At 46.4% G+C, this 57,671-nt stretch carries 56 protein-coding genes (1 of these 56 only partly in view); 19 read left to right on the plus strand and 37 right to left on the minus strand.

Annotated features, from left to right (window positions below):
- Positions 1-18 precede the first annotated feature (18 nt).
- From Q8K48_01440 to Q8K48_01455, 4 genes are all read right to left on the minus strand, one after another.
- Positions 19-198: a DUF3117 domain-containing protein gene (locus tag Q8K48_01440; protein ID MDP1851059.1), complete on the minus strand. Its 180-nt coding sequence runs from the start codon at positions 196-198 to the stop codon at positions 19-21.
- Between the two features lie 104 nt (positions 199-302).
- Positions 303-494 (minus strand): sigma factor-like helix-turn-helix DNA-binding protein, encoded by a 192-nt coding sequence (locus Q8K48_01445; GenBank protein ID MDP1851060.1) that lies wholly within the window; start codon positions 492-494, stop codon positions 303-305.
- 65 nt (positions 495-559) lie between these two features.
- Entirely contained in the window at positions 560-985 is a 426-nt protein-coding gene (locus Q8K48_01450) for an SRPBCC family protein (protein ID MDP1851061.1), read from the minus strand.
- A complete protein-coding gene (locus tag Q8K48_01455) occupies positions 982-1,515 on the minus strand; it encodes a TIGR00730 family Rossman fold protein (protein MDP1851062.1) in 534 nt (177 codons plus the stop codon). Before Q8K48_01455 ends, Q8K48_01450 begins: the two co-directional genes overlap by 4 nt.
- A 30-nt stretch (positions 1,516-1,545) precedes the next feature.
- On the opposite strand from Q8K48_01455, the gene dapD reads away from it, so the two are divergent.
- Positions 1,546-2,463: a 2,3,4,5-tetrahydropyridine-2,6-dicarboxylate N-succinyltransferase gene (dapD, locus tag Q8K48_01460; protein ID MDP1851063.1), complete on the plus strand. Its 918-nt coding sequence runs from the start codon at positions 1,546-1,548 to the stop codon at positions 2,461-2,463.
- Here the strand turns inward: dapD and Q8K48_01465 are convergent.
- From Q8K48_01465 to Q8K48_01480, 4 genes are read right to left on the minus strand one after another with little or no spacing between them, the layout of a single operon-like run.
- The gene (locus tag Q8K48_01465; GenBank protein ID MDP1851064.1) at positions 2,443-3,690 is read right to left on the minus strand and encodes a SpoIID/LytB domain-containing protein; all 1,248 of its coding nucleotides are present in this window, start codon (positions 3,688-3,690) and stop codon (positions 2,443-2,445) included. The genes dapD and Q8K48_01465 overlap by 21 nt on opposite strands.
- Positions 3,677-4,474 carry an ABC transporter ATP-binding protein gene (locus Q8K48_01470; GenBank protein MDP1851065.1) on the minus strand — a complete coding sequence of 266 codons (798 nt, stop codon included), beginning with the start codon at positions 4,472-4,474 and terminating at the stop codon, positions 3,677-3,679. The genes Q8K48_01465 and Q8K48_01470 overlap by 14 nt, the downstream gene beginning before the upstream one ends.
- Positions 4,458-5,285 carry an ABC transporter permease gene (locus tag Q8K48_01475; protein MDP1851066.1) on the minus strand — a complete coding sequence of 276 codons (828 nt, stop codon included), beginning with the start codon at positions 5,283-5,285 and terminating at the stop codon, positions 4,458-4,460. The genes Q8K48_01470 and Q8K48_01475 overlap by 17 nt, the downstream gene beginning before the upstream one ends.
- Before the next feature lie 15 nt (positions 5,286-5,300).
- Positions 5,301-6,293 carry a glycosyltransferase family 2 protein gene (locus Q8K48_01480; protein MDP1851067.1) on the minus strand — a complete coding sequence of 331 codons (993 nt, stop codon included), beginning with the start codon at positions 6,291-6,293 and terminating at the stop codon, positions 5,301-5,303.
- Between the two features lie 36 nt (positions 6,294-6,329).
- On the opposite strand from Q8K48_01480, the gene Q8K48_01485 reads away from it, so the two are divergent.
- From Q8K48_01485 to Q8K48_01495, 3 genes are read left to right on the plus strand one after another with little or no spacing between them, the layout of a single operon-like run.
- The gene (locus Q8K48_01485) at positions 6,330-7,445 is read left to right on the plus strand and encodes an LCP family protein (protein ID MDP1851068.1); all 1,116 of its coding nucleotides are present in this window, start codon (positions 6,330-6,332) and stop codon (positions 7,443-7,445) included.
- Between the two features lie 4 nt (positions 7,446-7,449).
- On the plus strand, positions 7,450-8,766 hold the full coding sequence (locus Q8K48_01490) for a UDP-glucose/GDP-mannose dehydrogenase family protein (GenBank protein MDP1851069.1): 1,317 nt from the start codon (positions 7,450-7,452) through the stop codon (positions 8,764-8,766).
- A gap of 31 nt (positions 8,767-8,797) precedes the next feature.
- On the plus strand, positions 8,798-9,157 hold the full coding sequence (locus Q8K48_01495; GenBank protein MDP1851070.1) for a CoA-binding protein: 360 nt from the start codon (positions 8,798-8,800) through the stop codon (positions 9,155-9,157).
- Here the strand turns inward: Q8K48_01495 and purE are convergent, their stop codons facing one another.
- From purE to Q8K48_01510, 3 genes are read right to left on the minus strand one after another with little or no spacing between them, the layout of a single operon-like run.
- Positions 9,158-9,664 carry a 5-(carboxyamino)imidazole ribonucleotide mutase gene (purE, locus tag Q8K48_01500; GenBank protein MDP1851071.1) on the minus strand — a complete coding sequence of 169 codons (507 nt, stop codon included), beginning with the start codon at positions 9,662-9,664 and terminating at the stop codon, positions 9,158-9,160.
- Complete coding sequence (locus Q8K48_01505; protein MDP1851072.1) at positions 9,657-10,769, minus strand: 5-(carboxyamino)imidazole ribonucleotide synthase; 1,113 nt, start codon at positions 10,767-10,769, stop codon at positions 9,657-9,659. Before Q8K48_01505 ends, purE begins: the two co-directional genes overlap by 8 nt.
- Positions 10,770-10,773: 4 nt before the next feature.
- A complete protein-coding gene (locus Q8K48_01510; protein ID MDP1851073.1) occupies positions 10,774-11,520 on the minus strand; it encodes a biotin--[acetyl-CoA-carboxylase] ligase in 747 nt (248 codons plus the stop codon).
- 30 nt (positions 11,521-11,550) lie between these two features.
- Between Q8K48_01510 and Q8K48_01515 the strand changes: the two genes are divergently transcribed.
- From Q8K48_01515 to Q8K48_01555, 9 genes are read left to right on the plus strand one after another with little or no spacing between them, the layout of a single operon-like run.
- Positions 11,551-13,122, plus strand: a complete 1,572-nt coding sequence (locus Q8K48_01515) for an acyl-CoA carboxylase subunit beta (GenBank protein ID MDP1851074.1) — start codon at positions 11,551-11,553, stop codon at positions 13,120-13,122.
- Positions 13,122-13,298, plus strand: coding sequence for a hypothetical protein (locus Q8K48_01520; GenBank protein ID MDP1851075.1), 177 nt, complete (start codon positions 13,122-13,124; stop codon positions 13,296-13,298). Before Q8K48_01515 ends, Q8K48_01520 begins: the two co-directional genes overlap by 1 nt.
- A gap of 7 nt (positions 13,299-13,305) precedes the next feature.
- Positions 13,306-13,908, plus strand: coding sequence for a nucleoside triphosphate pyrophosphatase (locus Q8K48_01525; GenBank protein ID MDP1851076.1), 603 nt, complete (start codon positions 13,306-13,308; stop codon positions 13,906-13,908).
- Entirely contained in the window at positions 13,905-15,623 is a 1,719-nt protein-coding gene (locus Q8K48_01530) for a biotin carboxylase N-terminal domain-containing protein (GenBank protein ID MDP1851077.1), read from the plus strand. The genes Q8K48_01525 and Q8K48_01530 overlap by 4 nt, the downstream gene beginning before the upstream one ends.
- Complete coding sequence (locus tag Q8K48_01535) at positions 15,620-15,784, plus strand: hypothetical protein (protein ID MDP1851078.1); 165 nt, start codon at positions 15,620-15,622, stop codon at positions 15,782-15,784. Before Q8K48_01530 ends, Q8K48_01535 begins: the two co-directional genes overlap by 4 nt.
- A gap of 4 nt (positions 15,785-15,788) precedes the next feature.
- The gene (locus Q8K48_01540; GenBank protein MDP1851079.1) at positions 15,789-17,399 is read left to right on the plus strand and encodes a phospho-sugar mutase; all 1,611 of its coding nucleotides are present in this window, start codon (positions 15,789-15,791) and stop codon (positions 17,397-17,399) included.
- Complete coding sequence (deoC, locus tag Q8K48_01545; protein ID MDP1851080.1) at positions 17,396-18,343, plus strand: deoxyribose-phosphate aldolase; 948 nt, start codon at positions 17,396-17,398, stop codon at positions 18,341-18,343. The genes Q8K48_01540 and deoC overlap by 4 nt, the downstream gene beginning before the upstream one ends.
- A gap of 11 nt (positions 18,344-18,354) precedes the next feature.
- Positions 18,355-19,794: an aldehyde dehydrogenase family protein gene (locus Q8K48_01550; GenBank protein ID MDP1851081.1), complete on the plus strand. Its 1,440-nt coding sequence runs from the start codon at positions 18,355-18,357 to the stop codon at positions 19,792-19,794.
- Positions 19,787-20,629, plus strand: coding sequence for an aldehyde dehydrogenase family protein (locus Q8K48_01555; GenBank protein MDP1851082.1), 843 nt, complete (start codon positions 19,787-19,789; stop codon positions 20,627-20,629). Before Q8K48_01550 ends, Q8K48_01555 begins: the two co-directional genes overlap by 8 nt.
- On the opposite strand, the gene Q8K48_01560 is transcribed toward Q8K48_01555, so the two are convergent.
- Positions 20,626-21,579, minus strand: coding sequence for a nucleoside hydrolase (locus tag Q8K48_01560; GenBank protein ID MDP1851083.1), 954 nt, complete (start codon positions 21,577-21,579; stop codon positions 20,626-20,628). The genes Q8K48_01555 and Q8K48_01560 overlap by 4 nt on opposite strands.
- A gap of 18 nt (positions 21,580-21,597) precedes the next feature.
- Here Q8K48_01560 and Q8K48_01565 point away from each other — a divergent pair, with 18 nt between their 5' ends.
- Positions 21,598-22,494: a ribokinase gene (locus Q8K48_01565; protein MDP1851084.1), complete on the plus strand. Its 897-nt coding sequence runs from the start codon at positions 21,598-21,600 to the stop codon at positions 22,492-22,494.
- Here the strand turns inward: Q8K48_01565 and Q8K48_01570 are convergent.
- The 10 genes from Q8K48_01570 to Q8K48_01615 form a co-directional block, all read right to left on the minus strand.
- Positions 22,467-23,651, minus strand: a complete 1,185-nt coding sequence (locus Q8K48_01570; GenBank protein ID MDP1851085.1) for a cytochrome P450 — start codon at positions 23,649-23,651, stop codon at positions 22,467-22,469. The genes Q8K48_01565 and Q8K48_01570 overlap by 28 nt on opposite strands.
- Positions 23,651-24,745 (minus strand): adenosine deaminase, encoded by a 1,095-nt coding sequence (locus Q8K48_01575; GenBank protein ID MDP1851086.1) that lies wholly within the window; start codon positions 24,743-24,745, stop codon positions 23,651-23,653. The genes Q8K48_01570 and Q8K48_01575 overlap by 1 nt, the downstream gene beginning before the upstream one ends.
- A gap of 15 nt (positions 24,746-24,760) precedes the next feature.
- A complete protein-coding gene (locus Q8K48_01580; GenBank protein ID MDP1851087.1) occupies positions 24,761-26,065 on the minus strand; it encodes a thymidine phosphorylase in 1,305 nt (434 codons plus the stop codon).
- Positions 26,066-26,467, minus strand: coding sequence for a cytidine deaminase (locus tag Q8K48_01585; protein ID MDP1851088.1), 402 nt, complete (start codon positions 26,465-26,467; stop codon positions 26,066-26,068). It lies immediately after the preceding gene.
- A complete protein-coding gene (locus Q8K48_01590) occupies positions 26,464-27,699 on the minus strand; it encodes an ABC transporter permease (GenBank protein ID MDP1851089.1) in 1,236 nt (411 codons plus the stop codon). The genes Q8K48_01585 and Q8K48_01590 overlap by 4 nt, the downstream gene beginning before the upstream one ends.
- Complete coding sequence (locus tag Q8K48_01595) at positions 27,696-28,799, minus strand: ABC transporter permease (GenBank protein MDP1851090.1); 1,104 nt, start codon at positions 28,797-28,799, stop codon at positions 27,696-27,698. Before Q8K48_01595 ends, Q8K48_01590 begins: the two co-directional genes overlap by 4 nt.
- Complete coding sequence (locus tag Q8K48_01600; GenBank protein ID MDP1851091.1) at positions 28,796-30,301, minus strand: ABC transporter ATP-binding protein; 1,506 nt, start codon at positions 30,299-30,301, stop codon at positions 28,796-28,798. Before Q8K48_01600 ends, Q8K48_01595 begins: the two co-directional genes overlap by 4 nt.
- 117 nt (positions 30,302-30,418) lie before the next feature.
- The gene (locus Q8K48_01605) at positions 30,419-31,474 is read right to left on the minus strand and encodes a BMP family ABC transporter substrate-binding protein (protein MDP1851092.1); all 1,056 of its coding nucleotides are present in this window, start codon (positions 31,472-31,474) and stop codon (positions 30,419-30,421) included.
- A 162-nt stretch (positions 31,475-31,636) separates the two neighbouring features.
- Entirely contained in the window at positions 31,637-32,635 is a 999-nt protein-coding gene (gene trpS / locus Q8K48_01610) for a tryptophan--tRNA ligase (protein ID MDP1851093.1), read from the minus strand.
- Positions 32,636-32,654: 19 nt separating this feature from the next.
- Positions 32,655-33,950, minus strand: a complete 1,296-nt coding sequence (locus Q8K48_01615) for a hemolysin family protein (GenBank protein MDP1851094.1) — start codon at positions 33,948-33,950, stop codon at positions 32,655-32,657.
- A 142-nt stretch (positions 33,951-34,092) separates the two neighbouring features.
- Between Q8K48_01615 and ugpC the strand changes: the two genes are divergently transcribed.
- A complete protein-coding gene (ugpC, locus tag Q8K48_01620; protein MDP1851095.1) occupies positions 34,093-35,172 on the plus strand; it encodes a sn-glycerol-3-phosphate ABC transporter ATP-binding protein UgpC in 1,080 nt (359 codons plus the stop codon).
- A 54-nt stretch (positions 35,173-35,226) separates the two neighbouring features.
- On the opposite strand, the gene narI is transcribed toward ugpC, so the two are convergent.
- Genes narI through Q8K48_01640 form a run of 4 tightly spaced genes read right to left on the minus strand, consistent with a single transcriptional unit; the run spans position 35,227 to position 41,856 of the window.
- Entirely contained in the window at positions 35,227-35,967 is a 741-nt protein-coding gene (gene narI, locus Q8K48_01625) for a respiratory nitrate reductase subunit gamma (protein ID MDP1851096.1), read from the minus strand.
- Entirely contained in the window at positions 35,964-36,611 is a 648-nt protein-coding gene (narJ, locus tag Q8K48_01630) for a nitrate reductase molybdenum cofactor assembly chaperone (protein ID MDP1851097.1), read from the minus strand. Before narJ ends, narI begins: the two co-directional genes overlap by 4 nt.
- Positions 36,608-38,173: a nitrate reductase subunit beta gene (narH, locus tag Q8K48_01635; GenBank protein ID MDP1851098.1), complete on the minus strand. Its 1,566-nt coding sequence runs from the start codon at positions 38,171-38,173 to the stop codon at positions 36,608-36,610. The genes narJ and narH overlap by 4 nt, the downstream gene beginning before the upstream one ends.
- Entirely contained in the window at positions 38,173-41,856 is a 3,684-nt protein-coding gene (locus Q8K48_01640) for a nitrate reductase subunit alpha (protein ID MDP1851099.1), read from the minus strand. Before Q8K48_01640 ends, narH begins: the two co-directional genes overlap by 1 nt.
- A 113-nt stretch (positions 41,857-41,969) precedes the next feature.
- Here Q8K48_01640 and Q8K48_01645 point away from each other — a divergent pair, with 113 nt between their 5' ends.
- From Q8K48_01645 to Q8K48_01655, 3 genes are read left to right on the plus strand one after another with little or no spacing between them, the layout of a single operon-like run.
- Entirely contained in the window at positions 41,970-43,286 is a 1,317-nt protein-coding gene (locus tag Q8K48_01645; GenBank protein MDP1851100.1) for a nitrate/nitrite transporter, read from the plus strand.
- A 1-nt stretch (position 43,287) separates the two neighbouring features.
- Entirely contained in the window at positions 43,288-44,616 is a 1,329-nt protein-coding gene (locus Q8K48_01650) for an MFS transporter (GenBank protein ID MDP1851101.1), read from the plus strand.
- A 43-nt stretch (positions 44,617-44,659) separates the two neighbouring features.
- Positions 44,660-45,763 (plus strand): GAF domain-containing protein, encoded by a 1,104-nt coding sequence (locus Q8K48_01655; protein MDP1851102.1) that lies wholly within the window; start codon positions 44,660-44,662, stop codon positions 45,761-45,763.
- Here Q8K48_01655 and Q8K48_01660 read toward each other — a convergent pair.
- Genes Q8K48_01660 through pcrA form a run of 11 tightly spaced genes read right to left on the minus strand, consistent with a single transcriptional unit; the run spans position 45,760 to position 57,207 of the window.
- Entirely contained in the window at positions 45,760-46,401 is a 642-nt protein-coding gene (locus Q8K48_01660; GenBank protein ID MDP1851103.1) for a response regulator transcription factor, read from the minus strand. The two genes, Q8K48_01655 and Q8K48_01660, sit on opposite strands and share 4 nt — an antisense overlap.
- Positions 46,402-46,413: 12 nt before the next feature.
- The gene (locus Q8K48_01665; GenBank protein MDP1851104.1) at positions 46,414-47,628 is read right to left on the minus strand and encodes an NADP-dependent isocitrate dehydrogenase; all 1,215 of its coding nucleotides are present in this window, start codon (positions 47,626-47,628) and stop codon (positions 46,414-46,416) included.
- 16 nt (positions 47,629-47,644) lie between these two features.
- On the minus strand, positions 47,645-48,595 hold the full coding sequence (gene mdh / locus Q8K48_01670; protein ID MDP1851105.1) for a malate dehydrogenase: 951 nt from the start codon (positions 48,593-48,595) through the stop codon (positions 47,645-47,647).
- Between the two features lie 42 nt (positions 48,596-48,637).
- A complete protein-coding gene (locus Q8K48_01675) occupies positions 48,638-48,865 on the minus strand; it encodes a hypothetical protein (GenBank protein ID MDP1851106.1) in 228 nt (75 codons plus the stop codon).
- Positions 48,856-49,695 (minus strand): bifunctional methylenetetrahydrofolate dehydrogenase/methenyltetrahydrofolate cyclohydrolase, encoded by an 840-nt coding sequence (locus Q8K48_01680; GenBank protein MDP1851107.1) that lies wholly within the window; start codon positions 49,693-49,695, stop codon positions 48,856-48,858. Before Q8K48_01680 ends, Q8K48_01675 begins: the two co-directional genes overlap by 10 nt.
- 21 nt (positions 49,696-49,716) lie before the next feature.
- Entirely contained in the window at positions 49,717-51,252 is a 1,536-nt protein-coding gene (gene purH, locus Q8K48_01685) for a bifunctional phosphoribosylaminoimidazolecarboxamide formyltransferase/IMP cyclohydrolase (GenBank protein ID MDP1851108.1), read from the minus strand.
- Positions 51,245-51,808 (minus strand): phosphoribosylglycinamide formyltransferase, encoded by a 564-nt coding sequence (purN, locus tag Q8K48_01690; GenBank protein ID MDP1851109.1) that lies wholly within the window; start codon positions 51,806-51,808, stop codon positions 51,245-51,247. The genes purH and purN overlap by 8 nt, the downstream gene beginning before the upstream one ends.
- A complete protein-coding gene (locus Q8K48_01695; GenBank protein MDP1851110.1) occupies positions 51,808-52,884 on the minus strand; it encodes a DUF6350 family protein in 1,077 nt (358 codons plus the stop codon). The genes purN and Q8K48_01695 overlap by 1 nt, the downstream gene beginning before the upstream one ends.
- Before the next feature lie 5 nt (positions 52,885-52,889).
- Positions 52,890-53,771 carry a succinate--CoA ligase subunit alpha gene (gene sucD, locus Q8K48_01700; protein ID MDP1851111.1) on the minus strand — a complete coding sequence of 294 codons (882 nt, stop codon included), beginning with the start codon at positions 53,769-53,771 and terminating at the stop codon, positions 52,890-52,892.
- On the minus strand, positions 53,772-54,935 hold the full coding sequence (gene sucC, locus Q8K48_01705; GenBank protein MDP1851112.1) for an ADP-forming succinate--CoA ligase subunit beta: 1,164 nt from the start codon (positions 54,933-54,935) through the stop codon (positions 53,772-53,774).
- A gap of 31 nt (positions 54,936-54,966) precedes the next feature.
- Positions 54,967-57,207, minus strand: coding sequence for a DNA helicase PcrA (pcrA, locus tag Q8K48_01710; protein ID MDP1851113.1), 2,241 nt, complete (start codon positions 57,205-57,207; stop codon positions 54,967-54,969).
- A gap of 26 nt (positions 57,208-57,233) precedes the next feature.
- Between pcrA and Q8K48_01715 the strand changes: the two genes are divergently transcribed.
- Positions 57,234-57,671, plus strand: the 5' portion of a protein-coding gene (locus tag Q8K48_01715) for a PIG-L deacetylase family protein (protein MDP1851114.1). The gene runs 288 nt beyond the window's last position; the window shows 438 of its 726 coding nt (coding positions 1-438); the start codon lies at positions 57,234-57,236; the stop codon falls past the right edge of the window.

Genomic DNA, 57,671 nt, shown 5'->3' on the forward strand with positions numbered 1-57,671 from the left:
CTATCGCCTGCGACGCCTTTACTTCTTGACTAAAGAGACCGCGGCATGAAGTGCGGCGCTCAAATTATTAGCCTCTTCTGAGTTGAGCTCAACGACCAATCGGCCGCCACCTTCGAGAGGAATACGCATGACGAGAGAGCGGGCCTCTTTGGTAACCTCCATTGGACCATCACCTGTACGGGGTTTCATGGCTGCCATGTGGAGACTCCTCTTAAAGATTGGTGGTGGAAGTGCAAGAAGAGAAGTATCTCGTACATGGTGGGTTAGTGGGAAATCGCCCTCAAGGCTCGTTGCATCTGCCGCTAGAAACCCATAAATTCGCTTAAATGTGCCTTCCCAGTGGCAATTACCGCATCTACAGCCCGTACGGGTACGACTAAGAGCTCGGCAATTTCATTCGCTGACATGGAACGCAAATAATGCATAGTCAGAATACAGCGCTCCTCTTCAGATAGGGATGCGAGCAACTCTGCCAAAGTGGTGGGCTCGCTCATGGGGATAAGGTTACTGGTCAGGTCTTAAGAGTTCGCCGCTTAAGGAATTGGAGGAAATAGTGGATTTAACGGAATGTTCTCGCAAAACGCTCAAGTGAAATCCTCACACCCACATAGAGTCCGGGAAATATCACGAGAAATAATGGACGAGGAGCTCTCACCTCTTCCGACCAGTCAAAGCGTGTTTGGGTAGCGTTAATTTCATGTAGCTCAAACTTACCCACCCCTTTAATAACTGCGCCTGTATGTACAACATCGCACACAAATGGCGGAACCCACGAAGTTACTTCCATTGTGTCTAAGATGCCTATGGATTTTATTCCGGTAAAAGCGCTTATTTTTGTTCCCACTCCATCCCGAATTGTCGAAGTAACCCAGACCTTCGTGGCGATCATCCACTCGCCCTGCTTTTCCCAATCCGCCAAGGCATCCCACACCGATTGAATCGGTGCATTTATTACGAGAGAAATTGCTAGGTAGTTTCTTCTCATTGTTTGCACCCTTCCAAAGCCTCATCGACAGTATTGGCCCACGTAATTAATTCACGCATACCTGGCTTGATAAAGTTCTCTTCCTCAAGATGCAGAATCAACTCATGTAATGGTCCATAAATTCCAAATGGATCAAGAATGACAATTGGTTTATTATGAAATTTTAAATAGCGACCTACCCATATTTCAAAGAACTCCTCAAGTGTGCCGGCTCCCCCCGGAAGCGTAATAAAGGCATCAGAAATATCAGTAATCATCGCCTTACGCTCACCCATCGTAGTGACAATGTGTAATTCATCATTCTCGTGATCGGCAAACTCAATATCAACTAATGCTTGCGGAATTACGCCGACAGTAAGACCATGCGCTGCGCGCGCACCCCGAGAAACCGCACCCATCATTGAAATATGACCACCTCCAGTTACTAACTCCCACGATAAAGAGCCGATGCCTTCGCCTAGTTGGTAGGCCAAATCTATATATTTTGGATCGATGCTCGGAGATGAGGAACAAAAGACTGCGATACGCATATGAGAAAGGATAGGGGTTAGGCTTAGCCCATGAACACCATTGCATCTGGCCACGCAATAACGACTGTGTCGCATGGAAAACTTTTGGACGCATGGTTTCCAACTCCAACACTAGCTCCACTCAATCCTGAAGTGCCGAGTGAATTACGTGCCTTAGTCGGCAACGATGATGCGCGTGAAGTCAGCCGTGAACTCGCTAGCCTTGAAATTGATCTCTCGGTTCCACCTACTTCGGCACTTGATGTCTATCTTCGCTTACATCTTCTCTCGCATCGTTTAGTTAAACCACACGGCGTAACCCTTGATGGCATCTTTGGTCTTCTCAATAACGTTGTTTGGACTTCGGCTGGTCCGTGCGCCGTTGAGGGCTTTGAATTAACACGCGCCCGCCTTAACGCTAAGAATGGGCATGTAACTGTCTTTTCAATCGATAAGTTCCCAAGGATGGTGGACTATGTAGTTCCTAGTGGAGTGCGCATCGCCGATGCAGATCGGGTTCGATTAGGTGCCCACTTGGCAGTCGGAACAACCGTAATGCATGAGGGCTTTGTTAACTTTAATGCAGGTACTTTGGGTACATCAATGGTCGAAGGCAGAATCTCAGCTGGCGTAGTCGTTGGCGATGGCAGCGATGTTGGCGGCGGAGCCTCAATAATGGGTACTTTGAGTGGCGGCGGAAAAGAAATTGTCTCGATCGGAGAGAAAACACTGCTCGGCGCAAATTCAGGTTGCGGAATTTCTCTTGGTGACAACTGCATTATTGAGGCTGGCACATACATCACTGCAACTTCCAAACTGCGTTTGCCCGATGGGCAGGTTGTAAAAGCTGCCGCTCTATCCGGTTCGAATAATTTACTATTTAGACGCAACTCATTAGATGGCGCATTAGAAGTGGTAAGTCGAACTGGAACGTGGGGCGGCCTTAACTCAATTCTGCACACTAACTAAGTCGCAGTAAGCCGATGGAATTTTAGTGCGACTCCGAAAAACCTCACCACGAAGCGTCAATTGAAGGCCAGAACTCGATGTCGCTCGAATCTGACCAATAGTCCCACTGTCATTTCTAGTCAGAATTTCTAGTTGAACTACATCAGGAAGCGAGAATGCTTTGGCAACGACTGCCTGTGAGAGTTTGCGATCCCACGTAACAAATCGCGGATTAAGCGTGATGTCTAAGCTACCTGGATCATCTACTATCTGCGTGTATGCCCTACTACTTCCCCATGCATTCACTGCTAATTCGGTTTTACCGCCTGAGGATGAGAAATAATAGGCAGTTATTGGCAGACTTGCTTGAGTAATTACCAATCCTGCAGTTTCTGTGACAACGCTTTTCCAGATTGCTCCATATTTAAATTCGATCTCCTTTGCATACCCCAAAAACTTTTGATCTGAAATCTCTCCGTATAAGTCACAATCACAACTCCTCCGATAAATTCCAGCTTTGCTGAGAGCGTATGACCGCGATGCCACCGCTTGAGCCTGCAGAGCAGCGATTGGCCAAAAAGAAGGCATTTCACTAACACCCCATAAATACTCATCCGACAGACGCACGCTATTAGTTAGTTCTAACCTAAATCCAAGAGTTTTGTCTTTGACTGCCTTCACTACCATTTGGCCATATCGATACTTCCTAGTCGCACCAAGTTGAGTGACAGACATAAGCGCGTCGATCCCCTCCAAATATCGTGTCCCACTCCATCGAATAGTAAAGCTCCGATTCTTTTCAAAAGTATTTGGTTTTTTATCAATAACCACATTAGGAATAACGCTAGAGCCTAGAATTGAAAGATTCAGTGAAGCTCCAGCTGAAAACACTGCAATTGGAAGTGCATCTACTTGACTACCAATATCACCTCTAAATAATTGAACCATTGCACCAGGTGTTTTAGTGGATATTTTTGTGCTACTCAAGAGATGACCAATATTGACTCTTAAAATCTTTGAATCATCAAGAGGTTCGACTAATACATCTTTATAAAAGTATTGCAGAATTTCCGTTGAAGTTTTGCCAGCCAAGGCCATAGATCGAGCTCCCATTTGTGACATACCAACGCCGTGCCCATAACCTGATCCGCGAAATAGAAATTCTGCAGGTAATTCCAATGCTGATGCTGGAGCTGTTAAAGCGGAAATAAAAAAAATCAATACCAGAAGTAACTTAGACATCCTCATCGAGGGCTGCGCTCTTTCTGACATGTAAAAACTCTTGATAGGCAGCGATAGTCTCATTTGGTTCGCCGCGTTGGACTACCTTTCCTTTGTGCAACCAGACCACGTCATTGCAGACCTCGCGCAACGTTGCCATTGCATGGCTTACCAAAATAAGCGCACTATCTTCACTTCTCAACTCCTTCATACGATTAAGAGATTTCTCTTTGAATTTTGCATCTCCTGTACTGAGAGCCTCGTCAACTATTAAAATATCTGGTCGGACAGTTACCGCAACTGAAAATGCCAATCGAGAAAACATTCCAGATGAATACGTGCGCATAGGGGCATCAATTGCCTCTCCCAGTTCAGAGAAATCTGCTATCTCTTGAAAGTTATCTTCAATCTCTTCACGCGACATTCCCGCAGCTAACCCTCCGAGAAATACATTATCGCGTCCTGACATCGACGGGTTAAAACCAACACCCAAGGCCAGCAATGTGCTCACACTTCCAAAGACCTCAATTCGCCCCTTTGTGGGAGGAATGATTCCTGCAATGACGCGCATCATTGATGATTTTCCTGCGCCGTTAGTTCCAATTACTCCTAAAACTTGTCCATACTCAACATTCAGATTCACATCATCGAGTGCCTGAATAATGCGCACATGTTTACCACGGCGACCTAAAGATTTGGCGCGAGCCTTAAGAGTTGGGCGTCTCTCTATTGAAGTTTTATATGTAAGCCCTAAACCGCGAACTGAAATAGCGATCTCATGTGTGGCGTGCGAGTTAGAGGCGGACAGCAAATTCGCGCTCCCTTGATAAGAAAAAATAAGTTCCAATTAAAAATACTCCTGAGGCCCACGCTAAACCTGTAAGTAAACTTGAACCCTGTGGGGCTTGCCCGTGAACTAAAGTACGAGACCAGCTATCAAGAATTGGAAAGAGTGGATTAAATTCCTGTATAGCCATGAGCTTTGGCTTTAAGGCGGATGCCTCATAGAGAATCGGTGAGAGATATAGAAGAGTTCGTGTCAGATATGGCAAGAAGCTAGATATATCGCGAAAATATACATTTATACATGAAATCGTGATTGCTAATCCAAGAGCTAGAAAAATTGTAATTAATAAAACCGGAAAGGCCCAAAGCATCTCCCATGTATAAGGCGCACCTAGAATCGTGCGAATAATGAAAAATACCAAGAGAGTCGGAATGAACTTAGCAACTGCAATTACAACAGCGGAAATCGGTAGCATAATTCGTGGAAAGGCTGTGTTTAGTATGAGACGTTGGCCAGCCGTAATTGATTTAACTCCCCCAGTAAGTGAGTTGGCAACTAAGTAGAAAAGAAAGAGGGTGGCCGTCAAGTGGACATATCGCGTTACATCTGAAGTGCCCCGAATAATAACAATTAGGAGGAAATACACCGCGGAAAGTAGCAGTGGATTTAAGACTAACCACAACTGACCAAAGAGTGAATCAAAGTGTTGCTCACGAAGTTCAGAGCGCGAATACTCAGCAATAAACGTTCGGCGGGACCAGAGCGATTTCCAGTATCGAATGAGTGGGGGCAGGCCGGCACGAAAAGGCTCGTATACCTGCATTGGTTGACTCATGGACGTAAGGCTACCTTACGGTGCAAGCGACTTAGGCGAGGTTAGAAATCCAGTTCCCCAGCTCATGTGCATAGTGAGAAGTATCAGCGGTAGCAAAAGAATTTCACCTAAAGATTTTCCTATTACTAGCGATGCCATAAGAATAAAGAGAGCATAAATGAGGACTGGAAGTAGGAAAATCGTCGCAACTAAAATTCCTAGAGTTATTGAGAGAGTGGTGACAACTACGGTAAAAGGTGGCGCCAAATATCTGTAATTAATCGTTCCCTCGTGACGACGAGAAACAACGCGGCGCCAACGACCATATTCAAAGTACTGCCGAGCAAGCGCGCTAACACTTGATCTAGGTCTATATGTAACTACCAACCGTGGATCAAAGTGAATTAACCCACCTTTAGCACGTAATCGAAAATTTAACTCCCAATCTTGTGCTCGAGTGAAACGTTCATCAAAACCACCGATAGCGATGAGTGCCTCTTTTCTAAATGCCCCCAAATACACCGTATCAACTGGACCAGCAGCGCCTCCCGTGTGAAATCGAGATGCACCAACACCTAATGGACTTCGCATAGCGCGTGCAACTGAGCGCTCAAATAAGTTATTGCCGACCGCTGCCATAACACCGCCAACATTTACCGCGCCACTTTGTTCAAGAATCTCGAGAGCCAAAGTTAAATAATTATGTGGAATCTCTGAGTGGCCATCAATGCGCACAATATTTGAGTACTGAGCGCGTGCGATTGCAAGGTTCAATCCAGCTGCCGTGCGACCAGAAGGGTTTTCAACGATTACCACACGTTTATCTAGGTGTGCAATTTCACGTGCTATTTCCATAGTTGAATCATGTGATGGCCCGACGGCCAGAATCACTTCGAACGGCCCCTGAAAATCCTGAGCCAAAATCGAGCTCACAGAATGCTCTAAGTAAGGGGCTTCGTTACGTACCGGAAGAATTACCGATATTTCTCGCTTCGGTGAGCCATATAACTCATTTGCTGATGTCGTCATAACCCCACCACCGTATCGCTGAAGTAGTCTTCGCCTGTGAAAGCGACGCGACCAATACGGATTATTACATCACTCTCGCTAGCTGTTGTCGTAATCTCCGCCATATCCTGGTTGGGGTTGGGACAGATCAGTGGGGCTATTAACCGGGTGGATGTCTTTGGAACCCTGGAAAAGCGCCCAGAAAAACCATCAACTGCACTTAACTACCTTTTGGTTGGTTCAGATACTCGCGAAGGTCTCACCAAGGAACAGTCACGACTTCTGCGTGTTGGAACAACTAAGTCTGCCGCTGGCGCACGTTCGGACACGATGCTTCTTGTACACATTAGCAAAGCACGCGATAAGGCAACTATTATTTCTATTCCGCGCGATTCGCTTGTAACTATTCCGGAGCACCAATCATCACTCTATAAAGATCGAATAATTCCTGCCGCTAATGGCAAGATTAACTCCGCTTTTGCATGGGGTGGTGCTCCACTTTTAATTCAGACAATTGAAAATGAAACTGGAGTGAGAATCGACCATTACCTTGAGATCGGCTTCGCAGGTTTCGCAAAAATGGTCGATTCACTCGGAGGTATAGAGGTCTGCTCAAAGAGAGATATCGATGATCCAAAAAGTCACTTAGTCATGAGTGCGGGAGTTCATACACTTAATGGAGTTGAAGCGTTGAAATATGTTCGAACGCGTGACTTTGATGGAATGGGCGATCTTGGACGAATGCAACGTCAACAACAATTCATGAGTGCCGTTCTAAGAAAGCTTACTAGTACTGGCGTATTACTAAATCCCGTGAAATTAATTAATTTCTTCAACGCCGCAATTGCAACGGTTAAAACTGATTCCCAACTCAATAGTGGTGATTTACTAACTTTGGCTAAGCAACTCAAAAACCTTTCGGCAAGTAAAGTGCGCACGCTTACAATTCCCTTGGGCAATTCAAATGCATACGTAGATGGCGTAGGTTCTGTTGTGCTTTGGGACAGAGAACTTGCGGCAGATCTCTTCAACCGCATGCGATTAGATTTACCGCTTATCGATGAAGTCACACCTTCACCATCGGCTTCATCGAGTGCGACTCCTGCGCCTATTTTGGTCGATAAATTTAAGACTCGAACCGCCGATGAAAATCCATGCGGGGCACTAAAGTAAGGCTATGAGCACTCAATTAACTCTCTCCGTCATCGGTTGCGGCTACTTGGGAGCGACTCATGCTGCTTGCATGTCATCGCTTGGCTTCAACGTCATCGGCGTCGATACGGATCCAGAAAAAGTTGAAATGCTCTCACGTGGTGAGCTCCCATTCTATGAACCAGGACTCGATAAGTTATTAGCCCAAGAGATTAAGACTGGCCGTTTAAATTTTACAACTGATTTTTCTGCCGTTGCTGAAGCTGATGTTCACTTTGTTTGCGTTGGAACTCCTCAAAGCAAGGATGGATTAGCCGCGGATCTAACGTATGTTAAATCCGCAGTTATTGAAATCGCACCATTTTTAAAAGAGGGCGCACTTGTTGTAGGTAAATCTACGGTTCCTGTAGGCACCGCACAGGCTCTTCGCGAGCAACTCATTAAAATTTCACCGCAAGCCGACCTGGCTTGGAACCCAGAGTTTTTACGTGAAGGTTTTGCCATTGAGGATACGTTGACACCGAATCGACTTGTCGTAGGAGTTGCTAACGATCGTGCGGAGCAGATACTTAAAGATGTATATCAACCAATAATTGCTCTTGGTACACCGTGGATTCGGGCCGATCTTGCTACGGCGGAGTTAGTTAAAGTCGCAGCAAACTCGTTCCTTGCAACAAAAATCTCTTTTATTAATGCGATGGCAGAAGTCTGCGAAGCTTCAGGAGGTGATGTAACTGTCCTTGCAAAAGCCATTGGCTACGATCCACGTATCGGAAGCCGCTTTTTGCAAGCTGGCATTGGTTTTGGTGGAGGGTGCTTACCTAAAGATATTCGCGCATTTATGGCGCGCGCCGAAGAGCTCGGCGCTAAACAGGCTCTTGAATTCTTACGTGAAATCGATGCAATCAACTTGCGCGCACGTCAGCGTGTAATCGATGTTGTCCGAAGTGATCTGTCAGAGGATTTAACTCAGTATAAAATCGCGGTTTTAGGTGCGACTTTTAAGCCAGATAGTGACGATGTGCGCGACTCTCCAGCGCTAGATATAGCAGTACAGCTACATGCTGCAGGTGCACATGTTGTAATTCACGATCCAAAAGGCATTGAACCAGCCCGAAAGCGTTTCCCAAATCTTACCTTTGCCCATGAAGTGCACGAATGTGTTAAAGATTCAGATTTAATCCTTCACCTAACAGAGTGGAAAGAGTATCGGGAGTTAGATCCGATGATTATTGGAGATTTCGTTAAGGACAAAATCATAATTGATGGTCGAAATGCCCTTGATCGTGAACTTTGGCGCAAAGCTGGATGGAAGTTCCATGCTTTAGGACGTACAGATTAACGAGGACCAAGCCGTCGATGCCCTCCTGGCAATGAAGGTATGGGCGGTAGTTGGATTAGGCAATAATCCTGCACGAGCAGCTTTCGGTGTTTCTAAATTGTTGCTGGACAAAGGCCATCAAGTAATACCGGTGTATCCACGGGCAGAAGTTGTTCATGGACAAACCGGTTATAAAAGTTTAAGTGAAATACCTTTTAAAGTCGACGTTGTTGATTGCTTTGTTAATTCCGCATTGGTCGGAAAAGTTGTTGATGAAGCAATTGCAATCGGTGCTAAAGCGGTATGGCTACAACTGGATGTGATCGACGAAGCAGCAATTGCACGTGCCAAGTCGGCAGGTTTGCTAACTGTCATGAATCGTTGTCCAGCAATTGAATATGCAGCGCGTTAACTAAAACCCAGTCTTTTGATTTCGTCGAGATACTAAATGTGCACCCTTAGCTTTGGCCTCGGCGTTCAAATCAATTAATCCTTGACCCACTTTCGCCGAGATCGTGGGATCGCAAATTCCTAATATGCGAGCAGCAAGAAGTGCGGCATTTTTTGCATTACCAACTCCAACGGTGGCTACCGGAACTCCGGCAGGCATTTGCACAATTGAAAGTAGTGAATCCATTCCATCTAGGTTTTTAAGGGCAATCGGTACGCCTATCACTGGCAGGGTGGTAAGCGATGCAACCATGCCTGGTAAGTGCGCTGCGCCACCGGCACCGGCAATAATTACCTTAAATCCCTTTGCTGCCGCGCTTTGTGCGAACTCCACCATTTCAAGCGGCATGCGATGAGCAGAGATAACATCGGCCTCAAAAGAAATCCCCAACGTGTCTAAAGCTTTTGCGGCAACTTCCATGATGGGCCAATCAGAGTCTGAACCCATGATTATCGCAACATCACTCATTAATTTCTCCACTCATGTAATCAAGGGCATGCTGAACTTCGTGTGTTAATTCTATGACGTCACTTCCCAAAAGAACCACATGGCCAATCTTACGACCTGGGCGCACATCTTTTTTGTAATGATGAAACTTCAGTCCGGGGCTACGGGCCATAAGGTGAAGATATGGCCTATACATATCACTCTTATTCGATCCCAGAATGTTTCCCATAACCGCAAAAGGTGCCGACATCGAAGGATCACCTAGTGGCAGATCTAAAACTGCACGTAAATGTTGTTCGAATTGAGAGGTGACCGATCCCTCAATCGTCCAGTGAGCTGAGTTATGAGGACGCATTGCCAGTTCATTAATAAATATTTCATCACCCTTGACAAACATTTCTACGGCCATCACTCCTACAACTCCTACTTCTTGAGCAATCTCTAAAGCTAATCTCTGTGCTTTCGTGCACAGTTCTGAACTCATCTGCGGTGCAGGTGTGATTGTTAGCGTACAGATTCCATTGGCTTGTACAGTTTGCGTAGGCGCCCATGTTGTTGCCTGCCCATGTGGTGAACGTGCAACCATTACGGCAATTTCATAATCAAACTCTATTAATTCTTCAATCAACACCTTGCCGAGCTTTGCAATTACTGAATTCAATTCACTTTCCGAATTTATTTTCCAGACTCCTCGTCCGTCATAGCCTCCAGAAATCGCTTTGGCAATGAGCGGAAACTCACTAATCCCGGAGGCGCTTGTCACAACTCTAGATTTTGGTGCTGGAAATTGGATCAATTTATTACGCATCTCCGCTTTATCCTGTGAATAAATGAAAGCGCTTGAACTTGGTCTGACTACAACACCATTGGCTTCAAGGGTTTTTATTACGCTCAATGGGACTAACTCGTGCTCAAAAGTTACAACATCACACTTCTTGGCAAACTCAAGAACGCTAGCAACATCTGCAAAATCTCCAATAATGTGGTGTGCCACTTGAGCTCCACTGTCCTTTGTTTCGGCAGCGAACAAGAGAAGATGGACTCCAAGGGCTGTGGCGGGTCCAACGCTCATTCGGGCAAGTTGTCCCGCGCCAATTATCCCGACTGTAGGAAAAGAATCACTCACTGGATTATCGTAGATGAACTATGTCGCCGGCTTGGACATGCTGGCCAGAGGCTAAAACTAACTCTCCCCTGTGCGAAATTGAAACCGCCAAGCCATTCTCACTCACTCCATGCGGATACTCCACTCGAACTTCGCGCCCAATAGTTGCGCTCAATTTTAAATAGTCAGCAGAGATCTCATCGCGACCTCCGTCCCATGCGAGGAATTTTTCTTCAAAGTTATTGAGAAATTTACTGAGTAACTGATTGCGAGTCACATTACGTGCTCCTTCAATTAGTAATGAAGTCGCAGTTGGCACCGGAAGCTGGTGAACCTGCATCCCAACATTTATTCCAACTCCAATTACGATTCCATCATCGGTGGTCTCAGCAATTATGCCTGCAACTTTTTTCTCACTTATGAGAACATCATTAGGCCACTTTAACATCGCACCAAAATCGGAAAGTATCTGCGCAAGGCTCGTCCCAACTATCAAGGGGATATAACCCCAATCATCTTGAGTGCGTTTTGGTTGTATATAGAAGGAAAATAAAAGCGCGGTTCCCTGTGGCGCATCAAAACTACGCATTAAGCGACCGCGTCCATCGCTTTGATGATCAGCGACAATTACATCCCCCGCAGCGGCAGTTCCAGCTCGAGCCAATGTAACAAGATCTCTTTGAGTTGATCCCGTGAGTTCAACTACGATTACTCGCCAGTATTGCCCAAGCGCGGCATTGATAATTGAGGCATCTATGGGTGCGCTTAGCATTTCAGTCTCCACGCCTAGTACCGTAGGGGTATGAGCCGTGATCTGCATACAACTGTTGGAAAAATCGAAGATTTACGTGCGCGAGTCGAGGAAGCAGTCCATGCAGGTTCGGCACGTGCAGTTGAGAAGCAACATGCCAAGGGTAAAAACACTGCCCGCGAGCGTATTGAGATGCTCGTCGATCACGAGTCATTTACTGAGATCGATGAGTTTGCACGTCACCGCTCAACGCAGTTTGGAATGGAGAAAAATCGACCATATGGCGACGGCGTAGTAATTGGAACGGCAACTGTAGATGGCCGCCCCATTGCGTTGTACTCACAAGATTTCACAATTATGGGCGGCTCACTCGGTGAAGTCCATGCAGAAAAAATCGTAAAGATTGCTGCCTTTGCATTAAAGAGTGGAATCCCCCTCATTGGAATCAACGACTCGGGTGGTGCACGAATTCAAGAAGGTGTTGCCTCTCTGTCTGGCTATGGAAAAATCTTTCGACTCAACACTCGCTCTTCGGGAGTAATTCCTCAGATATCACTCATACTTGGCCCTTGCGCTGGCGGCTCCGCATATTCACCTGCCCTCACTGACTTCACAGTCATGGTTAATGAAACCTCACACATGTTTATTACCGGACCAGATGTCATAAAGACGGTCACTGGTGAAGAAGTTAATATGGAAGAGCTCGGTGGAGCACGTACACATAACACCAAAACTGGTAATTCCCACTACTTGGCCGAAAACGAGGCCGACGCAATCGATTATGTAAAAGCACTTCTTTCTTATCTGCCCTCAAACAATATGGATAGCGCACCACATCTTCCACCAACTGAATCGTTAGATAAAAAACCCTCTGATTTTGCACTCGATTCGTTAATTCCCGATAATACTAATCAACCGTATGACATGAAGCTTTTAATTCAAGCTCTCGTTGATGAGGCAGAATTCCTGGAAATTCACGCACTATACGCACCAAATATAATTGTGGGGTTTGCTCGAATTGAAGGTGAATCAATTGGAATTATTGCAAACCAACCTTCGCAATTAGCTGGCACGCTTGACATTAACTCAAGTGAAAAAGCCGCGCGCTTCTTGCGTTTTTGCGATGCTTTCAATATTCCCATTCTCACCCTTGTTGATGTCCCGGGGTTTTTACCCGGTACCGAACAAGAGTGGGATGGAATCATTCGCCGTGGTGCCAAGCTGCTCTATGCATACGCAGAGGCATCCGTTCCGCTTGTCACGCTTATAACTCGTAAAGCTTATGGCGGCGCTTTTATCGTCATGGGTTCAAAATATCTTGGCAGTGACATTAACTTTGCCTGGCCTAGTGCAGAAATTGCCGTTATGGGTGCACAAGGCGCAGTAAACATTCTTTATCGAAAAGAACTGGCCGACTCTAAAGATCCTGTAGGTAAGCGTGCGGAACTGGTAAACGACTACAACGAATCGCTAGCTAATCCATACCTAGCAGCAGAGCGTGGCACGATCGACACCGTAATTGAACCAAATCAATCACGTTCCTACATCACAAAAGCATTTAGAACATTAAAGACAAAGCGAGATACATTGCCGGCGCGCAAACATGGAAATATTCCACTGTAATGAAGTACTTAATCATTAAGGGAGAGCCCACTGCTGATGAGGCAATCGCAATCGAATTTGCGATGTCTCACCATAAACGTGAGGAGTTAGAGCCGGTCATTCGAAAAAGCGCATTTGGTACTCCACAGTTACGAACGCCTTTGAACAAAAATTTCCGATACGGGAGAGTAAATTAAAACTTCTATGCCAAAGATTATCCTTGCTTCAGCATCTAATTCACGTCGGCGTCTGTTGGAATCAGCAGGTTTAAAACCGCTCATTATGGTTAGCCATGTCGATGAAGAGACTGATTTTATTAATGCACTCTCTCCTAGCGATATGGTAATTACCTTAGCTATTACTAAGGCTCACACAATTCGTGAGAAAATCGATTTTCCGGCGATTATTATCGGCTGCGATTCAACCTTCGATTTCGATGGAAAATCTCTTGGCAAACCCAGCTCTCCAGAAATCGCTATAGAGCGTGCAAAACGCGTGCAAGGTAACTCAGGGCTTTTACATACCGGTCACTGCATTATCGATACTACGAAGGATCGTGAAATTTCCAGCATTGTCACTACCAAAGTCACTTTTGACCAGATGAGCGATGATGAAATCAGTGACTACGTCGCAAGCGGTGAGCCCTTGCATGTTGCTGGAGGTTTTACTCTCGATGGCTTCAGTTCGCCGTTTATCCCCTCCATCGAGGGTGATTACACAAATGTAGTTGGGATTTCAATGCCCTTTCTTCGACGAGCATTCCTCCAACTCGGATACTCATGGCCAGAGGTTAAGGTGATGCAATGAAGCGCGTATTAATAGCCAACCGAGGTGAAATCGCAGTTCGCGTGATCCGTGCGTGTAAAGACCATGGCTTAGAGAGCGTTGCCGTTTATTCAGATGAAGATCGGAGTGCAATTCATGCTGGAATGGCAGATGCTGCATATTCCCTTGCAGGAACATCGGCAACTCACACTTATTTGAATATTGAGAAAATAATTGCAATTGCCATTGCATCTGGATCTGATGCCGTACATCCTGGCTATGGATTCCTATCTGAAAATGCAGATTTTGCTCAAGCCGTCATTGATGCTGGCTTAATTTGGATTGGACCTCCACCCGTTGCGATTCGCGCATTAGGTGACAAGGTCTCTGCGCGCAAAATCGCTGCAAAGGCAGGTGCTCCTTTAGTAGCAGGTACTCAAGATCCGGTTGCTGGACATGAAGAAGTCACCGCTTTTGCTAAAGAACATGGCCTACCAGTTGCGATTAAAGCCGCCCATGGCGGCGGCGGACGCGGCTTGAAAGTTGCTCGAACCATGGAGGAAATCCCAGAGTTATTTGCTTCTGCGGTGCGCGAAGCCATCAGTGGATTTGGTCGGGGTGAGTGTTTTGTTGAGCGCTATTTGGATAAACCTCGACATGTTGAAACTCAGGTTCTCGTTGATAAATATGGTCATGCCGTGGTGGTCAGTACGCGCGATTGCTCGCTACAGCGCCGTCATCAAAAATTAGTAGAAGAGGCACCTGCGCCATTTTTAACCGATGCACAAAATAAAGAGTTGTACCGCTCTAGCAAAGCAATCATGAAGGAGGCTGGCTATATTGGTGCGGGTACATGCGAATTTTTAGTTGGCCTTGATGGCACAATTTCATTTCTTGAAGTGAATACACGGCTACAGGTTGAGCATCCAGTCAGTGAAGAGATTACTGGAATAGATTTAGTGCGAGAACAGTTTAGAATTGCAATGGGTGAATCGCTGGGTTTTGATGATCCGATTATTCGCGGCCATGCAATTGAGTTTCGTATCAACGGTGAAGATCCGGGGCGATCTTTTTTGCCTGCTCCAGGTCGCATAAGTAAATGGGCAACCCCTAATGGACCTGGAGTGCGTGTGGATGCCGGTTTCAAAAGCGGTGACACCATTGGCGGCAACTTTGATTCACTCCTTGCCAAACTAATAGTTACAGGGGCAACTCGCAAGCAGGCAATTGAGCGGGCACGTAGAGCACTTGCAGAGTTCACCATCGATGGTTTAGCAACGGCATTGCCTTTTCACCGGGCAATTGTTAATGATCCTGCATTTACTGAAGAGTTCACAATCTATACCAGTTATATTGAAAATGAGTTCAATAATACGATCCCAGCATTTACCGCCACGGTCGAACCCTTACAAAGCCACATGGCGCCAGAGCATTTGGTCACTGAAGTGAATGGTAAACGCTTTGAAATTTTAGTTCATGCACCAAAGCCTTTAATTAAACGCCATCGAGCTAAGGCAGGTATGAGCGGTGCTTCAAATAGCTCCGGCTTAACCAGTCCAATGCAAGGTACAGTGGTAAAAATCGCGGTAGGGGTTGGTGCAAAAGTTACAGAAGGCGATCTCATCATCGTGCTTGAAGCAATGAAGATGGAACAACCACTCATGGCCCATAAATCTGGTGTTATAGCTAACCTCACTGCCGTCATCGGAGCCACGGTTTCAAGTGGCACGACCCTGTGTGACATTATTGATGCATGACTTCGAGCGAGCTCCTTTATAGCGATCCAATGGTTGCAGCAACTGCCGCCGCTGGTGTCACAGGCAAAAAACTCAACCACGAAGAGGTTATTGCCGCTGGCAAAGTGGCCGCTGATCGGATGGGCGCACTTCTCAATGGCGTTATCCCGAAGTTATTCTAAGAACATGGAGCTACGAAGAGAAGTACAAGAGTGGATTGCCGACGATCCTGATCCAGCGACCGCTGCCAAACTGCAGGGTTGGCTTGATACCGACAATGAAGTAGAGCTTCGCACCTCGTTTTCCGGTTTTCTCCAGTTTGGTACCGCTGGTCTGCGTGGCCCAGTCCGACCAGGTCCATCGGGTATGAACCGTGCAGTAGTCGGACGTACGGCAGCTGCGATTGCTGCATATATGAGAGAGCGTCAACTAACGTCGGTGGTAATTGGACGCGATGCGCGTCACGGTTCAGAGGATTTCACGCAAGAGACTGCGCAGATAATGAGTGGCGCGGGAATGAAGGTCTATGTCCTTCCACGCCCACTTCCTACCCCCGTTTTAGCCTTTGCAACTAATGAATTAAAGTGCGACGTCGGAATAATGGTCACTGCAAGCCACAACCCACCACAAGATAATGGATACAAAGTTTATTTAGGCGGTACCGTTGATGGAATTCATTATCGAGGATCACAAATTGTCTCTCCTACCGATGAGTCAATTGCCGCTCACATACATGCCATAACTTCTTTGGCCATCCAGCCTCGTGGCCATGTATGGAGCATTGTCGATGAAGAGATCATAAGTGAGTACATCCGAATTACTGCAGCGATTGCAAATAGACCTGGTACCTTAAAGATTGTCTACACCGCGATGCATGGTGTTGGAACTGAAACTTTATTGAATGTATTTCAGAAGGCCGGCTTTCCTTCTCCAATTTTAGTTGATGCCCAAGCACAACCTGATCCAGATTTTCCAACTGTGGCATTTCCTAACCCGGAAGAGCCTGGTGCTATTGATTTAGCACTTGAAACCGCACGGGCAACTGATGCAGATTTAGTTATAGCAAATGACCCAGATGCCGATAGATGTGCAGCCGCAGTTAATGATCCAATTTCTGGTTGGCGGATGCTACGTGGAGATGAGTTAGGTGCCATTTTTGGTGAATCTATTGCACGCACAACGAAAAAGGGAATTCTTGCCAATTCAATTGTTTCTTCCACGATTTTGAGCAAAATCGCAGCCCATTACAATTTAGATTTCAAGCAGACACTTACAGGGTTTAAATGGCTAGCAAAGATTGATGGACTTACATTTGGATACGAGGAAGCGCTTGGTTATGCAGTTGATGCTATTACCGTCAATGATAAAGATGGAATTTCTGCTGCGATAAAATTAGCTCAAATAGCTACTGATTTGGCGCACGAAAATCGAACGCTGCTGAACTTATTGGATGAGATTTGGGCCAGATATGGATTCCATGCAACTGAACAGATTTCAATTCGCTTAACTGATCTATCTCAAGTAGGCAGCATAATGGGTCAACTGCGCTCAAATCCCCCATCGGCAATCGCTGGTTATCCTGTCACCTCTATAGATGACTTAGCCAAACCTAGCGATGATTTACCTCCGACTGATGGAATACGTATTTGGTTAGATGGCGCAATTCGAATAATCATTCGCCCAAGCGGAACTGAAGCAAAGATGAAGTGTTACATTGAGGTTATTGCAGAAAATTTAGCAAGTGCAAACATTGTTCTTGATCGTTTACGTGCACCATTAAAGGAATTGCTATCGTGAGTTTTTACGGATTAGTTGATGGTAGTGATGCATCACTAAAGAGGTATCTAGGTGCACTCTCAGGTGTGGACCAAGTCGGAGCCGATGCGCGAGCTTCAATGTTGGCAACCCGTAGCATTAAAACAACCTCTAAACGTTGGGCGATTGATATGGCAATATCTATGGTGGATTTAACAACGCTCGAAGGCGCCGATACTCCAGGCAAAGTTCAAGCTCTGTGCACTAAGGCGGTACGACCAGATCCTACTAATTTAACTGTGCCCAGCGTTGGCGCGGTTTGCGTTTACAATGACATGGTTGGGGTAGCCCGCAAACACCTTGATGTGATTGGCGGCTCACATGTTGGTGTAGCTGCCGTGTCTACTGCATTTCCATCGGGCCGGGCATCTATGCCGGTAAAAATCCAAGATACTACAGATGCCCTCAACGCCGGAGCATCTGAGATAGATATGGTGATCGATCGTGGGGCATTTCTAAGTGGGGATTACATCACGGTCTTTAACGAGATTGTACAAATTCGCGAACTCTGTGGTGAGCGAGCACATTTAAAGGTTATCTTTGAAACGGGCGAGCTCGTCACTTATGACAATGTAAGAAAAGCATCTTTCCTTGCGATGGCCGCCGGCGCTGATTTCATTAAAACATCTACTGGAAAAGTGGCACCTGCCGCTACCGCGCCAGTCGTTTTAGTCATGCTGGAAGCTGTACGCGATTTTTACTCTATGACACAAAAACGTATCGGAGTAAAACCTGCAGGAGGCATCAGAAATACTAAAGATGCGATCAAGCAGTTAGTTCTAGTTAATGAGACCGCTGGACCGGAGTGGCTCACACCATCGCTCTTTCGCATCGGTGCTAGTGCGCTACTCAATGATTTACTGATGCAACGTATGAAAATGGATGATGGCTACTACGCTAGCCCTGCCTACGTAACGATCGATTAATGGAGACCCCAATGAAATTTGACTATGCGCCCGCACCCGAATCGCGCTCCATTGTCTCGATTAAGCCCAAATATGGCCACTTTATCGGTGGAAAGTTCGTGGCCGGCCGCAAACACTTCCCGACTTTTAATCCAGCAACTGAAGAGATACTTAGCCAGATTGCCCTAGCCGGTGTGGCCGAAGTCGATGCTGCTGTAAAAGCAGCGCGCAAGGCATACACAACAACATGGTCAAAAATGAGCGGGCGAGAGCGAGGTAAGTACTTATTTCGCATTGCTCGAATTATGCAGGAGCGCTCACGAGAGTTTGCAGTCCTAGAAACTTTAGATAATGGAAAGCCAATTCGTGAATCGCGTGACGTTGATATTCCATTAGCCGCGGCACATTTTTTCTATCACGCTGGATGGGCGGATAAATTAGAGTTCGCAGGTCTTGGAACTTCAACTAAGCCACATGGTGTTGCAGGACAAATCATTCCCTGGAACTTTCCATTATTAATGCTCGCGTGGAAAGTTGCGCCTGCACTAGCCACCGGCAACACAGTCGTTCTAAAACCTGCCGAAAATACATCTCTCACCGCACTTTTATTCGCAGAAGTTTGCCAACAGGCAGAGCTTCCTCCAGGTGTGGTGAATATCGTTACTGGCAATGGGTCAACTGGCGCATTAATTGTTAACCATCCGGGTATTGATAAAATAGCATTTACAGGATCAACTGAAGTTGGCAAGATTATTGCCCGTGCAGTTGCCCCAACTCAAAAGAGTGTAACGCTCGAACTGGGCGGCAAAGCCGCAAACATAATTTTTGAAGATGCCGCAATTGACGAGGCCATCGAAGGCATCGTCAATGGAGTGTTCTTCAATCAAGGCCATGTCTGTTGCGCTGGCTCTCGACTAATTCTGCAAGAGAGCGTCGCCGTCGAAGTAATAGAAAAACTTAAGAGACGTATGGCTCTCATTCGAGTTGGTGATCCAATGGATAAAAATACGGACTTAGGTGCAATCAATAGTAAAGAACAGCTCCTTAAAATTCGTGAGCTCTCGGCAACAGGTGACACTGAGGGTGCGCAGCGTTGGAGTGCTCCATGTGATTTACCGAAGAAGGGATTTTGGTTCGCACCAACGATTTTCACCGGCGTTACGCAAGCACACCGCATTGCGCGGGAAGAGATATTTGGACCAGTGCTCTCGATTCTTACCTTTAGAACTCCTCAAGAGGCCATAGATAAGGCTAATAACACCCCTTTTGGCCTCTCTGCTGGAATCTGGAGCGAGAAGGGCTCTCGTATTTTGTGGGCTAGTCAGCAACTTCGTGCAGGTGTTATCTGGTCAAATACTTTTAATAAATTTGATCCAACATCTCCCTTTGGTGGATACAAGGAGTCTGGCTGGGGTCGCGAAGGTGGAAGACATGGGTTAAGTGCATATTTAAAGGGGATTGGCCATGAGTAATCGAATAGACGTCAAAAAAACTTATAAGTTATACATCAACGGTGCATTTCCCCGTTCTGAATCTGGCCGCACATATGAAATCAAAGATGCGAAGGGCGTATTTATCGCTAATCCATGTCTAGCTTCCAGAAAAGATTTAAAGGATGCTGTAGTGGCCGCGCGCGCCGCTCATTCTGGTTGGAACAAAGCTTCTGCTTACAACAAGGGGCAGATCCTCTATCGCATCGCGGAGATGCTAGAGGGTAGGCGCTCTCAGTTTGTCCAAGAGATTGTTACAGTAACTGGTATCACTACAGTCAAGGCCGAAAAGGAGGTCACAGATTCTGTAGATCGTTTAGTCTGGTATGCAGGCTGGAGCGATAAACTTTCCTCACTTTCAGGTGCTCTTAACCCAGTTGCCGGTCCTTACTATAACTTTACGGTGCCGGAGAGCATGGGAGTTATCGCCGCGATCGCACCAGAATCCCCCTCCTTACTTGGGCTCATAGATGCGATTGCACCGGTAATCGTTGGTGGAAATACTGTGATTGTTTTAGCGAGCACTAAAGCTCCACTCTCTGCCATGAGTTTTGCCGAAGTAGTTGCTACAAGCGATGTTCCTGCTGGGGTTATCAATATTTTGACGGGCAAGAAAGATGAGATTGCACCATGGATGGCATCACATATGGATATCGATGGTTTTGATATTTCTGGTCTCGGAGCTAAATCACATGGAGCAGTTCGAATCGCTGGGGCTGAAAACTTAAAGCGGATCTATAGTTTTAACTCCGCCGATCCTAGTCGAATCCTTGCTTTCTTAGAAAACAAGACCGTCTGGCACCCAATAGGGCTCTAAGACCAGCCTTTATCAATGGTTTTTAGCCACAGTTGGCGCACACTCTCAACATCTAAGTCCATCACAACTCGAACTTTAGCTGAATCTTCAAGACTAAGCGGCTCAAGATCTTTTAAAAATGCAGCGCGACGATCACAAATTGTCTGACCCCGAGCAGGACCAGATGATGTATCTACAACGACATCAAACATCTCTGTAGTAAATAGTTCAGGGTGAATCACCGTAGCGACTGCACCGAAATCTCCTAAAGTTATTGGGGAAATATGCAATCTCTCGATGAAAGCCTCGATGAGAGAACCTGCAAACTTCGCAGCTGGAATTGTTGAGTTTTTTAAGCGAACCGCCTCTGCACTGGTAATTCCAAGACGCATAAACACATCAAGGCCATACATTGTGATTGGGACTCCGCTTTGAAAGACAATTGCAGCAGCTTCAGGATCATGCCAAATATTGAATTCGGATGCCGCCGTTGCGTTGCCTGCCGATGCAGATCCACCCATCAAAACAATTCGGTGAATTTTTTTTGCGCTCTCAGGGAATGCACGTAAGAAAAGTGCGATATTTGTAAGTGGTGCAACTGGCACCAAAGTTACTGGATCCTTAGAAGTTTCAACTAAATCACGCAATAATTCAACGGCTGAACGAGGATCAACGCGGCGAATCGATTGAGCAATTCCAAGATCACCCATACCGTCGGCACCATGTATATACTCGGCATACTGAGAAATCCCAAGCAATGGCCGAACGGCTCCTCGCGCAACTGGAATATCACCAGCGCCTGCGGCATCTAAAACCTTCAAAGTATTAGCAACAACTTGATCAACGTTTGTATTGCCATCAACGCAAGTGATTCCTAAGAGATTTATCTGCGGATGAAGAGCTGCAAAGAGAACTGCAAAGGCATCGTCGACACCAGTATCAACATCAAGAATAATTGAAGTTTTATTCATAAGGGGTAGCCTAGCGCTATGAGTAAAGCAGTAGTCGCAGTCGTTGGAAGCGCCATGATTGATTTAACGGCTTACGCCCAGACTTTGCCGAAACCCGGACAGACACTCGTTGGTGATCTCTTTACTACTGGATTCGGGGGAAAAGGGGCTAACCAAGCCGTAATTGCAGCACATTGCGGTGCCGAAGTTCACTTCATTGGAAAAATAGGCCGCGATCTCTTTGGCGACTCAATCGCAGCCAACTTTTCAACATTAGGTATTAATTCTGATTATGTAGAACGCTCAGATACTCCAACAGGTGTTGCGCATATTTGGGTGGATGGCGCTGGTGAAAATAGAATCATCATTATCCCAGGAGCTAATCATGAAATTGAGAACCCCAAGGCAGTAGCTGCAATCGAATCTATAGAGAATTTGGCGGTTGTAATTGCTCAATGTGAAATTAGGCAAGAGGTTTCACTCGCAACCTTTAGAGCAGCGAAAGCTCGAGGATGTATAACTATTTTAAATCCTGCACCGTATCAAGTGCTCTCGCCGGAGTTACTTAAACTGTGCGACTGGATAATTCCAAATGAAACAGAGTTCCGGGAGCTACATGGGCAACTTCCAACTAGTGATGAAATTCTAAGAGAATTTAGACCGGGTAAGAATTCAGTGGTAACTCTTGGCTCTCTAGGTGCTGCATTAATCAATGCAGATGGTTCAATTATTTGGACCTCGGCCCCAATTGTTAATGCAGTAGATACAACAGGTGCTGGAGATGCCTTTGTCGGAACATTTGCATATGCCTTAGCAAGTGGATTGAGTTCTGATAAGGCACTTGCACTTGGAATCAAAGTCGCATCCTTAAGTGTTACTAAAAAAGGTGCTCAATCTTCATATCCGACTCAAGCAGAAATCTCTACTCTCTCGTAACCTCGCAAGACAAAGGTTGGCCGGCGTACTGGCTCACTTGCAAGTGACATATCAGGATATTTCTCCCATAGCGCGGGTAATGAAACTCCCATTTCCAAGCGAGCAAGTGGAGCACCTAAACAAAAATGAATTCCGGCACCGAACCCGATGTGTGGATTTGGATCTCGAGTTACATCCATCTCATCAGCATTTTCAAAAACCGCACTATCTCTATTAGCAGAACCAATTAGAGCGGCAATCTTTTGACCCTCTTTAATTGCAACTCCTCCAAGTTCAGTATCTTTCGTCGCCGTACGCTCAAAAAGCTGAAGAGGTGCATCAAAGCGCATGAACTCCTCTAAAGCCATCTCTGTAAGGCCTCTAGGGTTATTGCGAAGAAGTGCTCTTTGATCTGATCGACGCAGAACCTCAACCATTCCGTTACCAAAAGCATTCACACTCGCCTCATGACCGGCGTTGAGTAACAAAACAGCGGTCGCGACAAGTTCGTGCATGTTTAACTTCTCCCCGTTTTCCTCAACCATTGCTAAGTCCGTAATTAAATCAGTTCCTGGTCTCCTTTTTCGTTCCTCCGCCAGTGTTCGCACATAATCGGCAAACTCACCAGCGGCAACCTTAGCTTCACTTTGATACTTCAATGATGGATTAACTTCATACATTTTAACTATCGCTTGCGACCATGGGCGTAGTAGGTATTCTTCAGATTTTGGAAAACCTAAAAGGTCGGCGATGATTTTAACTGGAAGAGGTTCGGCATAATCGGCGATTAGGTCGAAGTTCTCACCGCTCTTAACTTTCACATTGATTGCATCTAAGAGTTCATTGGTGATTCGTTCAATTGCCGGACGCATCCCCTCAATCTTGTTTCGATTAAAGGCTTTAGCCACTAAAGCACGAAGTCGTGTGTGCTTAGGTGGCTCACTATCTAGAATCGAATCTGAGTGGAGCCAGTTAAACGTCGCCCACTCGAACTCAGGCTGCTTATCTACAAAAATTCGTCCCAAAGATTTGTTGCGAAAGACTTCATTTGCATCGCGGTGGCAAGCTGCTAAAAATATTCCCAAACCTTCATGCCACAAGGGCTTACCTACGTTTCGTAACTCCTTTAACCCAGCATATGGATTTGCAATAAATGCCGGATCATTAAAATCAACCATTACTCCGATGCTATTTTCTGATATCCAGGTTTAATGATTCCCTCAATAATCTTCAAGCGCTCTGGATACGGGATGAAAGCGCTCTTCATTGCATTAATAGTTACGCGCTGAAGTTCTGTGAAATCCCAACCAAAGGCATTAACTGCCTCACTCATCTCAAAGGACATTGAGGTTTGGCTCATTAAGCGATTATCGGTATTTAAAGTTACGCGAAAACGAAGCTTCGCTAAAGCTCCAATCGGGTGCTCGGCGTAGCTTTTAGCCGCCCCAGTTTGAAGATTTGATGTTGGGCAGAGTTCGAGCGGAATCCGCCGATCTCGAACGTAGGATGCAAGCTGACCCAAAATCGGTTCTGGCCCTGAGAAATCAATATCATCAATAATTCGTACGCCATGTCCTAAACGCTCAGCACCGCAGATCTGAATCGCCTCCCAAATAGAAGGCAGACCATAAGCCTCACCTGCGTGAATAGTAAAGTGCGCATCCTCTTTACGTAGATAATCAAAGGTTTCCTTCTGATCACTAGGTGGAAAACCATCTTCAGGACCGGCAATATCAAAACCGACGACACCTAGATGGCGATACTTAACAACTAACTCTGCAACCTCTTGTGAATGTTTATTCTGTCGCATCCCACACAGCAGTGAGTAGACGGCAATCTCATGACCTTCGGCCTTTGCCTCTGCCATTCCCTGCCTATATCCCTCAAGAGTTGCTTCAACTACTTCGGCCATTGTTAAGCCTTTTTCAGTAAATAACTCGGGTGCGCCACGTATTTCGGCATAGACAACGCCATCGCGTGCAAGATCGAGCGCGCACTCACGCGCAACACGGATAATATCTTCGCGGCGCTGCATAACGGCTATGGTGTGAGAAAAAGTTTCTAGATATCTAACGAGTGAACCTGAGTCACATGATTCGCGAAACCACGTAGCCAATTCCGCTGCATCCTGAGTGGGTAATAACGTGTATCCAATTTCGGCAGCAATATCAATAATTGTCTGTGGGCGTAGTCCACCATCTAAGTGATCGTGCAACATTACTTTAGGGATGCGTTTAATTTGATCTGCACTAGGCGTGCTATTCATTGCCATTCTTAATTAAACCCCTTAATCAGTAATTCGTTCAATTATAAGTGGCAATCTATCTATCTTTCCGCTTGAAGGTAAATCACCGATCTTCACTGAGTGAGTCAGTGACTCCTGTGCTCGTGCAAAGGCTGCCGGAGTGTCGGTATGGAGTGTAAACAGCGGTGCCCCCTCCTTAATAAAATCACCTGGTTTGGCATGAATTTCAATTCCGGCACCAGCCTGTACTGCCTCACCTTGGCGTGATCGTCCGGCGCCTAATCTCCAAACAGCTAGTCCAACTTTCATCGCATCCATACTTAAAAGCGTTCCGGAGTTATCTGCTGTAATTGTGAGGTTCTCTTTAGCCACCGGAAGTTTTGCATCGGGGTCGCCACCTTGCGCGCTAATCATGTGACGCCAGACATCCATAGCCTTACCATTTTTAAGAGCAGCGGCAGGATCAGCGCCTTTTATCCCTGCAAGCTCTAACATCTCTTGCGCAAGGATGAGCGTCAATTCAACGATATCTGATGGACCGCCACCGCTAAGAACTTCAATAGACTCTCGTACTTCTAAGGCATTTCCAGCTGTGAGCCCAAGTGGAACGTCCATGGCCGTAACAATGGCCAAAGTCTTAACCCCTGCTCTTTTACCAAGTCCGACCATAACATGGGCTAACTCTGCCGCTTTTTTTGGATCGCTCATAAAAGCGCCGCCACCAGTTTTCACATCAAGTACAAGTGCGTCAGTTCCTTCTGCAATCTTCTTACTCATAATCGATGATGCTATGAGTGGAATCGCTTCAACCGTTGCAGTGACATCGCGCAATGCATATAACTTCTTATCGGCCGGAGCTAAACCAGCACCTGCTGCACAAATAACCGCGCCACAATCCTGCAAAGCCTTTAACATTTCGGCATTAGTTAGCGATGCCCGCCATCCAGGAATTGATTCCAACTTATCTAACGTGCCGCCAGTGTGTCCGAGTCCACGACCAGATAACTGTGGAACTGCTGCCCCACACGCTGCAACTAAAGGAGCCAATGGCAAAGTGATTTTATCGCCGACTCCACCAGTTGAATGTTTATCTACCGTTGGGCGAGATAACGCCGACCAGTTCATTCGCTCGCCGCTATTAATCATTGCATCGGTCCAGCGTGAAATTTCACGCAAATCCATTCCATTGAGCAAAATCGCCATTAAGAGCGCAGACATTTGTTCATCAGCAACAACACCTCGCGTATACGCGTCGATAATCCAATCAATTTGCCGATCACTGAGTGCATGGTGATCACGTTTTGCCGTAATAACTTCAGCGGCCGAAAATGCTTCTACTTGTGACACTTATCGCTCATTGCGATCTAAATCATCTGGACCAAATGCCCACGGCAACATTTCCGCCATTGTCTGTGGACCATCATCGGTCATCAAGAGCGCACTGGATCCACCGTGCTCAAATAGTAATTGGCGACATCGCCCACACGGAGCTAGTGAGTTACCTTGGCCATCGACGCATGAAATTGCAATTAAGCGACCGCCGCCAGTGGCGATCAGATTTGATACAAGTCCACATTCAGCACAAAGTCCTAAACCATAACTCGCATTTTCAACGTTGCATCCACTGACTATTCGGCCGTCGCTCACGAGGGCGGCAACCCCGACTGGAAACTTTGAGTACGGGGCATACGCAGTTTTCATCGCAGCAACAGCGGCGACATGTAGCTGATCCCAATTAATCTCACTCATCGCATACCACCGCGACGATATGGAATACCGTCGGCGGCGGGCGTTCGAAGCCTTTGAGATGCCACTGCCATAACCATAAGTGTCGTTATATATGGAGTCATTGTTACAAGCTGACCTGGAAGCTCATCGACAGCTAAGAAGTACCACAGAGAAAGCGCGGCGAATGAGAGCGTAATCGCTGCCTTTAACAACTTACCCTTTCGCACGTCACGAAAAACGAGTGCCAATAAAATAAGAACAACTAACAAAATAAGCGCATGAATCGATGCCGAGTCTCGAAGTTGTAGGGCATCGGCAAAACCAAATAATCCCGCCCCCATTAAGATTCCACCAGGGCGGTAATTGCCAAATATAAGTGCGGCAAGACCGATATATCCACGACCTGCGACTTGATTTTCCTGATAGTGATTTGCTGCAACAATCGCTAAGAAGCCGCCGCCTAAACCTGCTAAACCACCAGAGATTAAAACGCCGGCATATTTCATTGCATAAACATTGACACCTAGTGATTCAGCGGCCGTCGGAGCTTCACCGGCACTTCGAAGACGCAGACCAAATGCTGTTCTCCATAGCACGAATGCCGATAGCGGGACTAATGCCATTGCGATCATAGTTACATACGAGAGATCCCCAGTTACCCCGCGAATTATGGCGGCCACATCTGAGATAAAAAACCACTGTTTTTGTGCGAGATCACTCAGAAGATCAGGGCTTTGCCACCCAAAATATTTTCCGCCAGAGAGTACTGGAAGACCATTTGTTCCAATGGATGCAACATCAGGAGACTGTGAAGGGCCAAGCCAAGCGCCACTCTTATAAAAAATCGTTGATATATATCGAACTAGACCAGCTGCAATAATCGTGATGGCTACACCCGAAACGACGTGATCAACGCCGAATGAAATCGTTGCAATTGCATGTAATAACGCACCGACTGTACCGAAGCAGACTGCGGCAAAGAGGCCAATCCATGGGCCATGCTTTGATCCAATCATCCCACCTGCCCATGCACCCATAATCATCATGCCTTCAAGACCTATATTGATCACGCCTGAACGCTCTGAAAATAAGCCACCCAGCCCAGCCAGCGCGATAGGAACGGAGAGCAAGAGCGCAGCTGATGCCGTGCCTATGCTCGTTAACTCTGAGGCACCGGTAAGTATGCGAATTATTGTGAGGGTTAAGATCAAAAGCATGGCATATCGCAATGTCTTTGTAGTGGTGCCTTTCATGCATCGACCGCCTTTGCAAGCTCATTACTTTGCAGCGTAATCTTGTATCGACGAACAACCTCATAAGCGATTACTGATGACAAGAGAATTGATCCCTGCATAATTACATAGGTTTCAGGCGCGATATCGATAAGTTCGAGAGACCTTGAGCTGACTTCGAGAAAACCGAACAAGAGTGCGCTGATAGCCATTCCAACTGCACCATTTCGACCAAGGAGAGCGACTGCGATTGCAGAAAAACCAATTCCAGTTCGAAAGCCCATATTAAAGGCGTGTGTATCACCTAAAACTGCGGGCAGTCCCGCGAGCCCTGCAACTGCTCCCGATAGTGCTAGGGCAACAAAAGTCATTCGCTTTGAGTTAACTCCACTTACTCGTGCAGCAATTGGATTTGCCCCCGATGCGCGAAGTTCGAAACCGAAACGTGTTCGGTTAATGACAAACCAGAAAGTAATACCAAGAGCTACAGCGAAAACAAGCATTCCGTAAACTCCGCCACCGGGTTGATCCTCAACACCTAATTTATTTAGTAACGGCATTAAATTCGGAAACTGGCCAGATGCAGGAATTTCTTTGGTCGACAAGTTATTTGAAGCCGTTGTCAAGTCTGCAAAGTGATTTGCAAGTAAGTATGAGGATAAACCACCAGCTAATAAGTTCAACATGATCGTTGAAACAACTTCACTGACTCCACGTTTAACTTTTAAATATCCTGCAATCGCGGCCCAGAGTCCGCCAACAGTCATAGCAATTACCATAATTGCAACTACGTGAATTACCGGTGGCAGCGCAAACATAGCCCCGAAGTAAGCGCCGAACATTGCTCCTAAACGAAGTTGGCCCTCTACTCCGATGTTAAATAGACCAGCCCGAAATGTTATTGCAATCGCTATCGCTGCGATGTAATACGGCGTGGCAACATTGAGCATCTGCATGAGTGATCCTGAAGTTGTTCCAAACTCCCACATAGTTCTGTAGGCATCCATAGGAGATTTCTTAGTAGCAAGAACGGCTAATGAGGAGATGATTATTGATACGACTGCGGCAGCAAGTGGGGCGGCTAATGCAAGCAAAAATGTAGAGAGTTTGAATTTTTTCATGCCGCCCCCGTCATCGCTGAACCGAGTTGCTCCGGAGTCGTTTTTGCTGGATCAAGTTCGGCAGTTACGACCCCACGCAACATCACTAGTAAGCGATCAGACATTCCAATGAGCTCCTCTAGGTCGGCAGAGATTAAAACAATCGCCATCCCTTTTTCGCGAGCTTGACGAAGCTCTTCCCAGATAGCACCTTGGGCTCCAACATCAACACCACGTGTTGGGTGAGATGCAACAAGTAAGGCTGGTGCTTTACTCATTTCACGGCCCACAATAAATTTCTGTTGGTTTCCACCGGAAAGCGCGGTAGCAAGAGTCTGAGGACCAGGTGCGCGGACATCGAACTCTTCCATGATTCTGGCAGTGTCGGCAATGGTGGCTTTCTTATCTAAAATAAAACCACGCATGACCGGCTTTGAGCGTTGATGGCCAAGAATTCGATTTTCCCACAGTGGTGAGTTCATCATTAATCCCTGTCGTTGACGATCTTCAGGGATAAATCCGATACCTAAATCATGGCGGTCTGCAACGCTTAACTCATCAATTGATTGGCCATTAAATGAGATAGAGCCTGTGTAGTCACGCAGACCAAGGATTGCTTCAACGAGTTCGGCCTGACCATTGCCTTCAACGCCGGCAATTCCAACCACTTCTCCTGCATGTAGTTCAAATGATATGTGAGAGATTAAATCGCGACTTCCAGTCGAAGTTGCAATTGTTACATTGTTGAGAGCAAGCGTGACTTGTTCTCGACGGGTGACACCATGCGTAGTTGGCTGCGGAAGCTCGCTACCAACCATAAGCTCGGCCAACTGTCGTGCGGTGACATCTCTCGATTTCACTTCGGCAACGGTAGATCCTGCTCGGATAACAGTCACATAATCAGCAACACGAAGAACCTCATCTAACTTGTGGGAGATAAAGATTATCGCCATGCCTTCGGCGCGAAGGCCTTCAAGGGCGTTGAACAAATCATCAACCTCTTGCGGAACAAGTACTGCAGTTGGCTCGTCGAAAATTAAAATTCGTGCACCGCGGTAAAGAACCTTCAAAATCTCAACGCGCTGGCGTGGACCAACTCCCAACTCCTCAACGAGAATATCGGGATCGATTTCAAGTCCGTACTGCGCGGCCATAGCCATAACTTTCGCACGAGCCGCTACAAAATCAATCGTTATGCCTTTTTTTGGTTCTGAGCCAAGGATTATATTTTCAAGAACTGTAAAGTTATCGGCCAACATAAAGTGTTGATGCACCATGCCGATACTCGCCTCTATTGCATCATTTGGATTTTTAAAATGAACAGCGCTTCCATTCACTAAAATTTCGCCGCTATCTGGACGTTGCATTCCATACAAAATCTTCATGACCGTGGATTTGCCGGCCCCATTTTCGCCGACTAAAGCATGCACAGTGCCAGTTTCCACGCTCATCGAGACATCTTTATTAGCTATAACACCTGGAAAGCGTTTAGTGATGTGCCGTAGTTCAACTGCAACTGACACGCTTTACTCTCCTTTGAAAAGTATTAAATGTGAAGATAAACGTTTGGCCCAACAAGGAGATTTAACTCCATTGTTGGGCCAAACGCCACTTCTAGTAACCCTTAGCTCGTAAGAGAATTAAGGCTTCGTTGGAACCTTAACTTTGCCTGACTTGATTGCTGCCGCTGCCTTGTTAATTGCCGCCTTGTACTTGTTGATGTATCCACCTGAGTACGAGACGCCAACGCCATTGAGGGCGAGATTGTATTGACGGCCATAGATGCCAGCCTTGGCATCTAGAACATCGTTAACTGAATCACCGGCAACAGCTGTTGCAATTACATCATAGACAGCACGATCAACGCGCTTGAGCATTGATGTAAGCATGTTCTTCTTTTGTGCAGCAGATGCTGAAAGGTACTGATCAGAGTCAACTCCGATAGTCCAAACCTTCTTGCCTGCCTTACCGGCCTCTTCTGCCGCAGCAAAGTTACCTGCACCAGAACCTCCAGCAGCAGAGTAGATAACATCCGTACCCTTATCGATCATGCCCTTAGCAATAACCTTTGCCTTAGCTGGATCATTGAAGCCAGAGAAATCAGGGAACTCAGTTACGTATTTAACATCGACTTTTGCTTTCTTCTTAGTTGCCTTAACACCTGCAACGAAGCCTGCTTCGAACTTCTGTAGAAGTGGAATACGAACTCCACCGATGTAACCAATCTTTCCAGACTTTGAGGCAAGTGCTGCCGCAACGCCTGCAAGGTATGAGCCTTGCTCTTCGGCGAATACAAGACTTGCAACGTTGAGAAGATCTACAGATGCATCATCAATGATTCCGAACTGTATATCTGGATAATCAGATGCAACGGCTTTGATTGGCCCTGCATAAAGAAATCCAACTGCAATGATTGGGTTGTATCCAGCTGCTGCAAGCAAGCGGAGTTTGTCTTCGCGCTCTGAATCTGAACCAGTAGTGACTGTTACCTCTTTAGCAGTAACGCCAAACTTCTTCTTAGCTCGATCAAGGCCAGCCGCTGCTGAATCGTTGAATGACTTATCGCCACGTCCGCCGATGTCATATGCCAGCCCAACTTTTACCTTTGATGCTGCTGTTGCCGATGGTGCAACAAATGCAGTAACTGCAAGAGTTGTTGCAGCTACGACTGCTACAAGACGAAATATCTTCTTCAATTTTCCTCCAAGGGGTCTTCTATGCGGCCTCGAAAGGTGTCATAGAAGGTTGATGTGTGATGATGAGCCTAGTAGTTACGCATGAATAAACTCAAGGCGCATCACGTGGAATTTGCATCACAAAGATAACGATTTGGAACCCTCAACCTAGCCTTGACAGTATTAAGCGACGGTACCGAGGTTTTTATAGGCATTTTCAAGGGTTTCTGCCGCCACGATGCGTGCCTTTGCCGCCCCACCATGCAAAAGATCAACCAAGTGTTTCTCATCCTCTAGAAGTTCCAGTGCTTTCGTGCGAATGGGACGAAGACATTCAACAACAACATCGGCAATGGCTGTTTTAAAATCACCATAACCCTTTCCCTCAAACTCACTTTCAAGCGCGGTGATGCTTTGACCCGACAAAGCGCTGTGAATCGTTAAAAGATTACTGATTCCTGGTTTTTCCTTCTCATCAAATGTAACTTCGCGTCCGGTGTCAGTGGCTGCACTCTTAATTTTCTTAGCAATCGACTCGGGAGTATCCATAATCTCAAGAACTCCAACGAGCGAGCTCGATGACTTACTCATCTTTGCAGTGGGATCTTGTAAATCCAGAATCTTGGCGGCGCTCTTCAAAATATAGTTCTCTGGAATTGTAAATGTCTGGCCAAAGCGAGTATTGAAACGCCCAGCTAAGTCTCGAGTTAACTCAATGTGTTGGCGCTGATCTTCTCCAACGGGTACCAGATTGGCTTGGTAGAGTAAAATATCGGCAGCCTGCAACATTGGATATGTAAATAAACCTACGCGGGCCGAATCTGATCCGCCTCTAGCTGACTTATCTTTGAACTGTGTCATTCGGCTTGCTTCACCAAAACCTGCCAAGCACTCCATTATCCAACCTAGTTGATTGTGGTGCGGAACTTGCGACTGCACAAATAGCGTTGATTTTTCCGGCGAGATTCCAAGTGCAATTAACTGCGCTGCAGATGACAAAGTTCGCTTTCGCAGAAGCGTTGGCTCAATTTCACCTGATAAGGCATGTAAATCCACAATGCAGTAAAACCCATCGTGCCCTTCTTGAAGTTCAACCCATTGCTTAAGTGCGCCCAAATAATTGCCAAGATGAAAGGAATCATATGTGGGTTGAATCCCTGAGAAAACTCGCTTCATGATCATGGAGTGATTCTTTCACACATCACGTAGTGCGGGATATTAATAACTGGCCAGCGCGCTTACCCTCCATAGAAAGCACCGTGATTCGCAGGCCTTTGAAGTTTACGACATCATGCTCTTTAGGGATTCGCCCTAAATAATGCATTACAAATCCACTAGCAGTTTCATATGGGCCATCTGGGATTTCAAGTTGGACCTGTTCGATTAAATCCTCAATCGAAATCAAGCCATCGACCTCAAAGTCGCCTGTCCGCGGTTCTACAAAGAGATCGGCATCTACTTCATCGTATTCGTCGCGAATATCACCGATTAAACACTCAACTAAATCTTCCAATGTGACTATGCCATCAGTGCCACCATATTCATCCAACACGATTGCAAGGTGCTGGCCCTGCACACGCATCTCGGTCAAAGCAGGTAGAACTCCTTTGGTGCCGGGCATGAACAAAATCGAGCGAACAAGTTCTACAATTTTGGTGGATTTACTGGCAAGCGAAGTATCCAGTAAATCTCGCACATGGATAAATCCAACGACCTCGTCGGATGAGCCACGAACGACTGGATACCGCGAGTGAGCTTTATCAACGGCTAATTCAATCGCCTTACCAACAGAGAGCGAGGCATCCATAAAATCAACTTCAGTGCGCGGAACCATGACCTCATGAATCTGTCGCTCAGATGCTTTAAAAACCTCTTCAACGATGTCGCGCTCTTCAGCGGTTAATGCAGCATGCCCTGCAACTAAATCAAGAAGCTCTTCTTCACTCATCGCACTTCGTTGCTCTTTTGGATCAACTCCAAATATGCGTACGACAAAGTCGGTTGAGTGAGAGAGTAACCAGATTATTGGGCGGAATATCTTTGCGATTACATCGATAAATCCAGCCGATGCCAGCGAAACCTCTTCAGAGCGAAAGAGTGCAAGACGTTTCGGTACGAGTTCGCCAAAGACCAGTGAAAAATATGCGATCACTAAGGTCACGCCAATAATTGAAAGGGTTGTACTAACCCCCGAGGAAAGACCTTGGCCTTCTAGCCAAGGGATCACGTATCCGCCAAGTTTTTCAGCACCGAAGGCAGCCGATAGGAATCCACAGACGGTCACTCCTACTTGGACTGCGGCTAAGAAACGGTTGGGGTTTTCAGTTAATTTCGCAACGCGAGCGCCACGTTTTCCACGGAGGGCGATTTGGCGAATCTGGCTATCTCGGAGCGAGATGAGGGCAATCTCGGCGGCTACAAAGAGAGAGGCCGTGAGAATCAATGCCGCGACTATTGCAATATCACCTAACAAAGAGCCCAACGAGTGAGATTCCATTATGTGGGAAAGTATAGGCCACGTCCTGTGACCTTTCATTTGATCCTATTTTCACGTACTCTTTCCAGCGTTGGCCAACCGGCCATCACCTTCATCCTCGGACCGTCGGGCACGTACCTGCCCGGAGAAGGAGAGAAATCTCATGGCATCAGTAGTTTTTGACGCAGCATCACGTATCTATCCAGGCACCACTGCACCTGCAGTTGATAAATTAACTCTCACTGTCAATGACGGTGAGTTTTTGGTTTTAGTCGGCCCATCAGGCTGCGGAAAATCAACTTCACTTCGTATGTTGGCAGGGTTAGAAGAAGTCGATGCTGGAAGAATTTTAATCGGCGATCGTGACGTAACAAATGTCGCACCAAAAGATCGCGATATTGCGATGGTCTTTCAGTCATATGCACTGTATCCACATATGACCGTTGCAGAGAATATGGGCTTCGCATTAAAGATTGCGGGTACACCAAAAGAAGAGCGCGAACGTCGTGTATTAGAAGCGGCAAAGCTGCTCGATCTTGAGCCATATCTAGAGCGCAAGCCTAAAGCGCTATCTGGCGGACAGCGTCAGCGCGTTGCAATGGGTCGCGCAATCGTTCGCGAACCACAGGTCTTCCTTATGGATGAGCCTCTATCAAACCTTGATGCGAAATTGCGCGTAGCAACTCGTACGCAAATCGCTGCATTACAGCGCCGTCTTGGAATCACAACTGTGTATGTGACACACGATCAAGTTGAAGCTATGACAATGGGCGATCGCGTTGCAGTTCTTAAAGATGGTTTGCTACAGCAAGTAGATACACCGCGAAATCTTTACGACAATCCAGCAAATGCTTTTGTTGCTGGATTTATTGGCTCTCCTGCCATGAACTTACTTAATGCTCCAATCGTTGATGGCAAGGCAATGCTTGGAAATCTCGGTATCGCAGTTCCAGTATCTGCAGGTAGCCAAGTAACTGTTGGAGTTCGCCCAGAGGGCTTTACTCCAGCTAGCGATGGCTTCCATGTACTCGTTGAGGTTGTTGAAGAGCTTGGCTCAGATGCCTTTGTGTATGGAAAGCCAGCCGATACAAATGTGAAGTTTGCAAATGCAGGCGATGAAGGCGCACAGATTATCGTGCGATGGGACCCAAAGAATCCTCCAAAGGCGGGTCAAACAATTGCCGTTACTGCAATTCCATCTGCAGTGCACTTGTTTAGCTCAATTACTGGAGAGCGTATTTAATCTCTACTTTAAAAACCCTCGGACCAGATTGGTCCGAGGGTTTTTTAATCTCGATTAATACTTACTTCGCTCCCACCCTGGACGGGCTTTACGGTTGCCTGCTACGCCACGACCATCGCGAGTGCGATAGACAATTGAGGGACGGAACAAATATCCAACTGGTGCACTCAATGCGTGCACTAACCGAGTAAAGGGCCAGATTATAAATAGGGACATTCCAACGATTGCATGAATCCTAAAAGCGGCCGGGCTGGCCATCATGAGTTCACCATTGGGATTGAGAGTGAGAATCGATCGAACCCATGGTCCAACAGTTTCGCGATAATTGTGTTCCTCACCTATGACACCGGCACTTGAAAGCGTTGCAGCGCTTCCCGTTAATAGTGTTGCAACTAAGAATATGTACATGCTCTTGTCGTTCTTAGTAGTCTGCGCAAAGACCATTGCCTTTGTCCGGCGGCGATAAATCAAGAGTGAAATACCGACAAGAGTTGCAATCCCGGCGGCACCTCCCATTACTACTGCGCCTAAGTGATACGTCTCCTGACTCAATCCCAGTGAATCAGTGAAATTTTGTGGAATCAAAAGTCCCACAACATGTCCCCCGATAACGGCAAAGAGTCCTAAGTGAAATAATGGTCCCGCAATGCTTAAGAGCTTGCCTTCATAAATCTGGGAAGAACGTGTCGTCCAATTAAACTTGTCGTATTTAAAGCGCCACATCAAACCGATAACAAATGAAAAAATCGCGATGTATGGAAGTACCGACCATAAGAGAATATTCGTTGAACTCATCGTGAAACTCCTTCTAATGAGAAATCTTTATGGGGTGAAAATGGTTCTAATGCAACGGCAACCGCTCCACTTAAACCCACAAACTCTTTTGGTGGACCAGCTATTGCAAGCGCCTTGGCTCTCGCTTCAATCTCCGGCGTCATTACCGGCAATGATTCAACAACGGCATCCAATACACCAGCATAGATGGATCCACTCTTATGTAAGGCATCTTTAATGAGAAGAATCGGTGCTTGATGTTCACCAAGTAGTAAATCTCCTTCATGTGGATTTTCCAAGGCAGCAAACTCAAGTACGACAGCTAAGTGATCCGGCAACTCTTCGGGACTAAGCACTAGACCGCAGCGTTTGTAGATTTCAATGAAATAGACCAAAGCCATTCCTCGGTTACGTGTATCTCCGTGCGTCCACGATGTTAGAAAAAGTGAACACTTTCGGCGCATGTCAAAAATTTCGACGTAATGCTCCTGGAGTTTATTAAGTGGCATTTCAGTGGCGATTGTTAGAAAGGCAAGCAATGGATTGCGAAGTTTTGGCTCTAATCTAGTCGCTAGTTTTACTAGTTCATCGTATCGATCGATAAAGGCCTGCTCTGGATAAACAAGGCACTGTGCAGCGATAGCACGGGCGATCTCTTTACTCACTTTGTCTGCCTATCTTTCATGATATGAAAGTTTTCAATCGTGACTGGAACTGGATTTCCTGAAGCTTGACCAAAAGGTCCCGAGTTTGGTCCCAGGTCAACGCCATCGAGTGAACAACCAGAACTCTGTCCCATATTTTCAAGATCCTTAGCCTGTTCGGCGTGTGCTGCAGGGATGACATAACGATCTTCATATTTTGCAATTGCTAGTAATCGATACATTTCATAGATACTCTCTTGATTCATTCCAACGGCCTCAGGAATCTCAGGTCGCGGTTCGCGCCCTAAGTTGATATCGCGCATATACGAGCGCATTGCCGAGAGTTTACGCAGCGTTGATTCAACTACTTCGACATCGCCGGCAGAGAAGAGCTCGGCCAAATAGGCGAGTGGAATTCGAAGTGCATTAATTGCACCAAATAGATTGCCCGCATCTTCGCCGTCATGACCAGTTTCACTTAATACATCCACGATTGGAGACAATGGAGGTACATACCAAACCATCGGCATTGTTCGATACTCAGGGTGCAGAGGCAGCGCGATCTTGTATACCTTTGCTAACTTATAAACAGGCGAGTTTTGGGCGGCAACTAACCAATCCTCTGGAATCCCTTCGGCACGGGCGGCGGCAAGGACGGCAGGATCATTCGGATCCAAGATTAAATCGAGTTGCGCCTGATATAAATCCTTTTCATTTTCGGTAGACGCTGCCTCTGTGACGCGATCGGCGTCATAGAGGAATAGGCCGAGATAGCGCAGGCGACCAACACATGTTTCAGAACAGACCGTTGGTAAACCAAGTTCAAGTCGTGGATAACACAGCGTGCACTTTTCTGCCTTTCCGGTCTTATGATTGAAGTAGATTTTCTTATATGGGCAGGCAGAGACACACATCCGCCAACCACGACATTGTTGCTGATCAACTAGAACAATCCCATCTTCTGCGCGCTTGTACATCGCACCTGATGGACATGCTGCAACACATGCAGGATTTAAACAGTGCTCACAGATGCGAGGCAGGTAGAACATAAATGTCTGTTCGAATGCCAGTTTTATTTTCGTTGTAACATCATCTGCTAGTTTTTTTAGGATTGGATCCTTTTCAATATTTTCAGGTCCTCCACCTAAATCATCATCCCAGTTGGCAGACCACTCAATTTTCATCGGCTTTCCAGTAATAAGAGATTTAGGCCGAGCAACTGGAGTCTGTTGTCCCAGAGGAGCGGTAATTAAATTATCGTACTCATATGTCCAAGGCTCGTAATAATCTTTGATGTTAAGCATGCGGGGGTTTGAAAAGATTGAGAGCAATCGACGTGCACGACTACCAGCCTTTAAGCGAAGTCGTCCGCGTGAGGTACGAACCCAGCCACCCTTTGCTTTGGCTTGATCTTCATAACCACGTGGATAACCTTGGCCTGGACGGGTTTCGACGTTGTTGAACCAGGCATATTCCATTCCAGTGCGATTTGTCCACGCCTGCTTGCACGTTACCGAACATGTGTGACACCCGATGCACTTATCGAGATTCATCACCATGCCCATTTGGGCCATGACCTTCATTAGTACTCCACCTCTTGTGAACGTCGCCGGATAACAGTTATTTCATCGCGCTGATTACCAGTTGGTCCAAGGTAGTTAAACGCAAATGTAAGTTGGGCATAGCCGCCGATGAGATGTGAAGGTTTAATCATTAATCGCGTCAACGAATTATGAATCCCTCCGCGCTTGCCTGAAGTTTCCGCCAAAGGGACATCTACAACACGATCCTTAGCGTGATACATAAATACTGTACCGGCGGGCATACGGTGCGAAACACATGCACGAGCAACTACTACACCATTACGGTTATATGCCTCAATCCATTCATTATCTTTAACACCAATTGTTTCGGCATCCTCAACACTCATCCAAATCTCTTGCCCACCACGTGAGAGTGAAAGCATGAAAAGGTTGTCTTGATATTCAGAGTGAATCGACCATTTAGAGTGCGGAGTTAAATATCGAACCGTGACCTCTTTTTCGATACCATCGCCTTGATTTCCAAAAATGCGATGCATATTTAACGGCGGCCTAAAGATTGGCATCTGCTCGCCGAGCTCACTCATCCAATCGTGATCAATAAAGAAATGCTGTCTACCGGTCAAAGTGTGCCAAGGTTTTAACCGGTCAATATTTATTGCAAATGCGGTATATCGCCGGCCACCATGTTCAGAGCCCGACCATTCAGGACTTGTAATAACCGGCACTGGTCTGGCCTGAGTGTCTGCAAATGTAATCCGCTTACCCTCATTATCTAGAGCTAAATCAGTGAGTTGTTGACCAGTGCGTTTCTCTAACGCCCTAAAACCTGCAACTGCGATTCGTCCATTAGTCGTACCCGATAGCGCGAGGATCGTTTCGCAGGCATCTACATCGCGAGCAAGTGATGGTCGACCCTCGGCAACGCCATGAGAGATAACTCCATTTTTATGGCGTAATAGTTCGATCTCAGGCAGAACGCTGACTGGTACACCCTTTGTATTAGTACCCAGTTGGTCAAGGAGAGGGCCAAGGGCACCCATTTTTTCACCAAGTTGGGTGTAATTGCGTTTTACAACAACCAACTTTGGCATTGTTAGACCTGGAATCGGTTCTACGATTCCATCTTTCCAGTCCGCAACAACTCCACTTGGATTTGCCATTGCATCTGGAGTGTCGTGTAAAAGAGGCACAACCACGATATCTTCGCGCTCAGCTAAATGTCCTTTCGATAATTCGGCAACTTGGCGACCCAGCATCTGAAAGATGTCGTAATCGGTCTTTGTTTCCCAAGGTGGATTAATAGCAGGAGTAAAGGCATGAATAAATGGATGCATGTCAGTACTTGATAGATCATGCTTTTCATACCACGTAGCTGCTGGCAACAAAATATCCCCGAATAAGCCGGTGCTTGTCATTCTAAAATCGATGGAGACTAGTAAATCTAACTTTCCTTCTGGTGCATTCTCTTGCCACTTCACATCACGTGGTCTGGCATCTGGGCCGTTTTCTTCGGCACGTACCGAGTTATCAGTACCGAGTAAATGCTTAAGGAAGTATTCATTTCCTTTGCTTGAAGAGCCGAGAATATTTGCACGCCATACAGTTAATACACGTGGCCAGTTTTCTGGCGCATCGGGATCCTCTATTGCAAATTTTAGATTTCCGTTTTTTAATTCGTTGACAACGTGAACCGAAGGCTCTACCCCTAATGCGCGAGCTTCATCAACTAAATCTAATGAGTTGCGATTAAGCGATGGATAGGAAGGCATCCATCCCATTCGTGCTGATTTGGCCATAACATCAATGGCACTCATATTCTCGAAGCGATTTTCTCCAAGAGGCGTTGCAAGGAGCTCAGACTTTAATCCGTCATAGCGCCATTGATCCGTTGATACATACCAAAAAGCAGTGCCAATCATCTGGCGTGGTGGCCGTGCCCAGTCGGCGCCAAAAGCTAACTGCGCCCATCCTGTTACGGGGCGGCATTTTTCTTGGCCAACATAATGTGCCCATCCCCCACCATTGACGCCTTGGCAACCCGTTAAAGTAACAAGGGCTAAGAATGTTCGATACATAGTGTCGGAGTGGAACCAGTGATTTGTGCCAGCCCCGAGAAGAATCATTGAACGGCCCTCGGACTCATCGGCATTTTGTGCGAACTCGCGCGCTATACGAATTGCTTGAGCCGCTGGAACATTTGTAATCTCCTCTTGCCATGCAGGTGTGTACGGAGATGTGTCGGTGTAATCAGTTGGCCAATCACCTTCAAGACCTTCGCGTCCAACACCATATTGAGCAAGCATTAAATCAAAAACTGTTGTAACTTTCTTGTCGCCAATTTGAATTGTTGGAACCCCGCGATGAAGCACTCCTCCGCTCTCTGATTCTTTTTGTCCCAAATCAAAACGAGGCAGAAGAATAGATGCCGAAGAAGCTTCATTTCGACCATAAATGCTAAGTAGTGGATCTACGCCCTCTAAATCTAAGTTCCATTTACCCATCGAATCATCGTTGTAGCGATGACCCAGTGATCCATTAGGGATGTATGTCTTACCGTTAGTTGAATCTAGAACAACGGTCTTGAACTTTGAGCCCTCTGAGGTGTCGCCTAAATCAGATGCGACAAGGAATTTGTCAGGTACCCATGCACCGTCTTTTTCACGCAGTGAGACTAGATATGGAAGATCGGTAAACCTTTTTACATACTCAGTAAATCGTGGAGTTTGTTTATCAACAAAAAACTCTTTCAAAATAACATGTCCCATTGCCATACCGAGTGCGCCATCGGTACCTGGATGCGGCGCGACCCATTCATCAGCAAACTTGGTGTTATCGGCGTAATCGGGGCTAATAGCTATTACTTTTTGACCACGGTATCTAGCCTCAGTCATGAAGTGGGCATCAGGGGTACGAGTTACCGGAACATTCGAGCCCCACATAATTAAATATGAGGAGTTAAACCAATCTGCAGATTCTGGAACATCGGTTTGATCACCAAATACTTGCGGAGATGCAACTGGAAGGTCGGCATACCAATCATAAAAGGAGAGCATCGAGCCACCCATGAGTGAGATAAAACGTGCACCTGAGGCATGGGATGCCATCGACATAGCTGGGATTGGCGAGAAACCAAATACTCGATCAGGGCCATACTTTTTAATTGTATGTACATGTGCAGCTGCAATGATTTCAGAGATCTCCGCCCATTGCGCGCGAACTAGTCCGCCTTTACCTCGGGCCTTTTGATATTTTGTACGACGAATCGGATCATCCATGATGTCGGCCCAGGCCAAAACTGGATCACCTAAACGAGATTTAGCCTCGCGATACATATCCAAAAGCAGACCCCGTATATATGGAAAACGAATCCGAGTTGGTGAATATGTGTACCAAGAAAAAGCTGCACCTCGTGGACAGCCACGAGGTTCGTACTCTGGAGAGTCTGGTCCAACTGATGGATAGTCAGTCTGTTGAGTTTCCCAAGTGATGATTCCATCTTTAACATAAACTTTCCATGAACATGATCCCGTGCAATTAACTCCATGTGTAGATCGAACTACTTTGTCATGGCTCCAACGATCACGATAAAAATCATCACCTTCGCGCCCACCAGTTTTTGTGATCGAACGAAGATCATCAGAGACTACCCCTTTTGAAAAATAACGTCCGAGCTTGACTAATGATTCTTCAATATCTAATCCTGTGGGCATGTTGCTTTTCATATCACAATTGTCTCTCGCATAAGCCCGCGTCAATATAGGTACAAAGACCCTATTTTCACCGGCCTAAAAAGAGCACTCTTTCCTTAGGATTTGTTTAGAAAGTAGGGGTTTTCATGTCGCAGCGCATCGGTTCTGGGAGAGTGCTAACACTTTCAACATTTGCATTTACTTTAATGTTTGCAGTTTGGTTAATGTTCGGAGTTCTCGGAATTCCGATTCAGAAAGAGTTTGGAATTAGTGATTCTCAATTAGCCTGGCTTTCATCGGTTGCTATTCTAAATGGTTCAATCTGGCGCTTACTTTTAGGCGTTCTTGCAGATCGAATTGGTGGCAAGAAAGTAACCGTGACGATGTTGCTAACTACCTCTATCCCTGCTTACCTCTTGGCACATATTGAACTGACATATACCTGGTTACTTGTTTTAGCCTTCTTTGTCGGCTTTGCCGGCAATTTATTTAGTGTTGGAATTGCCTGGAACTCGCACTGGTTTGATCGCAGCCGGCAAGGCTTTGCGTTGGGTGTTTTTGGTGCAGGAAATGTTGGAGCATCGGCTACAAAGTTTATCGGTCCGACAGTTATCGCAGGCACGGTTGGTGGTTCATACCTCGGTGGAATCATTCCTGGTGGTTGGCGTTTTGTGCCTGCCTTGTATGCAGTGCTACTAGTCCTGACCGCTGGTGCCATACAGTTTTTCACACCTGCGGACTCGAAAAATCTTCAGAACTCTAGGCCTTTGCGAGAGATGTTTGCGCCGTTAAAATATATGCAGGTGTGGAGATTTTCTTTCTACTATGTGATTGTATTTGGAGCATATGTCGCCCTTGCCTCTTGGATGCCAAAATACTATGTCTCGGTTTATGGTTTAGAGCTACAGAATGCCGCACTGTTAACTGCGCTATTCATCTTTCCGGCCTCTCTGCTTCGCCCACTTGGTGGCTATATTTCTGACAATATGGGGGCACGTCGCTTAATGTATGGAACTTTTCTTTCCATGTTAATGGCTCTGCTTTTTTTAGCCGCACCATTTGGTTACATCGTTTTAAATACGCCGGATGGACCAAGAGAGGTTTTGCCATATAGTTTAGGAGTAGTGCCATTTACCGCTCTACTTTTTATTGTCGGATGTTCTATGGGTATAGGAAAGGCTGCAGTCTTTAAGCACATTCCAGAGTACTTCCCTAACGATGTCGGTGCTGTTGGAGGACTTGTTGGAACGCTAGGAGCACTTGGTGGTTTCTTACTACCACCACTATTCGTTTATGTCCGAGATTGGACTGGCCTGCCTCAATCGACCTTTGTCGTTCTCTTCTTATTGACTCTCATCGCAACAGTTTGGATGCATGTAGTAATAGTGAAAATGCTGCACAAGGCTAGCCCGACACTTAAAAACCAGATTGATTACGACAACTCTCAAATGAATGGAGATTGAAATGTCTGCAGCAAAAAATAAATCCTCTGAGTGGCTCGAATCCTGGGATCCAAATGCCGAGGGAAAGTGGGAGTCCACAATCGCTTGGAAGACACTGTGGGTAACTACCTATGCGTTGACACTTGGCTTCATGAGCTGGTTCTTAGTCTCAGCCTTAGCGCCAAAACTCAATAACTTAGGCTTTGACCTAAGCAAGAAGGAGCTTTACTGGCTTGCTGCAATGCCTGGACTTGCAGGTGGTGGTCTGCGTTTAATCTGGATGTTCCTTCCACCAATTTTAGGAACGCGCAAATTAGTTACCTACTCAACAGCTCTACTTTTATTTCCACTCGTCGGTTGGTCATTTGCAGTGCGCTCACCATCGACACCTTACGTAGCATTATTGATTCTCGCCTTTCTCTCTGGAATTGGCGGCGGAGTATTTTCGGGCTTTATGCCGAGTACCTCTTATTTCTTCCCTAAATCTAAACAGGGTTTAGCTCTCGGTATTCAAGCCGGTGTTGGAAACTTCGGAGTCAGTATTATTCAATTCCTCACTCCAATAATCGTTGGTTCGGCAATGTTCGGTGCAACTCTCGGTGCGCCACAGCGATTTGTCGATGAGGTAAAAGGGATTGATAAATCAGTCTGGTATCAAAATGCCGGTCTCGTCTGGGTTCCATTTGTAATTCTCTCAGTTATCATCTCTTGGAAGTTTTTGAAGTCGGTACCTGTTACCTCACGTGGTGTTAAGGATCAACTTGACATCTTCAACAACAAACACACGTGGTTAATGACAATTCTCTACTTTATGACTTTTGGAACTTTCGCAGGATTTTCTGCACAGTTTGGTCTACTCATTAAGAACCTTTTTGGAGAGTTTGCGAATGCGCCCGACCCAGTAAAGTTTGCATTCTTTGGACCACTAGTTGGCTCTGCAGCACGAGTAATGAGTGGACCAATTGCCGATCGATTAGGTGGAGGAGTTCTTACCTTCGTATCGGGTCTAGGTATCGCGTTGTCGGCATTCTTTACATCTGGTCAGCTCTCCCCTTCAAGCAGTGATGACTTCATGAGTTTTTTCTGGGGAATGATGGCGATTTTCTTTTTCGCCGGTGTTGGCAATGCCAGCACGTTTAAGCAAATGCCAATGATCTTTGAACCTCGACAGGCAGGTGGAGTACTTGGATGGACCGGGGCCATCGCCGCTTTCGGTCCCTTTATCTTTGGAGTACTACTTTCACTTATGGCACCGGCCGGCTTCTTTCAAGGTGTTGCGCTCTTTGCTGTGGTAGGTACTGCCATTGCATGGTGGTTCTACACACGTAAAGGCGCAGAAGCTAGAAGTTAAAAGGAAACTCGTCATTCCGGGTGATATTCGGCAGACTCTTGCCATGGATGTCACCCGGCTCAGTGCGCTCTCTGAAGCCGTTATGGATGTTGCTAAGGGTCAAGACTTAAAGACTTCACTTAAGCGACTAATACAAAATGCAGTTCTCATAACTGACTGTACTTATGGAGCTCTTGGCTCTATTACTCCCGATGGAACTCTTGAAGATTTCACATATGTCGGCATGAGTGATGAAACGGCCGACGAAATCGATACTTTCCCTGAAGGAAAAGGTCTACTTGGGCATTTACTTGCAGTTCCGCAGCCACTGCGTGTCTCAGTAATAAAGGACCATCCATCTTCAGTTGGCTTTCCAAAAGGACATCCTGCGATGTCGGGATTCTTAGGCGTTCCAATTCGAATTCGTAACGAGCTCTACGGAAGTATCTATTTGACACAAAAGCGCAATGGAAGAGATTTCACCGAAGAAGATGAACAACTTGTGGTTGTTTTAGCGTCGGCTGCTGGTGTTGCCATTGATAGTTATCGCGGCCATATTGCACAAAACCAAGTCAGCGTCTTAGCAGAGCGTGAGCGAATAGCTAGAGATTTGCATGACTTAGTTATTCAAAGGCTGTTTGCCTCGGGAATTTCGCTACAGTCGGTTGCGCTGGATCCTTCACTCTCAGCAGAATCTTTAACAAAGATTCAAAGTACGTTGGATAATCTTGATTCAACAGTCCAGCAAATTAGGACTACAATCTTTGCGCTACAAGATAAACATCCCATCGCAGATATTCGAACTTTAATTGTGAGCGAAGTTGCCTCACTAAGTACCACTGCTGGATTCCAAATTTCATACAGTTTCATTGGTCCAATAGACACCGTAATTGGAGAAGAGTTAGCTGGCCAAGTTATTCCAGTTATACGCGAACTTGTTACTAATGCTATTCGACATGCAGATGCTACTAAGATTGACCTTGTAGTACTTGCTAACCAAACGTATTGTGAAATTCGCGTCGTGGATAATGGAAAGGGATATGTTTCAGGTAGGCGCAAGAGCGGGCTCCTAAACCTTGAACGGCGCGCCGTGGCAAGGGGTGGGGAGTTTGAGATTATTAAAGATGGTGCTTCTGGTACTCGAACTATGTGGCGGGCAAGCCTTTAACTTCTACCTACGCTCAATCTCACGGCCATTGCCGCAGCTTGGGTGCGGCGTTCAAGCCCCAATTTTCTAAGAAGTGAAGAAACATAGTTTTTAACTGTCTTTTCGGCCAAGAACATATTTTTTGCAATCTCTCTGTTGGTCATACCCTCGCCAATAAATTCAAGGACGCGTTGTTCTTGATCGGTCAGTTCGTAGATTTCACTAGCGGGGTTTTTATTTTCACGTAGGCGATTAGTCACAGAAGAGATTAACTTCGTATCGAGAAAACTCTCTCCAGCTGCAACCTTACGAATTGAAGCCAGGAGTTCTAAATTCTTTATATCCTTAATTAAATAACCAACAGCCCCTCCAAGTACTGCACCTAGTAGGGCTTCATCATCCTGAAAAGATGTCAACATCAATACCTGCAGGGCAGGTTTCATGGATATAAGCTCTCGGCAGAGTTCAATGCCATTTCCATCTGGCAGGCGCACATCTAAAACTGCTACATCAGCATCTAAAGTTGCAAAATTAACTATTGCATCTTGGCAATTTGCCGCACTTCCGACCACTGACAAATCCTCTTCAGCGTCGATTAGATCTATTAAGCCCTTTCGAACAAGCTCATGATCATCGACGACAAAAACTTTAGTCTGCATTTTTATCCCTTATTAAGCCATGGCCTTCTTTAGGTTTTCATCAATGGATGCCAAGAACTCTTGCGTTGTCTGCCAAGGCGCAGTTTTAGAGATCAGAATCGCTAAATCCTTAGTCATCTTGCCCTGCTCTACAGTTTCGATGCAAACACGCTCAAGCGTTGCACAGAATGCAGCAAGTTCGGAGTTGTTATCTAACTTTGCACGGTGTGCTAAGCCTCGAGTCCAAGCAAAGATTGATGCAATTGGATTTGTTGATGTTGTTTTCCCTTTTTGGTGCTCACGGTAGTGACGAGTCACAGTGCCATGAGCGGCTTCGGACTCGACAATCTTTCCATCTGGAGTCATTAGCACCGATGTCATTAATCCAAGTGAGCCATACCCTTGTGCAACAGTGTCAGATTGGACATCGCCGTCATAGTTCTTGCATGCCCAGACATATCCACCCTCCATGCGAAGTGACATTGCAACCATGTCGTCAATTAAGCGGTGTTCATACCAAATACCTGCAGCATCAAATGCGGTTTTAAATTCGGCTTGGAAAATCTCTTCAAAGATATCTTTGAAGCGGCCGTCATATGCCTTCAGAATTGTGTTCTTAGTCGAGAGATAAACGGGGAAGTTACGGTTAAGTCCGTAGTTAAGGGAAGCGCGCGCGAAATCGCGGATTGAATCATCCATGTTGTACATACCCATTGCAATACCTGAAGATGGGAAATCAAAGACGTTATATTCGACGGGCTTTGAACCATCCGCAGGCACAAATGTCATCGTTAACTTACCGGCACTTGGTACCAAGAAATCAGTGGCACGGTACTGGTCACCGAATGCGTGACGTCCAATAACGATTGGCTTAGTCCAATGAGGAACTAAGCGTGGAACATTACTGATGATGATTGGCTCGCGAAAAATCACACCGCCCAAGATGTTACGAACGGTGCCATTTGGAGATTTCCACATCTTTTTAAGTCCGAACTCCTCAACGCGTGCCTCATCGGGTGTGATAGTTGCGCACTTAACACCTACTCCATGTTTTTGAATAGCATGTGCTGAATCAATCGTTACCTGATCATCGGTTGCATCACGGTTCTCCATACCGAGGTCGTAGTAATCAAGGTTCACATCTAGATAAGGAAGAATTAACGACTCCTTGATGAACTGCCAGATGATGCGAGTCATCTCGTCGCCATCTAGCTCGACTACGGTTCCTTCTACTTTGATCTTGGCCATACGTTGAGCTCCCTATTTAGAGTGTTTGGACATCGGCTTGCTTTGCACGTACCGCTTCAGCGGCGGCTTTAAGAGCGGCTACTTCTACTTCAGTGAGTTCACTTTCAACAACTTTATTAACTCCATTGCGACCAATCTCGGCTTCAACACCAAGATAGACACCAGAGATTCCATACTCACCATCTACCCAAGCACATACCGGCATAACGGCACCTGAATCTTCAATAACAGCTTTTGCCATACGAGCAGCTGCAGCAGAGGGTGCGTAATACGCCGAGCCTGTCTTAAGGAGTGCGACAACTTCGGCGCCACCGTTGCGAGTGCGATCGACTAATTCATCAATCTCTTCCTGAGATAAGAGATTACTGAGTGCTTGTCCATTCACTGTGCAGCGACTTGGAACTGGAACCATCGTGTCACCATGAGATCCCAGAGTAAGAGTTTTAACTGCGCCAACTTTTACGGCAAGTTTTTCAGCCACGAAGTTAGTAAAGCGTGCAGTATCTAGCATCCCTGCTTGACCCATCACGCGGTTCTTAGGAAAACCCGTTGCAAGTTGTGCAAGAGCTGTCATCTCATCGAGTGGATTTGATACAACAATTATTACGGCATTCGGTGAGTGCTTTGCAATATTCTCGGCAACGCCGCGAACTATCCCAGCGTTGACGCCGATTAAATCCATGCGACTCATGCCAGGCTTGCGCGGAAGACCTGCAGTAATAACAACCACGTCAGAGTTTGCCGTTGCCTCATACCCGCCACCTTCGGCAGTAGTTGTGGCACCAATAATCTTTGTCTCAAAACCCTCAATGGATCGAGATTGATTCATATCAAGGGCTAAACCCTCTGGCTTACCGTCGACAATATCGGTGAGAACTACCGTGTCGAAAATATCGTATTCGGCTAATCGAAGTGCGGTTGTTGAACCATAAAAACCTGCACCGACTACTGTGACTTTTCCGCCCATGGCGTACTCCCTCTATTAACTCTGCGTGGCACTAAGCCAACTCTACCGCCCACGAGGAAGTGCAACTGCCAGTACAAATAGAGCGATAGCGATAATGAGTGGAAAATAAAAGTCAAACTTACGTGAACTCCGTGCTTTTAACGCTACACCAGCTGTTCCGATGGCGATAAAAAGTGACCCACCTCGCACGATTCCACCGATACCTAAGGCGATGCCAATGAGTATAGATGCGTTGCTAAGAGCCCCTAAAACGCGGATTTTTAGCTGCATGCATCGACTACATTTTTTATCAACATCGCACGTGTCATAGGACCGACTCCACCTGGCATTGGTGCAACCCACGATGCGACGTTCATGACACCGGGATCCACATCGCCCAGCAAGCCAGCATCGGTACGCGATATTCCAACATCAATTACAACTGCGCCGGCTTTAATCATCTCAGCCTTTAAGAAATGTGCTTGGCCAATCGCTGCAACAATAATGTCGGCGTTCTTGGTGTGGGTGAGCAAATCTTTTGTTCCAGTATGGGTCAAGGTTACAGTTGCATTTTCCTGCTTTCGTGTAAGCAATAATCCAAGTGGTCGACCAACTGTGAGTCCTCGCCCAATTACCGTCACTTCAGCACCTTTGGTACTAATTCCGTAGTGCGTTAAAAGTTCAACAATTCCATGCGGCGTACATGGCAAAGGCGCGTCATAGCCTGAGACCAATCGGCCTAAGTTCATGGGATGCAATCCATCGGCATCTTTAGAGGGATCAATCGCCTCTAGTACTCGTTGGGTATTAATTCCCTTAGGCAAAGGAAGTTGCACAATGTAGCCAGTGCATTCAGATGATGCATTGAGATCTCTAATTGCAGCCATGACATCGGCCTCTGTAGCATCGGCTGAAAGGTCTACACGAATTGAATTAATTCCCACTTCATGACAGTCGCGATGCTTTCCACCTACATAAGAGTGCGAGCCAGGGTCATCGCCGACCAGTACCGTGCCCAGACCCGGTGTGATTCCTCGAGATTTGAGTTCGACTACTCGAACTGCGAGTTGGGATTTAATCGAAGCTGCAAGTGCCTTGCCATCTAGTATCTGTGCGCTCATACGAGCAATCCTATTGCAGCCCTATGCGTGAGAGAAATGGCGTGTACCTGTGAAAAACATCGCAACGCCAGCGCTTTGAGCCGCCTCAATAACTTCCTCATCGCGAACACTTCCACCAGGTTGAACTACGGCACTAATTCCTGCATCAATCAAAATTTGTAGGCCATCGGCAAAGGGGAAGAAGGCATCACTTGCTGCAACCGATCCTTTAACTCGATCCCCTGCGCGTGCCACCGCTAAACGCGCAGAATCGACACGATTAACCTGTCCCATTCCAATTCCAACTGATGCGCCATTTCTGCTCAATACAATTGCATTGCTTTTTACTGCGCGCACCGATCTCCAAGCAAACTCGAGCTCCTTCATGATTTCAGCACTGGCAGGTTCTCCACTGACTTGCTTCCAGTTCGTGGGTGAATCACCTGGCGCATCAATTAAATCCGTGTGTTGCAATAAAATTCCGCCAGATACTGGACGCATCTCAGTTGAAGAAATTTTTGAAACACCACATTGAAGAATTCGAATCGATGGCTTTTTAGCTAGAAGTTCTACAGCACCTGCCTCATAACTCGGTGCTATGACAACCTCGGTAAATATTTCAGAGAGTTGGTTCGCCATTTCCAGAGTAACTTCACGATTAGCTGCAACTACACCACCAAATGCAGAAACTGGATCACAGTCGTGCGCCTTTTTGTGCGCTGTTGCAATATCGCTGGCCGTTGCGATTCCACATGGATTGGCATGCTTGATGATGGCCACACATGGATCTTTGTGATCAAGGGCTGCGCGCCAAGCAGCATCGGCGTCGGTGTAATTATTAAATGACATCTCCTTGCCGTGTAATTGAATGGCCCCGACAATACCGGCAGCTCCACCTGAATAAATCGCGGCGCTTTGATGGGGATTTTCCCCATATCGAAGCGAGTTTTCGCGATGGTAAATGCGACCGAACCAATCAGGTAGTTCTTCACTGTGCCCAAGCCAGTTAGCGATTGCTAAGTCATACTCAGCAGTTGTCCTGAAAGCCTTAAGAGCTAACGCCCGGCGCTCGGCCAAAGTAAATCCACCGGATTTAACTGCATTAATCAACTCGTCGTACTGAGATGTTTGACTAATTACTGCAACTGAGCCGTGATTCTTGGCTGCACCGCGCAACATTGATGGCCCGCCAATATCTATCTGTTCGATACATTCAGCAAAACTGGCCCCTGATGCAATTGTTTGCGCAAAGGGATAGAGATTAATAATGACTAAATCAAATGGATCAATATTTAACTCAGCTATCGCTGCCATGTGGTCGGGGTTATTGTGATCGGCCAAGATTCCGGAGTGCACACGAGGATGTAACGTCTTTACACGTCCACCCATGATTTCCGGGAAACCTGTGTAAGCACTCACTTCTGTTACTGGAATACCTGCTGCTGATAGCGCTGCAGCAGTTGAACCAGTAGAGAGAATTTCGACTCCTGCTTCACCCAATATCTTTCCTATCTCCTGAAGTCGTGTCTTGTCATAGACGCTGACTAGGGCACGGCGTATAGGTTTTAGTTCAGACATGTTGCTCCAGTGTTGGAAGGATTAGGGCGATGGTCGCAATCATGAGACCTCGTTCTACTTTCTTAATTCTCTCATGAAGAGTTCTTTCATCATCATGTGGAAGTACCGGCACCTGCATCTGTGTAATTATCGGTCCAGTGTCGACACCTGCATCAACCCAATGAACAGTTGAACCAGTGGTTAGAACGCCAGCGACTAAAGCATCGCGCACGGCATGAGCCCCAGGAAAATCGGGCAACAGGGAGGGATGAATATTTATGGTCGGAAAACGATTGACAAATTCAGGTGGCAAAATCCGCATGAAGCCTGCACTGACAACTAGATCTGGTTCAAGGGCCGCAGTTTTTTCAATAATTTCGATGTTCCACAGCTCTCGTGAATTACCAACCGGAATGCACTCACTCGGAATTCCAGCGGTTTTCGCTCTCTCTAAAACTTGAGAGGTAATTTGATCACTTAGAACTGCAACAACTTCGATATCTAGCTCGTGGGCATCAATTATTGCCTGAGCAATGGAGCCAGTTCCTGACGCCAAAATTACTAGCCTGCACGCCACTATCGCCTCCCAATTCGTGGAAGATATAGTGCGAGTAAAGCTCCAACTATTAATTCTCCGCTGAGTGCGAGAGTGAATTTCCAGGGTGATACTCCCATGGCAGACATGGCCTCAGTAATTAAGGCTCCGCTTCCAGCATATGCAATAAGTGCGGTGATAACTACTGAAATACACAGTGATTGAATCAGAATTCTGGAACTTAGCGTCACAGTCCAACTTGCAAGTAGCACACCTGATAAAACAATGACTAAAATTCCAAAAAGTGCAAAACGAGATGTGTTGGATGGAAGTGCTCCTAACAATGGAAATGCTGGAATTGAATTGAGGTGATAACTGAGCGGTGAAATTATGGAGCCGGTGCCAATTGCAAAGCCAGCGCCTGAAAAGTAACTAAGTGTGGCGATTACTGCATTTGGGATATAGAGAATGTTAAGAAGTAGAAGTAAGAAGCCTCCTATTATTCCAGGCTCAAGAACCATAGTTAAACTCTTAACAGTAGAGAGATTAATGAAGATTAATGCTCCAAAGACAATTGATGAGATTCCTAATAAGAGTGAAAGTATTCGAGTGCTATAGAAAATCGCCTGTCCGAAAATCAATCGACGGCCCACGCTTGCCGCACTGATCAAAGTTAGTGGAAGCAAGAAAACAGGTGCCAGATACCACATTGGTGTAACTGCCGAGGTTGAACTAAAGAATGCAAAGAGAGTTCCAATGCCACTATAAAGAATGGCAAAAAGTATTCGAGCTGCGGTGAGAAGTGATGGATTTCCATCTAGTCGATCAATGACCCGCGCCACGCCATTTCGAACTGCTAAAACTGGAATTACTAAAGCTCCGAGTGGCAAATAGGATAGAAATCCAGCGGCATTTGCTGGAGGCAGGGAAAGAGTGAATGGAATGTGATGTGCACCCAGCCAAATCCATATCGCGGCGCGTAATGGATCTCCGGTGTTTCCAGTGGCACTACCGGCTGTAGCCCATGCTAGTAAGGCGATAAAAGAGACTGGGAGTAGAACTAACGCAACACTACGCAGTACTTGGGTCAACGTCGACCCAAGTACACGTGCGAACATTTTCTTTAGCGCCCCAAGATTTCGCGCAACAACTGAGCGGTCTCACTGGGAGTTTGGCCGACTTTTACGCCGGCAGCTTCCAGTGCATCTTTCTTTCCCTGTGCAGTTCCAGATGAGCCAGAGACAATTGCACCTGCATGTCCCATTGTTTTGCCTTCAGGGGCAGTAAATCCGGCGACATATCCAACCACGGGCTTAGTTACATAATCTGCAATAAATGCAGCTGCCCGCTCTTCAGCATCGCCACCGATCTCACCAATCATAACAATCGCTGTTGTATCAGGATCATCTTGAAATGCTCGTAGTGCATCGATGTGAGTTGTTCCAATAACGGGATCTCCACCGATTCCAATTGCCGTACTAAAACCGATATCACGAAGCTCGTACATCATTTGGTACGTAAGCGTTCCAGATTTTGAAACCAAGCCGATTGGACCCGCACCCGTAATGTCGGCTGGAATAATTCCAACATTAGATTTCCCAGGACTTATTAATCCAGGACAGTTAGGGCCAATGATGCGTGTAGTTCCTTTGCTTACTGAGTAGGCATAAAAGCTTGCGGTATCGTGAACGGGGATACCCTCTGTAATTACAACTACTAGAGGCATGGCTGAATCAATTGCATCAATGACTGCGGCTTTGGCAAATTTTGGTGGAACAAAAACAACAGAAGTATTTGCCCCTGTCGCACTCATCGCCTGCGCGACAGTGTTAAACACTGGTAGTTGGTGACCATCGATATCAACGATCTGCCCACCTTTGCCTGGCGTCACTCCTCCAACGACCTTAGTTCCGGATGCCAACATACGACGAGTGTGTTTGGTGCCCTCAGAGCCAGTCATGCCTTGAACGATTACAACCGAGTTTTCATCGAGAAAAATTGCCATTTATAACGCCGCCAACTCTGCAGCACGGTCTGCTGCTCCATCCATTGTGTCGACTTGTTCGATTAATGGGTGCCCCGCTTTGGCCAAAATTGCACGACCCTCTAATACATTGTTGCCATCTAAACGAACAACGATGGGTTTGGTAGCTTTAGGACCAAGAAGTTCAAGCGCCTGAACAATTCCAGTTGCAACTTCATCACATGAAGTAATGCCACCAAAGACATTTACGAAAACACTCTTAACATCGCTATCACCGAGAATAATCGAAAGACCATCGGCCATAATCTGAGCCGAAGCACCTCCACCAATATCTAGGAAGTTTGCCGGTAAAACTCCGCCATACTTTTTCCCAGCATATGCAACAACGTCGAGCGTGCTCATTACCAGTCCAGCGCCGTTGCCAATAATTCCAACTTGTCCATCTAGTTTCACATAATTTAAATCTTTCGCCTTCGCGGCTGCTTCTAATTCGTTTGTTGCCTCGTGATCGACCAGAGCCGCATGCTCACTCTGACGGAACTCAGCGTTGTCATCTAAAGTGATTTTCCCATCAAGTGCGATTATTTTTCCATCTTTAGTCTTCACGAGTGGATTGACTTCCACCAAAGTTGCATCCTCAGATTGAAAAACTTCCCAAAGCTTCAACAAAACTTCGGCAACTTGGTCTGCTACATCAAGAGGAAATTTAGCTGCACTAACAATCTCTCGCGCCTTTGCAGCACTAATTCCATCGACTGCGGAAACTGGAATCTTGGCTAATTTTTCAGGAGCGGTGTGAGCCACCTCTTCGATGTCCATTCCACCAGAGACTGAGGCCATAACTAGGAATGTTCGGTTTGAGCGATCAAGGAGAATTGCTAGGTAATACTCGGATTCAATGGGGGCCGCAGCTGCAATCATGACGGTGCGAACTATGTGACCCTTAATGTCCATTCCGAGAATTGCGCCTGCTTTTATCCGCGCATCGGCGGCATCCTCTGCAAGCTTCACACCTCCGGCTTTTCCGCGCCCACCGGTTTTTACTTGTGCCTTCACGACAACTTTTCCACCGATATTTCTTGCGGCTACTTCGGCCTCATCAGGCGTGGTCGCTATAGCTGCAGGTAAAACTGGGACGCCATGCTTTTCAAATAAGTCACGGGCTTGATATTCAAAGAGATCCACAAGTACTCCATATCATGATTAGGGGGTAATCCTAGAGCTTCTCAACGGGTGCATAACGCAGCAGCAATCGCTTCTCGCCATATTGTCCAAATTTAATTGTCGCCTCCGCCTTATCTGCCTCACCTGCCACCGAAATTACGGTGCCTAAACCAAATGTGTCATGTGACACACGTTCTCCGACGCTCAGTTCGATTGAGGAAATTTTCTTGCCAGTTGCGCGCGGCGGCGGTGACGCTGCAACTCGAGATCGCTTTATCAACGATGGTGACAGCGACGTTGAACTCTCATTGCGCCATTCAATTACATCTTCCGGTATTTCATCTAAAAAACGTGACGGCGGATTGTAATTTGGTGCACCCCATGTTGAGCGATATTGCGCACGTGAAATATAAAGCCGTTCTCGTGCCCGAGTTAAGCCTACGTAAGCTAGGCGTCGCTCTTCCTCAACCTCGTCCTTTTCGTCAAGAGTTCGAGAGTGTGGAAATACTCCATCTTCCATTCCAGTTAAAAATACTGTTGGGAATTCAAGACCTTTAGCCGTATGTAAAGTCATCATTGTTACAACTCCACCATGGTCATCACCTTCTGGAATCTCGTCAGCATCGGCAACTAAGGAGACCTTTTCCAAGAAGCCTGCCAATGAAATCTCTTCATCTTCAATTAGCTCTTCAAACTCGCGCTCCTCGTACTCCATAGAAACCGCCACTAATTCCCTTAAATTCTCAACACGGACCTCATCTTGAGGGTCGGTGCTATCGGCTAACTCCTTCAATAAACCTGATTGTTCGAGTGCCGCCTCAACGATTACCGATGGTCGCGTCTTAGCTTCAACTAAAACGTGGAGAGCGCTAATCATTGATGTAAACTCTTGAATCGATTGCGCTGCACGTGCTGATAACCCTGGTGCCTCTGAATATCTAAGCAAACCCTCCCAAAAAGATATTCCTTGCGCTCTTGCAAATTGATCCACATAATCTAGAGATGTATCGCCGATTCCACGTTTAGGTAGATTAATGATTCTGCGGAGGGAAACCTCATCCTCTAAGTTAGCTAACACCCTTAGATATGCCAATAAATCCTTAACTTCGCGACGTTCATAGAATCGTAATCCACCAACGACTTTATATGGCAACGCTCCACGCATAAATACTTCTTCAAAGACGCGTGATTGTGCATTCGTGCGATAAAAAATTGCGGTCTCCCCTGGCCGTGATTTTCCATCTCGTTGGAGCTCTCGAATTTCATCGGCAACAAATCTGGCTTCGTCGTGTTCATTTTCTGCCACATAACCGGTAAGGAGTGCGCCCGAACCCGAATCTGTCCAGAGGTTTTTCTCCTTTCGGCTCACGTTTTTCGTTATAACGGCATTTGCAGCGTTGAGAATGTTTTGTGTCGATCTATAATTTTGCTCAAGTAAAACCGTAGTCGCATTTGGATAATCGAGTTCGAACTGCAAGATATTTCGAATTGTCGCGCCACGAAAGCCATAAATAGATTGATCTGCATCTCCAACCACACACAACTCTGCTGGCGCCAATCCCTCATTAACATTTCCAACTAACTCTTTAACCAAAATGTACTGCGCATGGTTTGTATCTTGATACTCATCAACTAACACATGGCGAAAGCGAGACCTATAGCGGGCTTTTGCCTCGGGAAACCGCTGTAAAACCTCTACCGTCTTTAAAATCAAATCATCAAAATCCATTGCATTGGAACGTTGTAAACGTTGCTGGTAAATGCTGTAGACATCGGCCACAACCTGTTCAAAGGTATTGCTTGTTGCATTTAAATAATCCTGAGGTCCCATAAGTTCATTTTTTGCATTCGAAATTATTGCTTGAAATTGTCGTGCTGGATAGCGTTTCGAATCCAAATTTAACTCTTTAGCTACGATCGTCACTAATCGAAGTGAATCAGCAGAGTCATAGATTGAAAATGAATTGCTATACCCCAGCCGCATCGCCTCTTGTCGCAAGATGCGGACGCAGGCAGAGTGAAAGGTCGAAACCCACATCGATTGGGCAACTGGACCAACTAATTCGCCGACGCGTGCTTTCATCTCTCCGGCCGCCTTATTAGTAAATGTAATTGCTAAAATTTGATAAGAGGCTACATTTCGATGGGACATTAAATAAGCAATACGACGTGTGAGAACTCGGGTCTTTCCAGAGCCGGCTCCAGCGACAACCAATAAAGGGCCTCCCGCATGAGTAACTGCGGCGATCTGTGCGGGGTTGAGTTCTGATAATAAGTTTTCAGCGCTCTCCATGAGCCTAAGTCTATTAGGCTACGACAATGGAACCGATCGCCGATAGTGAGATCAAACGAGTTTTGGTCATTAGCGCCCACCCTGATGATTCAGATTTTGGTGCCTCTGGAACAATTGCCCAATGGGTTAAAAAAGGGATTGAAGTCGCCTACGTCTTTTGTACAAATGGTGATCAAGGTGGCGAAGAATCTGGATTTACTAAAGAAGAGATGCCAGCAATTCGTCAACGTGAACAGCGCGAGGCTGGCGCAGCCATTGGCGTGACAGATATTACTTTCCTCAATTACGTTGATGGTCACTTAGAGCCGACAATTAGTCTACGAAAAGATTTAGTCCGACAGATTCGAATCTCCCAACCTGATCGCTTGGTCTGCCAAAGTCCAGAACGTAATTGGGATCGTATTGGTGCTAGCCATCCAGACCATTTAGCAGCTGGTGAGGCTGCCATTCAAGCTGTTTACCCA

Origin of the sequence: Candidatus Planktophila sp. (genome assembly GCA_030681675.1) — a bacterium.
Classification (GTDB): Bacteria; Actinomycetota; Actinomycetes; order Nanopelagicales; family Nanopelagicaceae; genus Planktophila.

Excerpts from the sequence above, each read along its gene's own strand:
- Q8K48_01440 (MDP1851059.1), bottom strand. The coding sequence starts at position 198 with ATGGCAGCCATGAAACCCCGTACAGGTGATGGTCCAATGGAGGTTACC.
- Q8K48_01445 (MDP1851060.1), bottom strand. The coding sequence starts at position 494 with ATGAGCGAGCCCACCACTTTGGCAGAGTTGCTCGCATCCCTATCTGAA.
- Q8K48_01450 (MDP1851061.1), bottom strand. The coding sequence starts at position 985 with ATGAGAAGAAACTACCTAGCAATTTCTCTCGTAATAAATGCACCGATT.
- Q8K48_01455 (MDP1851062.1), bottom strand. The coding sequence starts at position 1,515 with ATGCGTATCGCAGTCTTTTGTTCCTCATCTCCGAGCATCGATCCAAAA.
- dapD (MDP1851063.1), top strand. The coding sequence starts at position 1,546 with ATGAACACCATTGCATCTGGCCACGCAATAACGACTGTGTCGCATGGA.
- Q8K48_01465 (MDP1851064.1), bottom strand. The coding sequence starts at position 3,690 with ATGAGGATGTCTAAGTTACTTCTGGTATTGATTTTTTTTATTTCCGCT.
- Q8K48_01475 (MDP1851066.1), bottom strand. The coding sequence starts at position 5,285 with ATGAGTCAACCAATGCAGGTATACGAGCCTTTTCGTGCCGGCCTGCCC.
- Q8K48_01480 (MDP1851067.1), bottom strand. The coding sequence starts at position 6,293 with ATGACGACATCAGCAAATGAGTTATATGGCTCACCGAAGCGAGAAATA.
- Q8K48_01490 (MDP1851069.1), top strand. The coding sequence starts at position 7,450 with ATGAGCACTCAATTAACTCTCTCCGTCATCGGTTGCGGCTACTTGGGA.
- Q8K48_01495 (MDP1851070.1), top strand. The coding sequence starts at position 8,798 with ATGAAGGTATGGGCGGTAGTTGGATTAGGCAATAATCCTGCACGAGCA.
- purE (MDP1851071.1), bottom strand. The coding sequence starts at position 9,664 with ATGAGTGATGTTGCGATAATCATGGGTTCAGACTCTGATTGGCCCATC.
- Q8K48_01510 (MDP1851073.1), bottom strand. The coding sequence starts at position 11,520 with ATGCTAAGCGCACCCATAGATGCCTCAATTATCAATGCCGCGCTTGGG.
- Q8K48_01515 (MDP1851074.1), top strand. The coding sequence starts at position 11,551 with ATGAGCCGTGATCTGCATACAACTGTTGGAAAAATCGAAGATTTACGT.
- Q8K48_01520 (MDP1851075.1), top strand. The coding sequence starts at position 13,122 with ATGAAGTACTTAATCATTAAGGGAGAGCCCACTGCTGATGAGGCAATC.
- Q8K48_01525 (MDP1851076.1), top strand. The coding sequence starts at position 13,306 with ATGCCAAAGATTATCCTTGCTTCAGCATCTAATTCACGTCGGCGTCTG.
- Q8K48_01530 (MDP1851077.1), top strand. The coding sequence starts at position 13,905 with ATGAAGCGCGTATTAATAGCCAACCGAGGTGAAATCGCAGTTCGCGTG.
- Q8K48_01535 (MDP1851078.1), top strand. The coding sequence starts at position 15,620 with ATGACTTCGAGCGAGCTCCTTTATAGCGATCCAATGGTTGCAGCAACT.
- Q8K48_01540 (MDP1851079.1), top strand. The coding sequence starts at position 15,789 with ATGGAGCTACGAAGAGAAGTACAAGAGTGGATTGCCGACGATCCTGAT.
- Q8K48_01550 (MDP1851081.1), top strand. The coding sequence starts at position 18,355 with ATGAAATTTGACTATGCGCCCGCACCCGAATCGCGCTCCATTGTCTCG.
- Q8K48_01555 (MDP1851082.1), top strand. The coding sequence starts at position 19,787 with ATGAGTAATCGAATAGACGTCAAAAAAACTTATAAGTTATACATCAAC.
- Q8K48_01560 (MDP1851083.1), bottom strand. The coding sequence starts at position 21,579 with ATGAATAAAACTTCAATTATTCTTGATGTTGATACTGGTGTCGACGAT.
- Q8K48_01565 (MDP1851084.1), top strand. The coding sequence starts at position 21,598 with ATGAGTAAAGCAGTAGTCGCAGTCGTTGGAAGCGCCATGATTGATTTA.
- Q8K48_01570 (MDP1851085.1), bottom strand. The coding sequence starts at position 23,651 with ATGGTTGATTTTAATGATCCGGCATTTATTGCAAATCCATATGCTGGG.
- Q8K48_01575 (MDP1851086.1), bottom strand. The coding sequence starts at position 24,745 with ATGGCAATGAATAGCACGCCTAGTGCAGATCAAATTAAACGCATCCCT.
- Q8K48_01585 (MDP1851088.1), bottom strand. The coding sequence starts at position 26,467 with ATGAGTGAGATTAATTGGGATCAGCTACATGTCGCCGCTGTTGCTGCG.
- Q8K48_01590 (MDP1851089.1), bottom strand. The coding sequence starts at position 27,699 with ATGAAAGGCACCACTACAAAGACATTGCGATATGCCATGCTTTTGATC.
- Q8K48_01595 (MDP1851090.1), bottom strand. The coding sequence starts at position 28,799 with ATGAAAAAATTCAAACTCTCTACATTTTTGCTTGCATTAGCCGCCCCA.
- trpS (MDP1851093.1), bottom strand. The coding sequence starts at position 32,635 with ATGATCATGAAGCGAGTTTTCTCAGGGATTCAACCCACATATGATTCC.
- Q8K48_01615 (MDP1851094.1), bottom strand. The coding sequence starts at position 33,950 with ATGGAATCTCACTCGTTGGGCTCTTTGTTAGGTGATATTGCAATAGTC.
- ugpC (MDP1851095.1), top strand. The coding sequence starts at position 34,093 with ATGGCATCAGTAGTTTTTGACGCAGCATCACGTATCTATCCAGGCACC.
- narI (MDP1851096.1), bottom strand. The coding sequence starts at position 35,967 with ATGAGTTCAACGAATATTCTCTTATGGTCGGTACTTCCATACATCGCG.
- narH (MDP1851098.1), bottom strand. The coding sequence starts at position 38,173 with ATGAAGGTCATGGCCCAAATGGGCATGGTGATGAATCTCGATAAGTGC.
- Q8K48_01640 (MDP1851099.1), bottom strand. The coding sequence starts at position 41,856 with ATGAAAAGCAACATGCCCACAGGATTAGATATTGAAGAATCATTAGTC.
- Q8K48_01645 (MDP1851100.1), top strand. The coding sequence starts at position 41,970 with ATGTCGCAGCGCATCGGTTCTGGGAGAGTGCTAACACTTTCAACATTT.
- Q8K48_01650 (MDP1851101.1), top strand. The coding sequence starts at position 43,288 with ATGTCTGCAGCAAAAAATAAATCCTCTGAGTGGCTCGAATCCTGGGAT.
- Q8K48_01655 (MDP1851102.1), top strand. The coding sequence starts at position 44,660 with ATGGATGTCACCCGGCTCAGTGCGCTCTCTGAAGCCGTTATGGATGTT.
- Q8K48_01660 (MDP1851103.1), bottom strand. The coding sequence starts at position 46,401 with ATGCAGACTAAAGTTTTTGTCGTCGATGATCATGAGCTTGTTCGAAAG.
- Q8K48_01665 (MDP1851104.1), bottom strand. The coding sequence starts at position 47,628 with ATGGCCAAGATCAAAGTAGAAGGAACCGTAGTCGAGCTAGATGGCGAC.
- mdh (MDP1851105.1), bottom strand. The coding sequence starts at position 48,595 with ATGGGCGGAAAAGTCACAGTAGTCGGTGCAGGTTTTTATGGTTCAACA.
- Q8K48_01675 (MDP1851106.1), bottom strand. The coding sequence starts at position 48,865 with ATGCAGCTAAAAATCCGCGTTTTAGGGGCTCTTAGCAACGCATCTATA.
- Q8K48_01680 (MDP1851107.1), bottom strand. The coding sequence starts at position 49,695 with ATGAGCGCACAGATACTAGATGGCAAGGCACTTGCAGCTTCGATTAAA.
- purH (MDP1851108.1), bottom strand. The coding sequence starts at position 51,252 with ATGTCTGAACTAAAACCTATACGCCGTGCCCTAGTCAGCGTCTATGAC.
- Q8K48_01695 (MDP1851110.1), bottom strand. The coding sequence starts at position 52,884 with ATGTTCGCACGTGTACTTGGGTCGACGTTGACCCAAGTACTGCGTAGT.
- sucD (MDP1851111.1), bottom strand. The coding sequence starts at position 53,771 with ATGGCAATTTTTCTCGATGAAAACTCGGTTGTAATCGTTCAAGGCATG.
- pcrA (MDP1851113.1), bottom strand. The coding sequence starts at position 57,207 with ATGGAGAGCGCTGAAAACTTATTATCAGAACTCAACCCCGCACAGATC.